Source organism: Pseudogemmobacter humi (assembly GCF_900609055.1).
GTDB lineage: Bacteria > Pseudomonadota > Alphaproteobacteria > Rhodobacterales > Rhodobacteraceae > Pseudogemmobacter > Pseudogemmobacter humi.
Genome location: NZ_UXAW01000031.1, coordinates 1 through 48901, shown reverse-complemented (window position 1 = coordinate 48901; position 48901 = coordinate 1). Strand labels below are relative to the sequence as shown.

The 48901-nt window shown below is 63.7% G+C and carries 48 protein-coding genes and 6 pseudogenes; 21 read left to right on the top strand and 33 right to left on the bottom strand.

Features of this window, described 5'->3' with window-relative positions; genetic code table 11:
- Positions 1–215 precede the first annotated feature (215 nt).
- The 5 genes from ssuD (XINFAN_RS01465) to XINFAN_RS01445 all read right to left on the bottom strand — a co-directional run bounded on the left by ssuD (XINFAN_RS01465) (position 216) and on the right by XINFAN_RS01445 (position 5416).
- On the bottom strand, positions 216–1379 hold the full coding sequence (gene ssuD / locus XINFAN_RS01465; protein ID WP_124084717.1) for an FMNH2-dependent alkanesulfonate monooxygenase: 1164 nt from the start codon (positions 1377–1379) through the stop codon (positions 216–218).
- A gap of 84 nt (positions 1380–1463) precedes the next feature.
- Positions 1464–2276, bottom strand: coding sequence for a MetQ/NlpA family ABC transporter substrate-binding protein (locus XINFAN_RS01460; protein ID WP_124084716.1), 813 nt, complete (start codon positions 2274–2276; stop codon positions 1464–1466).
- Positions 2277–2305: 29 nt separating this feature from the next.
- Positions 2306–2965 (bottom strand): methionine ABC transporter permease, encoded by a 660-nt coding sequence (locus XINFAN_RS01455; protein ID WP_124084715.1) that lies wholly within the window; start codon positions 2963–2965, stop codon positions 2306–2308.
- The gene (locus XINFAN_RS01450) at positions 2955–4016 is read right to left on the bottom strand and encodes a methionine ABC transporter ATP-binding protein (RefSeq protein ID WP_124084714.1); all 1062 of its coding nucleotides are present in this window, start codon (positions 4014–4016) and stop codon (positions 2955–2957) included. The genes XINFAN_RS01455 and XINFAN_RS01450 overlap by 11 nt, the downstream gene beginning before the upstream one ends.
- Positions 4013–5416, bottom strand: a complete 1404-nt coding sequence (locus XINFAN_RS01445) for an LLM class flavin-dependent oxidoreductase (protein ID WP_124084713.1) — start codon at positions 5414–5416, stop codon at positions 4013–4015. The genes XINFAN_RS01450 and XINFAN_RS01445 overlap by 4 nt, the downstream gene beginning before the upstream one ends.
- 482 nt (positions 5417–5898) lie before the next feature.
- Between XINFAN_RS01445 and ssuD (XINFAN_RS01440) the strand changes: the two genes are divergently transcribed.
- Together ssuD (XINFAN_RS01440) and XINFAN_RS01435 are read left to right on the top strand one after the other, a co-directional pair.
- The gene (gene ssuD, locus XINFAN_RS01440) at positions 5899–7080 is read left to right on the top strand and encodes an FMNH2-dependent alkanesulfonate monooxygenase (RefSeq protein WP_124084712.1); all 1182 of its coding nucleotides are present in this window, start codon (positions 5899–5901) and stop codon (positions 7078–7080) included.
- A 13-nt stretch (positions 7081–7093) separates the two neighbouring features.
- On the top strand, positions 7094–8515 hold the full coding sequence (locus XINFAN_RS01435) for an FAD/NAD(P)-binding protein (protein ID WP_124084711.1): 1422 nt from the start codon (positions 7094–7096) through the stop codon (positions 8513–8515).
- Positions 8516–8588: 73 nt separating this feature from the next.
- Here the strand turns inward: XINFAN_RS01435 and XINFAN_RS01430 are convergent, their stop codons facing one another.
- From XINFAN_RS01430 to XINFAN_RS01355, 16 genes and pseudogenes are all read right to left on the bottom strand, one after another.
- Positions 8589–9857, bottom strand: coding sequence for an SfnB family sulfur acquisition oxidoreductase (locus tag XINFAN_RS01430; protein ID WP_124084710.1), 1269 nt, complete (start codon positions 9855–9857; stop codon positions 8589–8591).
- Between the two features lie 226 nt (positions 9858–10083).
- Positions 10084–11133 carry an L-glyceraldehyde 3-phosphate reductase gene (mgrA, locus tag XINFAN_RS01425; protein WP_124084709.1) on the bottom strand — a complete coding sequence of 350 codons (1050 nt, stop codon included), beginning with the start codon at positions 11131–11133 and terminating at the stop codon, positions 10084–10086.
- Positions 11134–11257: 124 nt separating this feature from the next.
- Positions 11258–11476 carry a hypothetical protein gene (locus tag XINFAN_RS01420; RefSeq protein ID WP_124084708.1) on the bottom strand — a complete coding sequence of 73 codons (219 nt, stop codon included), beginning with the start codon at positions 11474–11476 and terminating at the stop codon, positions 11258–11260.
- Positions 11473–11787: a hypothetical protein gene (locus XINFAN_RS01415; protein ID WP_124084707.1), complete on the bottom strand. Its 315-nt coding sequence runs from the start codon at positions 11785–11787 to the stop codon at positions 11473–11475. Before XINFAN_RS01415 ends, XINFAN_RS01420 begins: the two co-directional genes overlap by 4 nt.
- The gene (locus XINFAN_RS01410; RefSeq protein WP_124084706.1) at positions 11780–12547 is read right to left on the bottom strand and encodes an ABC transporter ATP-binding protein; all 768 of its coding nucleotides are present in this window, start codon (positions 12545–12547) and stop codon (positions 11780–11782) included. Before XINFAN_RS01410 ends, XINFAN_RS01415 begins: the two co-directional genes overlap by 8 nt.
- Positions 12547–13530 carry an ABC transporter permease gene (locus XINFAN_RS01405; RefSeq protein WP_124084705.1) on the bottom strand — a complete coding sequence of 328 codons (984 nt, stop codon included), beginning with the start codon at positions 13528–13530 and terminating at the stop codon, positions 12547–12549. Before XINFAN_RS01405 ends, XINFAN_RS01410 begins: the two co-directional genes overlap by 1 nt.
- A 4-nt stretch (positions 13531–13534) precedes the next feature.
- Positions 13535–14557 carry an ABC transporter substrate-binding protein gene (locus tag XINFAN_RS01400; RefSeq protein ID WP_124084704.1) on the bottom strand — a complete coding sequence of 341 codons (1023 nt, stop codon included), beginning with the start codon at positions 14555–14557 and terminating at the stop codon, positions 13535–13537.
- Positions 14558–14700: 143 nt separating this feature from the next.
- Entirely contained in the window at positions 14701–15927 is a 1227-nt protein-coding gene (locus XINFAN_RS01395; RefSeq protein WP_124084703.1) for an acyl-CoA dehydrogenase family protein, read from the bottom strand.
- Positions 15928–15956: 29 nt separating this feature from the next.
- Positions 15957–16712: an ABC transporter ATP-binding protein gene (locus tag XINFAN_RS01390; protein WP_124084702.1), complete on the bottom strand. Its 756-nt coding sequence runs from the start codon at positions 16710–16712 to the stop codon at positions 15957–15959.
- A 55-nt stretch (positions 16713–16767) separates the two neighbouring features.
- Entirely contained in the window at positions 16768–18105 is a 1338-nt protein-coding gene (locus XINFAN_RS01385; RefSeq protein ID WP_124084701.1) for an ABC transporter substrate-binding protein, read from the bottom strand.
- Positions 18106–18142: 37 nt separating this feature from the next.
- The gene (locus XINFAN_RS01380; RefSeq protein ID WP_199286337.1) at positions 18143–19198 is read right to left on the bottom strand and encodes a branched-chain amino acid ABC transporter permease; all 1056 of its coding nucleotides are present in this window, start codon (positions 19196–19198) and stop codon (positions 18143–18145) included.
- A gap of 3 nt (positions 19199–19201) precedes the next feature.
- Positions 19202–20098 carry a branched-chain amino acid ABC transporter permease gene (locus XINFAN_RS01375; protein ID WP_124084700.1) on the bottom strand — a complete coding sequence of 299 codons (897 nt, stop codon included), beginning with the start codon at positions 20096–20098 and terminating at the stop codon, positions 19202–19204.
- A complete protein-coding gene (locus tag XINFAN_RS01370; RefSeq protein ID WP_233352087.1) occupies positions 20098–20898 on the bottom strand; it encodes an ABC transporter ATP-binding protein in 801 nt (266 codons plus the stop codon). Before XINFAN_RS01370 ends, XINFAN_RS01375 begins: the two co-directional genes overlap by 1 nt.
- A gap of 134 nt (positions 20899–21032) precedes the next feature.
- On the bottom strand, positions 21033–22133 hold the full coding sequence (gene sfnG, locus XINFAN_RS01365) for a dimethylsulfone monooxygenase SfnG (RefSeq protein WP_124084698.1): 1101 nt from the start codon (positions 22131–22133) through the stop codon (positions 21033–21035).
- A gap of 22 nt (positions 22134–22155) precedes the next feature.
- Positions 22156–22716, bottom strand: coding sequence for an NAD(P)H-dependent oxidoreductase (locus XINFAN_RS01360; protein WP_124084697.1), 561 nt, complete (start codon positions 22714–22716; stop codon positions 22156–22158).
- A gap of 508 nt (positions 22717–23224) precedes the next feature.
- Positions 23225–24628: pseudogene (locus tag XINFAN_RS01355) on the bottom strand (IS3 family transposase).
- Between the two features lie 233 nt (positions 24629–24861).
- Between XINFAN_RS01355 and XINFAN_RS22150 the strand changes: the two are divergent.
- Positions 24862–24963, top strand: a pseudogene (locus XINFAN_RS22150) (3-keto-5-aminohexanoate cleavage protein); the annotation flags it as partial.
- Between the two features lie 49 nt (positions 24964–25012).
- Positions 25013–25291 (top strand): hypothetical protein, encoded by a 279-nt coding sequence (locus XINFAN_RS21605; protein ID WP_160144513.1) that lies wholly within the window; start codon positions 25013–25015, stop codon positions 25289–25291.
- A 287-nt stretch (positions 25292–25578) separates the two neighbouring features.
- On the opposite strand, the gene XINFAN_RS01345 is transcribed toward XINFAN_RS21605, so the two are convergent.
- Complete coding sequence (locus XINFAN_RS01345) at positions 25579–26646, bottom strand: AI-2E family transporter (protein WP_160144512.1); 1068 nt, start codon at positions 26644–26646, stop codon at positions 25579–25581.
- A 256-nt stretch (positions 26647–26902) separates the two neighbouring features.
- The gene (locus XINFAN_RS01340; protein ID WP_124084695.1) at positions 26903–27361 is read right to left on the bottom strand and encodes a universal stress protein; all 459 of its coding nucleotides are present in this window, start codon (positions 27359–27361) and stop codon (positions 26903–26905) included.
- Between the two features lie 98 nt (positions 27362–27459).
- Here XINFAN_RS01340 and XINFAN_RS01335 point away from each other — a divergent pair, with 98 nt between their 5' ends.
- From XINFAN_RS01335 to XINFAN_RS01325, 3 genes are read left to right on the top strand one after another with little or no spacing between them, the layout of a single operon-like run.
- The gene (locus tag XINFAN_RS01335) at positions 27460–27915 is read left to right on the top strand and encodes a MarR family winged helix-turn-helix transcriptional regulator (protein WP_124084694.1); all 456 of its coding nucleotides are present in this window, start codon (positions 27460–27462) and stop codon (positions 27913–27915) included.
- Positions 27908–29065, top strand: a complete 1158-nt coding sequence (locus XINFAN_RS01330) for an HlyD family secretion protein (protein ID WP_124084693.1) — start codon at positions 27908–27910, stop codon at positions 29063–29065. Before XINFAN_RS01335 ends, XINFAN_RS01330 begins: the two co-directional genes overlap by 8 nt.
- Positions 29052–30608, top strand: a complete 1557-nt coding sequence (locus XINFAN_RS01325; RefSeq protein WP_124084692.1) for a DHA2 family efflux MFS transporter permease subunit — start codon at positions 29052–29054, stop codon at positions 30606–30608. The genes XINFAN_RS01330 and XINFAN_RS01325 overlap by 14 nt, the downstream gene beginning before the upstream one ends.
- Positions 30609–30766: 158 nt before the next feature.
- Here the strand turns inward: XINFAN_RS01325 and XINFAN_RS01320 are convergent, their stop codons facing one another.
- From XINFAN_RS01320 to XINFAN_RS01300, 5 genes are all read right to left on the bottom strand, one after another.
- On the bottom strand, positions 30767–31015 hold the full coding sequence (locus XINFAN_RS01320) for a cytochrome c (protein ID WP_124084691.1): 249 nt from the start codon (positions 31013–31015) through the stop codon (positions 30767–30769).
- 233 nt (positions 31016–31248) lie between these two features.
- Entirely contained in the window at positions 31249–32259 is a 1011-nt protein-coding gene (locus tag XINFAN_RS01315; protein ID WP_124084690.1) for an XdhC family protein, read from the bottom strand.
- 56 nt (positions 32260–32315) lie between these two features.
- Positions 32316–33656, bottom strand: a complete 1341-nt coding sequence (locus XINFAN_RS01310; RefSeq protein WP_124084689.1) for a c-type cytochrome — start codon at positions 33654–33656, stop codon at positions 32316–32318.
- Positions 33657–33680: 24 nt separating this feature from the next.
- Positions 33681–35945, bottom strand: coding sequence for a xanthine dehydrogenase family protein molybdopterin-binding subunit (locus tag XINFAN_RS01305; RefSeq protein WP_160144511.1), 2265 nt, complete (start codon positions 35943–35945; stop codon positions 33681–33683).
- A gap of 14 nt (positions 35946–35959) precedes the next feature.
- The gene (locus XINFAN_RS01300; RefSeq protein ID WP_124084687.1) at positions 35960–36418 is read right to left on the bottom strand and encodes a (2Fe-2S)-binding protein; all 459 of its coding nucleotides are present in this window, start codon (positions 36416–36418) and stop codon (positions 35960–35962) included.
- Positions 36419–36499: 81 nt separating this feature from the next.
- Here XINFAN_RS01300 and XINFAN_RS01295 point away from each other — a divergent pair, with 81 nt between their 5' ends.
- The 10 genes and pseudogenes from XINFAN_RS01295 to XINFAN_RS01250 all read left to right on the top strand — a co-directional run bounded on the left by XINFAN_RS01295 (position 36500) and on the right by XINFAN_RS01250 (position 42084).
- Entirely contained in the window at positions 36500–36949 is a 450-nt protein-coding gene (locus XINFAN_RS01295) for a c-type cytochrome (RefSeq protein WP_124084686.1), read from the top strand.
- Positions 36946–38202, top strand: coding sequence for an NAD(P)/FAD-dependent oxidoreductase (locus XINFAN_RS01290; protein WP_124084685.1), 1257 nt, complete (start codon positions 36946–36948; stop codon positions 38200–38202). Before XINFAN_RS01295 ends, XINFAN_RS01290 begins: the two co-directional genes overlap by 4 nt.
- On the top strand, positions 38166–38558 hold the full coding sequence (soxX, locus tag XINFAN_RS01285; protein WP_124084684.1) for a sulfur oxidation c-type cytochrome SoxX: 393 nt from the start codon (positions 38166–38168) through the stop codon (positions 38556–38558). The genes XINFAN_RS01290 and soxX overlap by 37 nt, the downstream gene beginning before the upstream one ends.
- 8 nt (positions 38559–38566) lie before the next feature.
- On the top strand, positions 38567–39016 hold the full coding sequence (locus XINFAN_RS01280) for a thiosulfate oxidation carrier protein SoxY (protein WP_160144509.1): 450 nt from the start codon (positions 38567–38569) through the stop codon (positions 39014–39016).
- A 3-nt stretch (positions 39017–39019) separates the two neighbouring features.
- The gene (soxZ, locus tag XINFAN_RS01275) at positions 39020–39340 is read left to right on the top strand and encodes a thiosulfate oxidation carrier complex protein SoxZ (RefSeq protein WP_124084682.1); all 321 of its coding nucleotides are present in this window, start codon (positions 39020–39022) and stop codon (positions 39338–39340) included.
- Positions 39337–40080, top strand: a complete 744-nt coding sequence (gene soxA, locus XINFAN_RS01270; RefSeq protein ID WP_199286335.1) for a sulfur oxidation c-type cytochrome SoxA — start codon at positions 39337–39339, stop codon at positions 40078–40080. Before soxZ ends, soxA begins: the two co-directional genes overlap by 4 nt.
- A gap of 99 nt (positions 40081–40179) precedes the next feature.
- Positions 40180–40728 (top strand): TetR/AcrR family transcriptional regulator, encoded by a 549-nt coding sequence (locus XINFAN_RS01265; RefSeq protein ID WP_160144508.1) that lies wholly within the window; start codon positions 40180–40182, stop codon positions 40726–40728.
- A gap of 176 nt (positions 40729–40904) precedes the next feature.
- Positions 40905–41389, top strand: a pseudogene (locus XINFAN_RS01260) (IS21 family transposase); the annotation flags it as partial.
- A gap of 82 nt (positions 41390–41471) precedes the next feature.
- Positions 41472–41699 carry an AbrB/MazE/SpoVT family DNA-binding domain-containing protein gene (locus XINFAN_RS01255; RefSeq protein WP_124084680.1) on the top strand — a complete coding sequence of 76 codons (228 nt, stop codon included), beginning with the start codon at positions 41472–41474 and terminating at the stop codon, positions 41697–41699.
- On the top strand, positions 41689–42084 hold the full coding sequence (locus XINFAN_RS01250) for a PIN domain-containing protein (protein ID WP_124084679.1): 396 nt from the start codon (positions 41689–41691) through the stop codon (positions 42082–42084). Before XINFAN_RS01255 ends, XINFAN_RS01250 begins: the two co-directional genes overlap by 11 nt.
- Before the next feature lie 44 nt (positions 42085–42128).
- Here the strand turns inward: XINFAN_RS01250 and XINFAN_RS01245 are convergent, their stop codons facing one another.
- The 3 genes and pseudogenes from XINFAN_RS01245 to XINFAN_RS01235 form a co-directional block, all read right to left on the bottom strand.
- On the bottom strand, positions 42129–42458 hold the full coding sequence (locus XINFAN_RS01245; protein ID WP_124084678.1) for a site-specific integrase: 330 nt from the start codon (positions 42456–42458) through the stop codon (positions 42129–42131).
- A 118-nt stretch (positions 42459–42576) separates the two neighbouring features.
- Positions 42577–42884, bottom strand: a pseudogene (locus tag XINFAN_RS01240) (transposase); the annotation flags it as partial.
- A 394-nt stretch (positions 42885–43278) separates the two neighbouring features.
- On the bottom strand, positions 43279–44064 hold the full coding sequence (locus XINFAN_RS01235) for a helix-turn-helix transcriptional regulator (protein WP_124084677.1): 786 nt from the start codon (positions 44062–44064) through the stop codon (positions 43279–43281).
- Positions 44065–44220: 156 nt separating this feature from the next.
- Here XINFAN_RS01235 and XINFAN_RS01230 point away from each other — a divergent pair, with 156 nt between their 5' ends.
- From XINFAN_RS01230 to eutH, 3 genes are all read left to right on the top strand, one after another.
- Positions 44221–44988 (top strand): SDR family NAD(P)-dependent oxidoreductase, encoded by a 768-nt coding sequence (locus XINFAN_RS01230; RefSeq protein WP_124084676.1) that lies wholly within the window; start codon positions 44221–44223, stop codon positions 44986–44988.
- Between the two features lie 28 nt (positions 44989–45016).
- Entirely contained in the window at positions 45017–46288 is a 1272-nt protein-coding gene (locus tag XINFAN_RS01225; protein WP_124084675.1) for a D-arabinono-1,4-lactone oxidase, read from the top strand.
- Between the two features lie 65 nt (positions 46289–46353).
- Positions 46354–47547 (top strand): ethanolamine utilization protein EutH, encoded by a 1194-nt coding sequence (eutH, locus tag XINFAN_RS01220; protein ID WP_124084674.1) that lies wholly within the window; start codon positions 46354–46356, stop codon positions 47545–47547.
- Positions 47548–47657: 110 nt separating this feature from the next.
- On the opposite strand, the pseudogene XINFAN_RS01215 reads toward eutH, so the two are convergent.
- Together XINFAN_RS01215 and XINFAN_RS01210 are read right to left on the bottom strand one after the other, a co-directional pair.
- Positions 47658–48131, bottom strand: a pseudogene (locus XINFAN_RS01215) (IS5 family transposase); the annotation flags it as partial.
- Between the two features lie 110 nt (positions 48132–48241).
- A complete protein-coding gene (locus XINFAN_RS01210) occupies positions 48242–48769 on the bottom strand; it encodes an ATP-binding protein (RefSeq protein WP_233352088.1) in 528 nt (175 codons plus the stop codon).
- A gap of 39 nt (positions 48770–48808) precedes the next feature.
- On the opposite strand from XINFAN_RS01210, the pseudogene XINFAN_RS01205 reads away from it, so the two are divergent.
- Positions 48809–48901 (top strand): annotated as a pseudogene (locus XINFAN_RS01205) (IS5/IS1182 family transposase); the annotation flags it as partial.

Here is a 48901-nt window from a genome sequence, read left to right as displayed (position 1 = left end):
GCGGATGCCCACCATGTCCAGCCCCAGAAAGACCGTGGCCGTGATGACGTAAAGCAAAGCGGTTTGCAGCATGGAGTGCCTTTCAGTCCCGGGTCAGCCGCGAAGACAAAGAAACTCACAGCGCAGGCCGGGAACTCCCGCGACACAGCCGGCGGAAGCCCGGTAGCAAAATTCGCGACACAACCGATTTATCGGACAATGTGCAGAAAGGTCATTCACGTTCCGGTTTTCATATTGCCACCATGGCCGCCGCCGCCAAACACCTGTGCTGCCCCGAACGAGGGGCGCAGCGGAGGGACTGCGGGTTTCAGTCCGATCTCGGGGAAGAGAAGCTCGGCCACGGTATAGGCCTCTTCGAGATGCGGGTAGCCGGAGGCGATCACGGTATCGATGCCGATCTCCTGGTATTCGCGCAGCCTTGCGGCGACTGTCGCCGGAGAGCCGACCAGCGCCGTGCCCGCGCCCGAGCGGACAAGGCCAACCCCCGCCCAGAGGTTCGGTGAGACCTCCAGTCGGTCGCGGCGACCCTCATGAAGGCGGCGCATCCGTTCCTGGCCAACCGAATCCGACTGGTTCTTCTGCACCTCTTGTGCCTGCGAGATGGTCTCATCCGAGAGATGCGAGATCAGGCGGTCGGCGGCGGCCCAGGCTTCCTCATCCGTCTCACGCAGGATGAAATGCAGGCGGATACCGAAGGAAACCTCGCGGCCTTTCGCGCGCGCGGCCCTGCGCACGGCTTCGATCTTTTCGGCGACCAGGGCGGGCGGCTCACCCCAGGTCAGGTATTTCTCGACATAATCGCCGGCGAAATCATGCGCGGCATCGGACGAGCTCCCGAAATACAAGGGCGGGCGCGGCTTCTGAAAGGGTGGCAGGCCCAGCTTCGCGTGATGGGCCCTGATATGAGTTCCGTCGAGATGCGCCTCGCCGGTTTCCAGCAGGCTGTTGAACACGTCGAAAAATTCGCGCGCATGGGTGTAGCGTTCGTCATGCGGCAGGAAGATGCCGTCCCCCGCCAGCTCCTGCGCATTACCGCCGACCACGATATTCAGGAGAAGCCGCCCGCGTGACAGCCGGTCCAGCGTCGAGGCCAGCCGGGCATAATAGGCGGGCGAGGCAGTGCCGGGACGCACCGCCACCAGAAATTTCAGCCGCTCGGTATGGGCGGCAAGATCGGCGGCGAGGATGAAACTTTCCTCGCAGGCGACGGAGGTCGGGATCAGCACGCCGGAATAGCCCAGCCGATCCGCCGCGCGGGCGATCTGGCGGAAGTAATCCGGGTCACCGGGGCGGGCGCGCAGATCGCTGCCGAGATAGGCACCATCCCCCGATGAGGGGATGAACCAGAGGAAATCCAGCGGTTTGTCGGAAGCGGGCATGGCGTGGTCCGGGCTGAGGGATGTTCGGGACAGAAAAATCCCCCGCCGCAGTGTCGCGGCAGGAGATCGCGGTGAGGCCGCGGCTCAGAAAGCGGGGAAGATCTGGCCCTTGTAGCGGTCCAGAATGAACTGGCGGGTTTCTTCCGAATTCAGCGCCCTTGCGAGGATTTTGATGCGCGGGTCCTCGGTATCGCCCGGGCGGGTGACCAGATATTCGCTCCAGACGTTGTGGCCGTCCTGGCCATTGTCGATGAACAGCGCCTTGTTGATGTCGAGGCCGGCCTCGAAGACGTAATTGCCGTTCAGCGCCCCCAGATCGACCTCGTTCAGCGCGCGCGGCAGGAGCGCAGATTCCAGCTCGACGATGTCGAGGTTTTTCGGGTTCGCGGTGATGTCCTTGATGCCTGGCAGCGGATCATCGGGCGAGGTCAGGGTTTTGAACGCCCCGAGCTCGATCAGGCCCAGCTGTTGCAGGAGCAAAAGCCCGCGCCCGCCATTCACGGGGTCATTGGGGATCGCGACTTTTGCACCATCCTTCAGCTCGTCAAGCGAGGCGATTTTGGTCGAATAGGCGACATAGGGCTCGATATGGACCGGCACGATGACGGTCAGATTGTCGCCCCGCTCGCGGTTCCATTCATTCAGGAAGGGGCGATACTGGTAGTAATTGCCGTCAAGCTCGCCCGAGACCAGCTGCGCATTGGGCTGGATGTAATCGGTGAAGACGCGGATATCGAGGTCGATACCCTCTTTCGCGACAAGGGGTTTCACGAATTCGAGAATCTCGGCATGCGGGATCGCGGTCGCGCCGATCACCAGCTTTTCCTGGGCCTGTGCGACAGTGCCGAGGCCAAGGGCAGCGGCCGCCGCCAGCGCGAGGGATTTCAGTTTCGACATGGGTCAGTCCTTTGACGTGAAAAGGGGGTTCAGCGGCGCGAGAAATGGGAAACCAGGCTGTTCCCCGAGGCCTGGATCAGTTGCACCAGCAAGATGAGGACCACGACACAGACCAGCATGATCTCGGTCTGGAAGCGGTGATAGCCGTAGCGGATCGCCAGATCGCCGAGACCCCCGCCGCCGATCGCACCCGACATCGCGGTGTAATCGACCAGCACGATCGCGGTGACGGTGACCGCAGCGATCAGCCCGGGCAGGGCCTCGGGCAGCACGGCGCGGAAGATGGTCTGGACCGGAGAGGCCCCCATGGCGAGGCTTGCCTCGATCACGCCGCGATCCACCTCGCGCAAGGCTGTCTCCACGAGGCGCGCGAAGAAGGGCGAGGTGCCGACCACCAGCGGGAAGATCACGCCGCGGATCCCCAGCGAGGTGCCGGTGATCAGCACCGTGACCGGCATCAGCACGATCAGAAGGATGATGAAGGGGACCGAGCGGATGATATTCAGCACGAAGGACAATACGCCATAGCCCAGCGGCCGCGCGAAGGGCTGGCCCTTGCCGGTGACAAACAGCAAAATGCCCAGAGGCAGCCCGATCAGCACCGTCAGCACCAGCGAGACGCTGACCATGGAGAGGGTCTGGCTCAGCGCGGTGCCGATATCGGGCCAGTTGATACGGTCAAACCACATGGAGATGCCTTTCCGGGCGGGTCGCAATCCCGGTCGGCAAGCTGGCCGCGGCGGCCCCCCCGATGACCTCGACGGCGACGCCCGCCGCTTGCAGGGCGGCCACCGCGCCGAGGCCATTGCCGCCGGTGAGCGAGATCGAAAACTGCGCATAAGGATTGCGGCGGATATGGCCGACGCGGCCGCCAAGGATCGCGAAATCGACGCCGTAATCGCGGGCGATACCGCCCAGAACCGGCTTATGCGCACCCTCGCCGGTGAAGGTCAGACGCAAATGCTGGCCGATGATGCCCCCCGTCTCCAGAGGCCCATCGCCCTCGGCCTCGCGCACCAGGGCGCGGGTGACGGGATGCGAGGGATGCAGAAAGACGGCCGCGACCGGTCCTTCCTCGACCACGCGGCCCTTCTCCAGCACCGCAACCCGGTCGCAGGCGCGGCGGATCACGTCCATCTCATGGGTGATCATCACGATGGTGACGCCAAGCTCCAGGTTGATCTCCTGCAAGAGGTCGAGCACCTGGCCGGTCGTCTGCGGATCCAGCGCGCTTGTCGCCTCATCGCAGAGCAGGACTTTCGGGTCATTGGCCAGCGCCCGGGCGATGCCGACCCGCTGCTTCTGCCCGCCCGAGAGCTGGCGCGGATATTTCTGCGCGTGATCGGCCAGACCCACGCGGGCCAGCAATGCCGTTACCTTTGCCGCGATCTCTGCCCTGGTCAGCCGACCTGCCAGCTCCAGCGGCCAGGCGACGTTGCCGGCCACCGTGCGCCCGCTCAACAGGTTGAAATGCTGGAACACCATGCCGATAGAGCGGCGCAACTCGTGCAATTCCGCACCTTTCGCATCGGTGATGCGCTGATCGTCGATGAAAACCTCGCCCGATGTGGGCCGCTCCAGCAGGTTGATCAGCCGAACCAGCGTCGATTTGCCCGCGCCGGAGGCACCGATGATGCCGAAAATCTCGCCCTTGCCGACCGAGAGGTCGATCCCGTGCAATACCGGCGGCGCGCCCCGCTTTGGCGCGAAGCTCTTGGTGATGGCCTGCAGACGGATCATTCTGCGGCGCTTCTGGCGGCCAGTTCGGCGCGTTTCCAGGCCTCGATATCGCGATACTGCCCGGCCGGGTGGTTTTGCGGCAGCCAGGGACCGGCGCCGAACAACTTCTCGCGCAGCGTGCCGGGGGTATATCCGGTCGGATAAGCGCCGCGCTTTTGCAGCTCCGGCACGATCAGGTTGACCACATCCTCAAAGCTGCCGGGCGTGATCGCATAGGCGATGTTGAACCCGTCGACATCGGTTTCCGCGACCCAGTCCTGCAACGTATCCGCTATCTGTTCGGGCGATCCGGTGAAGACCGGGCCAAGCCCGCCGATGCCGCCGAACTGCGCCAGCTCATCCACCGTCCAGACCTTGTCCTTGCCGGCGAGGTTCTCCAGCATCGAATGGATCGCGTTGGTTTCGACCTTTTTGATCACGTCACCCGGCTGATACTGGCCGAAATCCAGCCCGCTCCAGCCCGACATGAAGACGAGCGAGCCTTCATAGGACGAATAGCCGCTGTAATCCTTCAGTTTCGCCTCGGCCTTCTCTTCGGTCTCATCGGTGATGATGGTGATCAGCGTGTAGATATAGAGCTTTTTTGGGTCGCGCCCCTCCGCCGCCGCCCGGGCGCGGATGTCAATCACATAGGATTTCAGCAGCGCTTTCGTCGGGGCGGCCACGAAGACGCATTCGGCATGGCGCGCCGCGAAGGCCTTACCGGCGCCCGAGGCCCCGGCCTGGTAGATCAGCGGCGTGCGCTGCGGCGAGGGTTCGGTCAGCCCATAGCCCGGCACCTCGAAGAATTTGCCCTTATGGCCGATCTCATGCACCTTTGCCGGATCGGCGAAGACGCGGCCTTCGGTGTCGCGGACAACCGCGCCCTCCTCCCAGCTGCCTTCCAGCAGCTTGTAGAGGACTTCGAGATATTCCTCGGCGATCTCATAGCGGTTGTCATGACGCTGAAGCCCGCCCTGGCCGATGTTCTTCGCGCCGCTCTCAAGGTAGGAGGTCACGATATTCCAGCCGACGCGCCCCTTCGTATGGTGGTCGGCGGTGGCGATGCGGCGGGCGAAAGTATAGGGATGCTCGAAGCTGGTGGAGGCGGTGATACCGATCCCCAGATGCTCGGTCGCCAGCGCGATGGGCGCGGCGAGTTGCAACGGATCATTGACCGGGATCTGCGCGCCATTGCGGATAGCGCCCTCGTTATTCCCGTTGAAGACATCGTAATAGCCGATCACATCAGCGATGAAGATGCCATCGAAAATGCCGCGCTCCAGGGTGCGGGCCAGATCCTGCCAGTAATCCAGATCCTTGTATTTCACCGATCTGTCGGCCGGATGCGCCCAGAGGCCCGGCGACTGGTGCCCCACGCAATTCATGTCGAAGGCGTTGAAGCGGATCTGACGGGTCATGACGCTCTCACTCTTGTCGGATGGCCGGATCGGGGGGGTGCCCGAAAACACGATACGTTGTGCCGTGATTACCCCCGCAAACCCGTCAGTGGCGATTCCAAAGCCCGGGCGGCAAAGAGAAGGATGCTGCTGTCAGGCAGGCCATTGCAGAGCTGATTTTCCGATCAGGGTTCAGCCCTGCAACCTATCATACTGAAAAACAAATAATTTCATGTCCGCCTTGTCCTGCGGCAGCGGGGGGCCGCAGGCAAATTCGGCCACCGGGCGCAATCCGGCCAAGGCCGCGGGAATCGCCGTGCCGGATAGCGTAAGAGATAAATTTTCTCTGCCTGCCCGCACGAAGATGCGGCGTCTTGCAGAGAGGCAAGGGCCTTTGGAATGGCCGCAGACCCGGCAGGGATCCTATAAATCGCCACCAGAGGACTGGCCGCTTGCGGCCTGAAATCCTTGATCCACCCCGACACTGACCCAGGAAACCGCAGATGAGCCATCCGAGTTTTGAAACCGCCACCAGCGGGGCAGCTTCGGCAGGCAGCGCCGCGCCGGAGATCTTCTGGTTCCTGCCGACCTCGGGCGATACGCGCTATCTCGGCACCTCGGATTTCAGCCGTGCGCCCGACAATGCCTATATCCGCCAGATCGCGGTGACGGCGGACCGGCTGGGCTATGACGGGCTGCTGATCCCTACCGGGGCGAGCTGCCAGGACCCCTGGGTGACGGCGGCAAGCCTGATCGCCGAGACCCGGCGGATCAAACTTCTGGTGGCTTTGCGCACCTCGATCATGGGGCCGACCGCATCCGCGCGCCAGGCGGCGACGCTGGATCAGGCGCTTGGCGGCAGGCTTTTGCTGAACGTCGTTCCCGGTGGCGACGCGACCGAACTGGCCGCCGATGGGGTCTTTCTGAAACATGATGAACGCTATGAGGCGGCGGATGAGTTCCTGACGGTCTGGCGCCGCATCCTCGCCACCGATGCCGCCGTGACGTTCAAAGGCAAGCATCTCAGCGTCGAGAATGCCCGCAACTTCCATCCGCCGGTGCAACGCCCCTATCCGCCCTTGTATTTCGGAGGCTCTTCGCCCGCCGCGCATGAGCTGGCCGGGAAGCATATCGATGCCTATCTGACCTGGGGCGAGCCGCCCGGGGCGGTGGCGGAGAAGATCGCCGATGTGCGGGCGCGGGCTGCGAAACATGGCCGCTCGGTCCGGTTCGGAGTGCGGCTGCATGTGATCGCGAGGGAGACCGAGGCGGAGGCCTGGGCCGATGCCGACCGGCTGATCTCGCATCTCTCGGATGAGGATATCGCGGCGTCGCAGGCCAATATGACGAAAATGGACAGCCATGGTCAGGCGCGGATGCAGGCGCTGCATGGCGGGCGGCGCGACAGGCTGGTGGTCGGGCCGAACCTCTGGGCCGGGGTCGGTCTGGTCAGGGGCGGCGCGGGCACGGCGCTGGTCGGCAATCCGCAGCAGATCGTTGACCGGCTGCGCGAGTATCAGGCGCTTGGCGTCGATACTTTCGTGCTCTCGGGCTATCCGCATCTGGAGGAGGCGATCCGTTTCGCCGAGCTGGTCTTCCCGCTTCTGGGCAAGACCGCGGTGACCGAGCGCAGTGCCCAGACCGGCGGAGCCTTCGACATCCGCGCCAGCGCCTCGGCCAGCTGAGGGGACGCAGAGCATGACCGAACATCGTCCCGTCATTGCCTCAGGTTCGCATGAAAACCGCCATGTCGTGATCGTCGGAGGCGGCCTTTCGGGGGCGGCGGTGGCCTGGCATCTGGCGAAAAACACCGGCGAGAGCGGCCCGCGCATCACCCTGATCGAGCCGAGGGCCGAGCCGGGGCGCGGTCTCGCCTATTCCACGCCGGACCCGGATCACCGGCTGAACGTCCCGCATGTGAGGATGACGCTCGATATCTCCGAGCCAGATCACTATGCGCGCTGGCTGGCCTCTGGCGCGGCGCCGCAGTTCCCGGATGACGCGGTGACGGAAACCGGCGCGATCTTCACGCCGCGCGCGGTGTTCGGCGCCTATGTCTTCGCGCATCTGCAACCGTATCTCGCGACCGGCCGCATCACCCATCTGCAAAGCCGCGCGCGCTCTGCCAGCCGCGAAGGCGGTGTCTGGCGGATCCGGCTGGAAGATGGTCGCCCGCTCACCGCGAGCGATCTGGTGCTGGCCGCGAGCCATCCCGCGCCCGGGCTGCCGCAAGAGCTTGCGGCGCTTGCCGGTGATGCGGGGTTGATTGCCGACGCCTATGCGCCCGGCGCGCTGGACGGGGTCGGGGCGGCGGAAGAGGTGGTAATCCTCGGCTCCGGCCTGACCGGCGCGGATATCGTGGCCAGCCTTGTGCGGCGCGGGCATCAGGGGCGGGTGCGGCTTTTGTCGCGCTCGGGGCGGCGGTCGCAGCCGCATGGGCCGGAGCAGGCGGAAGCCAGCGCCGATTTCACGATTGACCCGGCGGTGACGGCCGCTGGTCTGTTGCGCCGTATCCGGGCCGAGCTGGCGATTGCGGCGGCTGACGGGCTGACCTGGCACCCGGTCTTCGACCGTCTGCGCAGCCAGGGTCCGCTGATCTGGGCCGCCTTGCCGCTGAATGAGCGTCGCCGGCTCGTGCGGCATCTGCGCGGGCTCTGGGACATCCACCGTTTCCGCATCGCGCCCCAGACCCATGCGAGCCTGCTTGCCGCCGAAGCCTCGGGCCAGGTGGAGGCCATTGCGGGCCGCATCATCCGCGCCGCGCGCGCAGGTGACCGGCTGCGCTTCACGCTTCGGCTGCGCCGGGGCGGCGAGGCGGATTTCGCAGCAGATCGGGTGATCCTTGCGACCGGCCCGGCCCATGGGGCGGTCACGAAATCGAACCCCTTCTATGCCGATCTGGCGCGTCAGGGGCTGATCAAAGCCGATGCGTTGTCGCTCGGCATAGCGGCGACCGCAGAGGGCCAGGCGATTGACGCCTCAGACAAAGTGCAGCCGGATCTCTATATCGCAGGCCCATTGGCACGGGCGGCGGTGGGCGAACTGATGGGCGTGCCGGAAGTCACCGCCTGGGCCGAAAAGATCGCAGCACTGCTGGCGAAGGCTCCGGCCCGGGTCTGACATCAGCCCCCGGCAACAGAAAACGCCCCGGATACCTCCGGGGCGTTTTGCTTTGTGTGGAAGCCGTGCGCGATCAGCTCCACGGATGGCGCGGCGGATGGATGCCGTTCAGATAGTAGTTGCCGACATGGTAGAACTTCCAGCGCACCGGATCATGCAACGTATGGGTGCGGGCATTGCGCCAGTGCCGGTCCAGCGCATGCTGCGCGAGCGTCGAGCGGGTGCCGCCCAGTTCAAAGAGCTTGTTCGTCGCGTCAATCGCAACCTGGGTGGAGAGCACCTTGGCCTCGGCGGTTTTCAGCGTCGCATCCGATACATTGGCAAGCGTCGGCTCGGCCAGGCCCCTGTCGATGGCGCGGCCCGCGATATCCAGCAGCGCCTCGGCAGCATGGAGGCGGATCTTCAGATCGCCGATCGCCGCGATGGTATAGGGGTCTTCACCGGCGGTTTCCTTGCCGCTGTCGATCCAGGGCCGGCTTTGGGTGGTCACAAAGCGGATCGTTTCGTCAATCGCGTTGCGGGCAATCCCGGCATCGATCGCGGCCTGGATGATCTGCGAGATCGGCCCCTGCACGGTCGGCACCTGCGACACATCCTGAAGTTTCACCGCGCGAGCTTTGGGAACGCGGACATTCTCCAGCCGGACCGAACCCGATGCCGTGGTGCGCTGGCCAAAGCTCGACCAGTTATTGGTGATGGTGATGCCGGGTGTCTCGCGGTCGGCGAAGACCAGATAGACGCCATCATCGCCGACCGAGACAATCGGCACGATATGCGACAGCAGCGCGCCGGTGGTGTAGAATTTTTCGCCGTTCGCCACCGCCTCATCGCCCTCGAAGGTGACGCGGGTCTTGAAATCGACGACATTCTTGCCGCCGAATTCCGAGAAAGCATTGCCGAAACGCAGACCCTGCAATGCCCAGCCGAAAACTTCCCGCTTTTCGGCGTCGGTGGCGTCGATGTCGATCAGCCCGAGAATGGCCAGGTGGTTCTGCGCGATCTGTGTCACCGCCGGGTCTCCCGAGGCAACGATGTCGATCACCTTCGCCAGCGTGGCGTAAGAGAGGCCCGGCCCGCCATATTCCTTCGGCACGATGATCGACCAGATCCCGCTTTGCGAATAGAGATCCAGTTCGCGCAAAGGCAGCAGCCCCTCGCGGTCGCGCAGGGCGGCGTCTTTTGCCAGCTCTGCCGCCAGTTCGGTCGCGACGCGGATCGCATCGGCATCGTCTTTCAGAAGATACGGCGGCTGAGCGGGACGCGGGCGCGGCGGGACGGGATCGTCGGAGTTGACCCTTGGATGAATGGTATAGTCGATTTGGGTCTCAGGCAGGGATCCCATGGGCTTTCCTTTCGCAGCCGACCGCAGCCGGGGAAGGAACCCCCGGATCAAGTCACTGAATCAAAATGGTTGTTACTGATTTCAGACCTGGAAAAAGTCGCAGGAATCAGGCATTTCAACAAGCCGGGTGCGTTCTTTTCCGGCGGGCGCTGCGGCAGGTTTCTTCTCTGATCAGACCTCGCACGGTGGAGTTTTTCCCCAACGTGCAAGGGGTGTGATTTCACCCTCAGACCGCCTGATCATGCGAGGGCTTGTCCCAGAGATTCACGCCGCCTTCGAGCGCATAACGGTCGATCCCGGCCAGTTCTTCGGGGCTGAAGGACAGGTTCTCCAGCGTGGCGACATTCTCTTTCACCTGGGCTGCGGAAGAGGCCCCGATCAGGGTCGAGGTCACACGCGGATCGCGCAGAACCCAGGCCAGCGCCAGCTGAGCAAGGCTCTGGCCGCGCCGCTTCGCGATCTCGTTGAGGGCGCGGGCGCGCGCCAGGTTCTCCTCGCTCAGATGATCGGGCCGCAACGAGCCGCCGCCCGCGCGGTTGATGCGGGCATCCCCGGGAATGCCGTTCAGATATTTGCCGGTCAGCAAGCCCTGGGCCAGCGCGGTGAAGGCGATGATGCCGCTGCCGGTTTCCTCGGCGGCGTCCAGAAGATCCTTCTCAATCCAGCGGTTGAAGAGATTGTAGGACGGCTGGTTGATCAGCAGCGGCACCTGGCGCGCGCGCAGAAGCGCGGTGATCTCGCGGGTTTTTGCGCCGGAATAGGAGGAGACGCCGACATAAAGCGCCTTGCCCTGTTTCACCGCCGTTGCCAGCGCATCCGCCGTTTCCTCAAGTGGGGTCTTTGCGTCGAAGCGATGCGAATAGAAGATATCGACATAGTCGAGCCCCAGCCGCTTCAGGCTCTGATCAAGGCTTGCCAGCATATATTTGCGCGAGCCGCCGCCCTGGCCGTAAGGCCCTGGCCACATATCCCAGCCCGCCTTGGTTGCGATGATCAGCTCATCGCGATGGGCGGCCAGATCCTCGCGCAGGATACGGCCGAAATTCACCTCGGCCGAGCCGTAGGGCGGACCATAGTTATTCGCGAGATCGAAATGGGTGATGCCATTGTCAAAGGCCGTGAAGATGATCTCGCGCTGCGTCTCCAGCGGGGTTGTGTCGCCGAAATTATGCCAGAGCCCCAGCGAAAGCGCCGGCAGCTGCAAGCCGCTGCGCCCGGTATAGCGGTATTTCGCGCGGTTGTTGTCATAGCGGTCGGGTGCGGGAAAATATGTCATGTCGTCCTTTGGCGCGAAGGGGATCAGCCGGTATATTCCACGATCCCGATCCCGGCAGAATAATCGGAAAGGTCTCGTTGACGAGGTCAAAGGCATTCAGCGCCAGCAACAATTCGTCATGGGTTTACAGATGCAGGTTCCCTGTATTGGCTGGCGCCGGGAAAAACCGCGCTTCACCGGGTTTTTTCGGGTCGCACAGATCGAAGACCGAAAAGCCGCCCGAGAAAGGATGCCCCGGATAGCCATAGCCGCGATGGTCCATGATCTGCATTCCGTCGCCGCGCCCGCCGGCCTCGGAATGACCGATATGACGCATGTTCAGCACATGATCCCGCTGCCTCATTCAGAGCGGCCCCGTCCTCGCACCAGGGCGGCAAGGAGAATACCGGCGACCAGCAGCACGGCACCCGCCTGAAAGAGTTCGGGGCGATAATTCTTTGGAATCAGCCAGTAATCCAGCGTGCAGAGCGAGAGCATCAACTGGCAGGTATAGCCCGAACTTCCCCAAAGGCAGGGTCCGGCCTGGAGGTAGCTGCCATAGCCCTCGGCGACGATATTTCCAAAGATCACATACCACCAGGCCAGGGCGAGCACGACCAGCCCGGCGCCTGCCACAAGGATCAGTCCGGGGCGAATTTCCCTGCCCTCAGACATCTTCAAGCACCCCAAGCGCCGCGAGAAGATGCGAGCGCAGCGCGATCAGCTGCGGATCATCGCGGCGGCGCGGATGCGGGCGGGCAACCTGCACCTCCTCAATGATCCGGGCCGGGCGCGGTGAGAAAAGGATCACGCGATCCGCGAGCAACAGCGCCTCTTCGACATCATGCGTCACCAGAAGGGCGGTGAAACCGCGATCCTGCCAGAGGCGGATCAGGTCTTTTTGCAGGTTCAGCCGGGTCAGACTGTCAAGTTTGCCGAGCGGCTCATCCAGCAGCAGCAGACGCGGATCATTGACCAGCGCCCGCGCAATCGCCGCCCGCTGCGCCATGCCTCCCGAAAGCTGATGCGGGAAGGCCTCGCCAAAATTCTCCAGCCCGACAAGGCGCAGCGCCTCATCAACGCGGGGCGCCTTGCCGGGCAGTTCGCCGCGCGCTTCGGGGCCGGCCTCGACATTGCCGCGCACGGTACGCCAGGGGAAAAGCGTCGCCTCCTGGAAGACGAGGATGCGGTCAGGACCGGGGCCGGTGATCGGCTGGCCGCTGGCTTCCGTTCGGCCGCGCAACGGCAGTTCCAGCCCGGCGGCAAGGCGCAGCAGTGTGGACTTGCCGCAGCCCGAAGGGCCAAGCAGCGCCACAAACTCACCCGGCGCGATGGTCAGGCTGACATCATCAAGGACCGGAAGCACCTCGCCCCGGATATCATAGCCATGTGAGACATGGTCAAAGCTCAGCCCAAGCGGCGTGACAGCGGGCATCAGAGGATCCCTTTCTGCCAGCCCAGAAGCCGGTCCCGGATGCTGAACAGCAGCTTCACCAGCCCCGCGCAAAGCAGCGCCATGATCAGCAGCCCGGCATAGACATTGGCATAGGCCGAATATGCGGTGTTGAACTGCAAATACCAGCCCAGCCCGAATTTCGCGCCCAGCATCTCGGCCACGACCAGTACGGCGAAGCTGTAGTAAAGCCCCATGAAGAGGCCGACAAAGACATTCGGAAGCGCAGCGGGAATGGCGATTTTTGTGACCTGCCAGCGGTTCGCTGCTCCCAGCGTCCGCGCCACGTCATAGAAAGAGCGGTTCACCTGCGCGATGCCCGAGGCGGTCAGGATCGCGACCGGAATGCCCGAGGCCAGCGCGACGAGAAAGACCGAGGCCTGGAAGGTCGAGGGGAAGATGAAGAACGCGCAGGGAATCCAGGCGCTTGCGGGAACAGGCCCGATCAGTTTCAGAAGCGGCATTCCCCAATAGGCAAAACGCTTCGACCAGCCAAGCCCGACGCCCGCCAGAAACCCGGCCGAAATCCCGATGAAGAACCCAAGCCCCCAGAGCCTGCCGGTATAGGCGATGCAGATCAGCAGCCGGTCCCAGTTCGACAGATAGACATGCAACAGGCCCTGCGGCGGCGAGAAGAAGGGTTTCGGCAACCAGCCGAGCTTGGCGGTCGTCACCTCCCAGACCAGCAGCCACAGGCCCAGAACGATGAACCAGGGGCCGTAATGGCTCAATGTCGCATGGCGCTGCCGGGGCAGCACTGCCAACACGAGGAAGAACAGCGCGATGATCCCGGTCAGGATGGCGAAAGTCCCGGTCGCGCCCCATTGGATCACATCCGGCAGGAACCAGGTAACCGCCGAGGTCGCCCCCCAGGCAAATGCCGCGAAAAGCCCGTCGCGCCACAGGTGGAATTGGCTTTCGGCAAAGGCATAATGCCCCCGCCCGGTTTCAAGCGTGTCACTCATCTGATCAGGCGAAGATGTCGATGGTGATGCGGCTTGCGATCTCTTCCGGGTCGGTCGAGGCATCGGCGACGCCGGTCAGCTTCAGATCCTCATAGCCGCGCTTCACCTCGTCGCGCAATTTGTCCCCGAACCAGTGTTCGTGATAGGTAAACGATCCCAGAACCTCGGTCAGGGTCTCAACCGACATGCCCGGGCGGAGCGTGTCGAAATACCATTGCGCCACCTCATCGGGATGCGCGGCAGTATATTGATGGACCTCCAGATTGGCGGCGGCGACCCGTTTCAAAGCGTCCTGATTGGCCGCGTAATAGTCGCCATTCACGCCAAGGACACAGCAGACGCGGTCCTGGAAACTATCGGTCTGGGTATCGGCCACACGGTGGAACTTATGCTCCTTTTCCCAGCCATATGCCCAGGGATCCATATGCGCCAGCGCATCCGCCTCGCCGCGCAGCACAGCCTGGGCCACCAGATCGAAGGGGAAGACCTTCCATGTCACATCGCGTTCCGGATCCAGCCCGGCTTTCTTCAGCGAGACCGAGAAGGCAACGCGCGAGGGAGACATCACATCAAAGGTGCCGATGGTTTTGCTCTTCAGATCGGTCAGCGTCCTGATGCCGCTGTCCTGGGGCGTCAGGATGCTCTGGCAGCCGCCATGCGAGCCGGCAAAGAGCTTTACGTCAAAGCCCTGCTCGATCGGTTTCAGCCAGTCGTAAAGCAGACCGGGGCCCGCCTCGGCCTTGCGCGTCGCCAGGGCCTGGATCAGCGTCTGGCCACTGGCGCCCTGGTAGAACAGCTCGACATCAAGACCGTGCTTCTGGAAAATACCCTTTTCCAGCGCGAAGCCGATCGGCGCGTGGCAGGCGGCGACCTCGGTCCATTCCAGTTTGATCTTCGTCAGATTGCCCGCCATCGCATGGCGCACGCTCTGGCCGGTGGCGATACCGATGGCACCAAGCCCCGCCGCCGCCGCGCCGGTTTTCAGAAGGCTGCGGCGCGAGAGGCCGTCACGGAGAAATGCAGACATGGGGAGACTTTCGCGACGAGGTTGATTTTCCGGCAGGACAGACCAGGGCGCAGGAACAGGATCCGAACATCCGCCCCTGTGCGGAAGCGGCATTCCAACTCTGCGGGGCGGGAAGTCTTCTCCTGCCCCGCAGCATATCGGTCTCAGCTTTCAACCGCGCCGATCTGCCAGACATAGACCGGCTCGGTGCTATTGACCGCGTGATCGCCGAGGATGCGCTCTTTGTAGATCAGCGGATTGTGGTTTGCCGCCGTGCGGGCATTGCGCCAGTAACGGTCCAGCGCAAGCGCGCTGTCGGTGGCAGACGCACTCAGCGCGCCGAAAAGGTCCGATGTGGCGCGGAGCGCAAGCTCTGCCGCCGCGACCTGCGCCTCGGCCGAGGCGAGTTCCGCTGCGATATTCGCGGCGTCATCGGCGGCTTTGTCATCCCCTTGCGAGGTTTCATAAGCGCGGTCGGCGGCGCGGGCGGCCTCAATTGTGGCGGCGCGGGCAGCGAAGGCGAAGGCGCGGGCGCGGCCGACCACCTGGAGCACCTGCGGATCCTTGCGCACCACCGTGCCAGAGCCATGCGAGAAGCCGCGTTTGCGCTGTGCGACCTTCTCCGCCACGTCCTGGACCGCGGCCAGCGCGGCCCCCGAGAGAACCGCATCCAGCACCAGCTGATAAAAGGCTGTCTGATAACGGAAGCGGGTCTCGAAGGGCACGAGGCCCTCCGGCTCCAGCCGCGCGCCCTCGAAGGTGGTGGTGCCGGTGCCGGTCAGTTTCTGGCCGAAACCGGCCCAGTCATCGACGCGGGCGATGCCGGGCTGTTCGGCCTTCAGGATCGCCACAACCGAGGCGCCATTGTCCGAGCGGACCGCGTAAGTGTCGATCCAGTCGGCGAAAATCGTGCCGGTAGAGTAGTATTTCTCGCCGTCGACGCGGTAGGCATCGCCTTCCGGCGTGACCCTGGTCACGGTGTCACCCAGTTTCACCTTGCCGACTTCCGACCAGGCATTGCCCGCGATCTCGCCCTGGCCGAAGCGTTTCAGCCAGACCTCACCCACCGCGCGGGGCGCGACCAGCCGATCCTCGACCAGCGCGAAATGGCCGCGCAGCGCCTGGACGATATTGGTATCGGCAGCGGCAAGGTCGATCAGCAGATCGAAGAACTGCTCAAGGCTTGCGCCCGAGCCGCCATATTCCACCGGCACGCGCAAAGCGGTGAAACCGGATTCCTTCAGCCACCTGATCTCTTCATAGGGCAGAATCCGTTCGCGCTCACGCCTGGTCGCGCCCTCGCGGATGCGCTCGAAAAGCGGGGCGAAGCGGGCTTTCAGCGCCCCCTGATCGGCGGGCGATGCGGTGATGCTGCGGTCTTGTCTGGTCATTGTCCTGGCTCCGTTTTCATGTGTTTCGCTCAGGCCGGGGCGCTTGCCCCGCCAAGATAGGCCTCGCGGATGTCGTCGCGCTGCGCGAGATCGGCGGCGAGGCCCGTGATCGTCGAACGGCCATTCCCGATCACCACGGCATGGGCGGCGTGTTTCAGCGCCACCGCCGAATTCTGTTCGGCGACGAGAATGGTCAGCCCGGTTTCGCGATTGAGCCGCGAGAGGGTCTCGAAAATCTCGGCCACCACCAGCGGCGCGAGGCCCATGGAAGGCTCGTCCAGCAAGAAGACCTGCGGGCGGGCCATCAGCCCGCGCCCGATGGCGGCCATCTGCTGCTCGCCGCCCGAGGTGAGACCGGCGCGGGACTGGCGGCGCTCTTTCAGGCGGGGGAAGAAGCTGTAGACCTCTTCCAGCCCGCGCCGGATGTCGGCGCTGCGCAGGCCGGCCCCGATTGCGCCGGAGACCAGGTTTTCCTCGATGGTCAGCGACCTGAACAGCCGCCGCCCCTCCAGCACCGGCACGAGGCCCTTACGGATATGGGCGTCGGGGCTGGTTCTGGTGACATCTTCGCCGCGGAAGGTGATGCGCCCGCCGGTGATGCGGCCGCGCTCGGCCGGAAGCAGGTTCGAGGCCGCCTTCAGCAGCGTGGTTTTTCCCGCGCCATTCCCGCCCAGAAGGGCTGCGATCTCGCCCTGACGGACCGTCAGGCTGACCCCGCTCAGCGCGGTGATCGAGCCGGAATAGCGCACCGACACATCGTCGAATTGCAGGATCGTATCAGACATGGCGGGCCTTTCGGGAAATGCGGCCCCGGGAAAGCCCCCGGAGCCGCAGGCGGGGTCAGTTCGGGCCGATGACGGTATCGACATCAGCCGCGGTGCGGATCGCGATGCCCTTTTCCCTGGCATAAGCCTCGGAGGAGGCCTCGATGATCGGGCGCAGCAGAGCCCAGTCCGGCGCAATCCAGTCGGAGACCACGTTCCACTTCTTGCCGTCCCATTGCTGGAAGGTGACGTAGCCCTCGCCCTCATGGTTGTCCCAGGTGACATTGATCGAGTGGAAGAGCCCCTCGGCGCCCAGCTCCTTCACCCGCTCGGGGCTGAGTTGCAGATGTTCAAAGCCCCAGCGGACCTCGTCGCCGGTCAGCGTCCGGTTGCCGAATTTGGCCTGGGCGATGCGGATCGCTTCGACATTCAGGATGCCGTTGACGATGCCGAGATTGTGGTAGACCGAACCGATGCGGTTCTTGTCGGCGAGGTTGCCTTTGCCCTGGTCATAGACGCCGGAGATGATCTCTTTCAGCACCGGATATTCCTGGCCCGAGGCCTGGGTGGTGATCGCGGTATAGCCGATGGCCGCATCTCCCGCCGGCAGCGCGTCTTCTTCCGAGTTCGACCAGACATTGCCGATGATCCTGTCAACCGGGAAGCCGTTGCGCTGTGCGGTGGTCAGCGCCACCGGGTTCATCACGCCCCAGCCGCGCAGCACGACGTAATCGGGCCGTTCGCGGCGGATTTGCAGCCATTGCGCCTGCTGCTCCGATCCCGGATGCGGCACCTCGATCTGGACCAGCTCGAAGCCGAATTTTTCGGCCAGCAGCTCATAAATCGGGATGGTTTCCTTGCCATAGGGCGAGCCGTGATAGAGAACCACGATCTTCTTGCCCTTCAACCCCTCTGCCCCGCCCTCTTTCGAGGCGATGTAGTTCACGATGCCCGAGCTTTCCGAATAAGGGTTCAGGAGCAGCGGGAAGACGTAAGGAAAGACCCGGCCATCGGTGGTGTCGGTGCGGCCATGGTTGACGGTCAGCAGCGGCACGCGATCCTCGGTCACGCCGTCGATCATGGCATAGGCGATGCCGACCGAAAGCGGGTTCCAGGCCGCGATGCCGGGGGTGGATTTCAGGCGCTGATAGACCTCGACCCCCTTTTCGACCTCATATTCGGTTTCGCCCTCGGCCCAGGTGAGTTTCACCCCGTTCACCCCGCCATCGCGGTCATTGATCAGGGTCAGATAGTCGATGAAACCGCCGAAGAAGCCGGTGCCGCCAGCGGCATAGGGGCCGACACGGTAGCTTTGCAGCGGGAAGAACTGCTCGTCGGCGCGGGCGGTCGAGAAGCTGCCGGTGAGGATGGTGGCCGCGAGAAGCGCGGGCGCGAGGCGACGGAAGAAGGACATGGGTGCTCCGGTTTTTGAGAGGGGGAAAGGCGGCGGCTCAGGCGCGCCCTCTGGTGATTTTGGCAAACAGGGATCTGGTGCGGGCGGTGATCCGGTCGAGGATCGCCGAAAGGCCGTTCGGCTCCAGGATCAGGAAGATGATGATGGTGGCGCCAAGGATGATGCGCTGCGTCAGCTGCACGGTCCCGGCGTCCAGCCCGCCATCAAGGATCCAGGCCGAACCGCGCGACAAAAGCAGCGGGAAGACGACGATCAGCCCCGCGCCAAGAAAGGCACCGCGCACGGTGGCAAGGCCGCCGATGATCGCGATGAAAAGGATCTGGAACGAGCGGTCGAGGTTGAAGCCCTCGGGTTCGATGGTCCTGAGATAGGTGAAGGACCACAAAACGCCCGCGATCCCGATGATTGCCGATGACAGGGCGAAGGCGGTCAGCTTGGTGCGCAAGACCGGAACGCCGATGACCCTGGCGGCGGTTTCATTGTCACGCACCGCGATCAGGTTGATCCGCGCCGGGCCGTTGACGAAACGGTGCACGAGGAAGGTGATCACCACCACCACGCTGAGCGCCAGCAGATAGCGGCTTTCGCGGGTGTCAAAGGTGATTCCGGCGAAACCAAGCACCGGGGCCGAGATCACGCCAGACGGGCTGTAATTCGAGAACCAGCCGAATTTGTTGAACAGCCACTGGATGAAGAACTGCGCCGCCAGCGTCGAGACGGCGAGGTAAAAGCCCTTCAGCCGCAGGCTCGGCAGGCCGAAGATCACGCCGACCGCCGCCGCCGTCAGCGCGGCGAACAGGAAGGTCAGCGGCAGCGGCAGATCGAGGCGCAGCTGGAAGTTATAGGCGGCATAGGCGCCCACCGCCATGAAGGCCGCCGAACCCAGAGAAACCTGACCGGCATAGCCCGTCAGCAGGTTCAGCCCCAGACCCGCCAGCGAAAACGCAAGGAACGGAAGCAGGATCGCTTCGATCGTCCAGGCCGAGGCGTAAGCCGGGACCAGCAGGCAGGCTATGGCAAGGATCACCAGCACAGCCGCCCCTTGTGCGGCCATGAAAGGACGTGCCGCCGGTGTCTCAAGAGCTGCGGACATGGGTCAGAACCTCTCCGTGATCTTGTGGCCGAAGAGGCCCTGGGGGCGGATCAGCAGCACGGCAAGCGCCACGACATAGGCGAACCAGCCCTCGATCCCGCCCCCGACGAAGGGTCCGATATAGACCTCGGCGAGTTTCTCGGAGGCACCGATCAGGAGGCCGGCAACGATGGCCCCGGCAATCGAGTCGAACCCGCCCAGAACCAGCACCGGCAGCGCCTTCAGCACCACGAGCGAGAGGGAAAACTGCACGCCGAGACGCGCCCCCCAGAGGAGCCCCGCGACAAGCGCAACCACTCCGGCGGCGGTCCAGACGGCGGCCTGGATACGGTTCAGGCGCAGCCCGATGGCGATGGCGGCGAAAGTGTCATCCGCCACCGCGCGGAACGAAAGGCCGGTGCGGGTGAAGCGGAAGAAGCTGGTCAGAACGATCACCAGCGCCAGTGCGATGGCGGCGGCCACCAGGTCGAAATTCGATATATAGATGCCGCCGATCTCGAATGGTGCGTTCGAGATGCCCAGATCCAGCGCATGGACCTGGGTGCCCCAGATCAGTTGCGCGCCGCCCTCGATCACCCAGGCGAGGCCGAGCGTCGCCATGAACAGCGTCATGGGTGAACGGTTGGCCAGCGGCCGCAGAACGGTGCGCTCGATGGCGAGGCCGAGAAGCCCCATGATCACCAGGGTGACGACCAGCGCGAGGGCGAAGGGAACCTCCCGCTCGACCAGGCTCACGAAAGTCAGCGCGGCGAAGAGGACCATCGCCCCTTGTGCGAAGTTCAGCACGCCCGAGGTCTTGTAGATCAGCACGAAACCGATGGCGACGAGGGCATACATGACGCCTGACAGCAGACCGCCCACCGCGACCTCGACCGCGAAGAGGAATTCAAACCAGTCCATCAGGCGGCCTCCGCCCCCGATGTAGCGCCAGCAGCGTCCTGGCCGAGATAGGCGCGGATCACTTCCGGGTCACGGCGGACCTCGTCGGGGCTGCCATCGGCGATCACCTCGCCATGGTCGAGCACCACGATACGGTCGGAAAGCCCCATGACCACGCCGATGTCATGCTCGATCAGGATGACGGACAGGCCGAGCCGGTCACGCACCGCGCGGATATGGGCCGCCATGGCGGTCTTTTCGGCACCCGTCAGCCCGGCCATCGGCTCATCCAGCAGCAAAAGGCGCGGCCCGGCAATCAGCGCGCGGGCCAGTTCGACCTGCTTTTGCAGCCCGTAAGGCAGGGTGGACACAAGACGCGGCAGATGCTCCGAAAGACCGAGGAAACCGGCGATCTCGCGTATTCTGGCCTCCGTCTCGCGGGTCTCGGCCCTGGCTTTGGGCAGCGACAGCAGTTGCGCAAACAGCCCGCGCTTGCGGCGGAACACCAGCCCCGAAGCGATGTTCTGCGCCACTGTCAGGCCGGGAAACAGCGCGAGGTTCTGGAAGGTCCGCGCCACGCCGAGGCCCGGCAGGCGGGCGGGCGGCACATGGGCAAAGCTCTCGCCGCCATGCGTGATCACGCCACGATCCGCCCGGTAGAGCCCGCTGATCACATTAACCAGCGAGGATTTCCCCGCCCCGTTCGGGCCGATCACCGCACGGATTTCGCCCTCGCGGATGTCGAAGGACACGTCTTTCAGCGCCCGGATACCGCCAAAGGCGAGGGAAATCCCCTCCAGCCGAAGGCGCGTTCCCTGCACGGGTTGCACCTGAGACCGTGTGGCGGCGGATACCGTTTGCGGCGCAACAGCACGCCGCTCCGGCAAAAGCGCCGGTTCCGTCAGGGCCAAGCCTGTCATAGCTGTCTCCGCGAGGGAAAAAAGGGGAGGCTGCCTTACCCGGCGACCACCGTTTCACGCGCCCGCGCGCCCTCGATCTCGCGCACGAGGGGCAGGACGTGTTTGCCGAAATATTCGACCTCTTCCTGGAAGTGCAGGAAGCCGAGCAGCACCAGATCCGCGCCCGCCTCTTTCAGCGTGACGATGCGCTCTGCCACCTGACGCGGCGTGCCGATCAGGTTCGGGCGGAAGCCGTCATTATACTGCACCAGATCCTCAAAGGTGGATTTCGCCCAGTTGCCCTCGCCCTCGGGGCTGGCTTTGCCGGCGTTTTTCACCTGACCTGCGAAACCTTCAACCGCCTCGGGATTGGCCTTGTCGATGATCTCCTGAAGGACGGCTTTCGCCTCTTCCTCGGTCTCGCGCACGATGGCGAAGGCGTTGATGCCGATCTTCACCTTGTGATTGTTCGCCGCGGCTTTGGTCTGGATATCCTCGACCTGCGCGCGCAGACCGTCCGGCGTGTTGCCGTTGGTGAAATACCAGTCCGAGACCCGCGCCGCCATGTCACGCGCCGCCCGCGACGAGCCGCCCTGGAAGATCTCGGGCTGCGGGTTCACCGGCTTCGGCTTCAGGCTGTATTCGTTGAAACGGTAGAAATCGCCGCGGAAGGTGAAGCTTTCCTCGCTCCAGATGCCACGCAGCGCCCGGATGAACTCTTCCGAGCGGCGATAGCGTTCGTCATGATCCAGCCAGTGCTCGCCGATTGCCGCGAACTCGCCCCGGAACCAGCCGGAGACCACATTGACCGCGATCCGGCCATTCGAGAGATGGTTGATCGTCGCGATCTGCTTGGCCGCCAGCGCCGGGTTCCATGGCCCGGGCAAGAGGGCCGCGATCACCTTCAGCTTCTCGGTATGGGCCAGCAGGTCCTGGCTGAACGAGACCGATTCATGCTGGTTGTCGGCGCCGTAACCGGCTGTGAAACGGATCTGGCTCAGCGCATAGTCAAAGCCCGCCTTCTCGGCGATCTGCGCCAGTTTGCGGTTGTATTCCGGCGTCCAGCTGGTGCGTTGCCCGATATTGGAGATCACCAGGCCGCCGGAAACATTGGGCACCCAGTAGGCGAATTTCAAAGCGTCATCTCTGGTCGACATGGTGATGATCCCTGTGAATGGGTTACTCGGCTGCCGCACGGACACGGGCAGAGCCGGGGAAGATGGTGGCAAATTCTTCAACCGCGCGGGCCAGACGTGTCAGGGCGGGTTCCGAGGTCAGGCGGCCCTCGGTGAAGTCTCGGTCCGAAACATGGACGGCGGTCGAAAGGACGCGCGCCTCGAAGAAGGCAAAAAGCGGACGCAGCTGGTGTTCGACCGCAAGGGCATGTTTCTCGCCACCGCCGGTCGCGGCGATCAGCACCGGCTTGCGGATCAGCGCGGCGGGGTCGATCAGGTCGATCAGATGTTTGAAGAGGCCGGGATACGACCCCTTATAGACCGGCGTCGCAACCACCAGCGCATCGGCCGAGAGCAATCTCTCAAGCGCCTGCTGCCCGCCGGGGCTGAGATCGGTGACACGGCGCGCCCGGCCAAGCTCCTCGCCGAAATCGGCGACCTCGAAGAGGCTGGTGCGGGCGTTCAGATGGGCGGCTGACAGGTCCAGCGCGGTCCCGACAAGGGCCCGCGTTTTCGAGGGCGAGGTGATGTTGCCGGAGAGGCCGACGATATGAAGCTGCGACATTTGGAATCCTGAATCCCGACTTGATGTGTCGAGATAAATCCGCGGCCTCTTTCGCCGCCATTCCAAAAAACTTCATCACAGCAACAGGATTTTCCCCCGTCGCCCGAAACCCCCGGGAGGGCGGTTGAACGGCCGGGTATGAAACGGCAGGATTTTTCCATGGCCGCCGGATTGGAGGCAGATCCTTTTTTGCTTCGGCCCCTCGCAGGAGAAGAATGTGTCTCCGCCGCCCGAAGGGACAATTTTTCATCTTTTCACGCCTCTCGTGCCGTTGCAGGTGCAGAAAAATGAACCGCGCTACAGCCTGCCCCAGTTTCGGCATGCTGAAATCGCCGGATTTCGCAGAACCGGCCTCGCGCATGAGGTTGCGCGACTCACTTTGTGGTCTGGGTTCGATCAACTGGCGGCCTTGGGTAGAAGTGGCTGCGGAAATCTGAACAGCCTTGGTAAGTGGATTTTCCGAGGAACGGCGGGGCCATGATCTGCTGCCGGTTTTGTGGACAGCAGGTTAAGCTGGCACAGCACGGAGCTCGAACTCCATTGGGCTGAGGTATCCCGGTTTCGAATGCCTCCTGCGCGGGTTGTCGAAGCGCTCGATGTGGTCGAAGACATCGGCACGTGCTTCATTGCGAGTGCGATAAACCTTAATGGCTGTCCGTTCGGTCTTCAGCGTTGAGAAGAAGCTCTCCATCGCGGACCTCGCCATGGTCACTCGGACCAGTGGCGTTCCCATGGCCCGATCCCAGACGTTACCCGCGCGGCTCATCGGGCAGGTGATGCCATTGTCGGCCAGAAGCCTTTGAAACTGCTCGCTTGTATATTGCGATCCCTGGTCCGGGTGATGCAAGAGAGCGTCGGCCTTCCCGCGCCGCCACTGAGCGGGGCAGCGCCATCGGTTCGAGCGCCGCCAGACCGCCATCATCAGCGCGTCCATCACCGGTGAGGCATCCCGATCAGCCTTCATGGACCAGCCCACATCGAGCCATGGAGCCGCCACTGGTTCGAGGCCCATAACGAGGGCCGGGAAAAGAGGTCCGGCACGACTGCGACGTAAAGCCAGCCCTCCGCGGTCCAGATGCAGGTGAACCGAAGGTCCGCGCAGCGAAATCGGCCAGCCACTTCTGGTTCGGCCTGTCGGCCTGGAAGGTCCGCTCGAGCCTCGCCGGATCTCCTGATCCGGTGGCGGTCACCGGCTCGATCTCAGCGATCACCGACCGTTCCCCATCATCCCCCGGCTTTCCCCGACGCCTGGGGCGTGCCCGCAAGGCCCCGGTCCGCATCAGCCGTTCGATCCGGTGAACTCCGCACGGCCAGTCCTTCCGCCAGGACATCGCGCCAGACGCGGCGGGCGCCACAGGTCCGGTTGCTGATCCTGAAGCCCGTCCCGATCGCTGCGACGCGCTTCGCATCATGGACCTCGCGGGTGCCGGGTGGGCGGCTGAGCCAGGCATGAAAGCCGGACCGCGAAACCTCAGGAACTTCACAGAGCCAGCTGACCGGCCAGATGTGGCGCTGTTTGGCAATGAAGGCGAACCTCATGTTCTTTCGGCAGATCGCTCGAACCAATGGCGCAATCAGCCTCAAACGCGCGCGAAAAAAGCTGCGGCTTTCTTCGAGGCATGTCACGCTCCGCCCGGAGCCAGGCGACCTCTTTCTTCAGAGCCGAAATCTCGGACAGACCGGCCCGCATCTGCCCGTTCCCGGGGAAAGCTGTGGCCAGGGTTGTGGTCCGTTCCCGCATCCAGCGGCGCAGCACGCTCGCCGCAACGGCAAGGTCACGGGCCGCCTGCGCTATCGCTACGCCCCCATTCGTCGGGGAATTGATCCCCCGGATCAATTCCTGATCCTCCTCATACGTCACCAGCCTCACCGCATCGATCTTGAACTCGCGGCTGAACTTCCGTCTCGTCATATCCACTCTCCGGTTCCCTGGGCACGATCTCATCTTCGTGTCCACAAAACCGGCAGCAGATCACCAGGACCGTTCCTGAGAAAGTGCGTGCAGTAGGGTACAGGTCGCAACTGCTCTGAAAGAACTGGCGCAGGCTCATTCTGATCTTCCGCGTCCCGATGGAGCAGGGAACGCCATTCGAGATCTTCATAAAGCCAGAATTTCCATTGCGAGCACAGGGAGCTGAGAACAGTATGCCGTTAGACATGAGACGAGACGTTTTCATTACCTGCGCGGTTACGGGCTCTGGAAACACCCAGGACAAATCCATCCACGTCCCGCGCAGCAGGGATCAATATTACGGTCGATCGCGCGCCGAACGACGGGTATTGGAGCAACGTCTGGATGAAGACCCCGTTCTTCACCAGCTACTGGGGCGGTCGCTCAACGGAGGACGCGATCCTCACGATGGCCTGGTCGAAGGCGTCCGACGGTAACGAGTCCGGCATGAGCGTCCCGCAGGTCGAAGACCTGATCGTCGCGGCGCGGGCTGAAGGAGACGAAGGCGTTCAAGGGGCTGGCGGGATGGGGGAGCGTGGCTGCAGGGGCGTCTCGGTCAGAGCCGTGTTCATTGAATGGTGGGACTATGCGGGGAACTATGGGTTTGAGCAGGTGGATTACTGACGCATTTTCCGCCATCGCGACACTTGTCTCATGATTGCACCGGACCGTCGACGAATCCGAAATCATACACCGCATCTTCGCTGACTATCTCGACGGCAAGTCACTCTGCATGATCGCCATATGACCGCCATGGCACTGAACCGAGAAGGCCTGACAGGGCTGAAGAGCAGAGAACGAGGCCACGATAATTCACGGCAATCCGAAGTGCGGCACAGGCGAAGGGACCACCTCACCGGATGCTCAGCCACTGACCTTCGCCCGTTCGTTCCCATCGGGCCACACGGGCGTCATTCGGGCAATTCGCCCGATTTCGACAGCAACACCGCCACCGGCCGCAACGGCGGCACATGGGTGCAGACGATGAGCACCATCACCATCATCGGTACCGCCAGAAACATGCCGACGATGCCCCAGATCGCACCCCAGAAGGTCAGCGAGATCACGATGGCCAGCGAGGACATCTGCAATCCATTCCCCGTCACCATCGGGTCAAGGATATTGCCCAGCACGAACTGGACCGTGCCGATGGTACCCAGCACCGCGAGCCCCATCGCAAGACTATCGTATTGCACCAGCGCCACCAGAACCGGCAGCGCCGTGGCGAGGATCGAGCCGATATTGGGGATGAAGTTCAGCAGGAAGGTCAAAAGCGCGATCGACGCGGCGAAATTCAGCCCGAAGGCCAGCGCCAGCAGCCAGACCACCAGCGCTGTCACCCCCGAGATCAGCGTCTTGAGCACAAGAAAACGGTGGATGTTGTGCCGCATCGAACCAGCGATGGCCATGATCCTGGCACGGCGTCCGGGCTCGGGGAACAGCAGGGCAATCTTGCCCTCGATCCAGGGACGCTCAGCCAGGAAGAACCCGGCATAAAGCAGTATCAGCACAATGGTCACCAGCAGGCTGCCCGCCGACCCCGCCGCCAGCCGCACATAGTCGTTCAGGTTGATGTCGCGGAAGGCTTCGATCAGCGCCGAGGCAAGATCGTCGCTGAGCAGGCCAAACAGCCGCGCGATCACCGTCTGGCTTTGCTCGATGAAAACCGGCAGTGAGGCCAGCGCGATATTGATCTGCAGTGAAAGCACGGCGAACAGCGCGGCCAGCCCCAGCCCCAGCAACAGGAGCGCCAATAGGCTCGTCAGCCAGTTCGGCACCGCGCGGCCACCGATATTCAGTCGGCGCAGCCGGTCAATCGCCGCGCTTGCGAGGCTGAACAACAAAAGCGCGATGACCAGCGGCACCAGGAACACCCGACCGACGATCAGCAGCACCAGCACCAGCGCCGCGACGATGATCCCGAGCGCCCAGGGCACGATGCCCCATCTCTCGCGCTGTTCTCCAGTCGGTCTCGTCATCGCTCTCCGCCTGTGCCCTGCCCGTGTCGCCGCAAGTCTTGCGCCAGACCGGCCGGAAATCAACGCTGCTCCCGGCCATGAACTGATGTGGCGGGTGCACGGTCCGGCAGCGTCTCTTAACGTCGCGGGGCGTGGTGACAGCATCAGGCCGATGCCAGGCCGCGGGCGGATTCCTGCCTTCGACCGGGGACTCTCCTGAAAACAAAACAAGTTTGAATGATGATATCCCCAGGGCAGCGCATCCACCCGCCGCCCCTCAGCCTTTCGGAAAAAGCTGTGAATCGTCGATAGTCTTCTGCGCCAGCAGCAGGCTGCAGCCCAGCTTGTCGCCCAGTTCCGCGGCAACCGAGCGGCTGAGCCAGCGCGTCCAGAAGCCGTGACGGTGATGCCCGACGACAACAAGTTCCGCGCCGGTCTCGGCGGCAACGCGGGCGATGCCTGCGACCGGGTCGCCGAATTCCAGCCGGACTTCGGGTGAAAGCCCCATGGCCGTCAGCCGCTGTCGCCCTTCTTCGAGGATCGTCTCGAAGTCGTTCTGCTGGTGGCTCAGCGCACCGACATCCGCGCCCTGGGCCAGTGCATTCCCCGAGACGGTCTCGACCACCGCAAGCAGCGTTACTCCGGCGCCTGTGAGTTGGGCAAGCCGGGCCCCCTCGCGCAGCGCCAGCCGGCCTTCGCGCGAGCCGTCATAACAGAGCAGGATCCTCGCATACATTCGGTGGCTCCCAAGGTTCGGATTGGCCCTTGCCAGATGATTGACTCCATATTAATTAGCAAGACAATTATTTGCAATGCAATCGTAAGCGAGGAGCGATGAACGGCACCCCGGACCTGCCCGAGACATTCTCTCGTGCCCTGGCGACGGTTTCGCGTCAGTGGAGGCGCAGGCTCGACATGCAGTTTCGTGACCTCGGGCTGTCGCAGGCGCGGTGGGGCGTGATTCTCGAACTCTCGCGGCACGAGGAAGTGACGCAGATCGAACTCGCCCGCGCGCTGGGGATCGAGGGGGCGACGCTGGTGCGCCTGCTGGACGGGCTGGAGAGGGCGGGTCTGGTCGAACGCCAGCCTTCCGCCGAGGACCGGCGGGCCAAAAAGCTGCGCCTGACCGCGGCCGCACTGCCCTTGCTGGAGCAGATGAAGGCCATCGCGGCCGCCAGCCGGGAGGATCTTCTTTCGGAGATTTCGCCGGACGATCTGCGCACTGCAACCCGCGTGCTCGGCCAGATCGCAACCCGGCTGGAGAATATGGGCAATGGCGAGAATGGATAAGATCAAGGCAGACATGCCGACGGCGGGCGAAAACCCTGACGGGGCCACGCCGGATACCCCGCCGCGGCGGGGCCGGGTGAAATGGACGCGAGTGCTGGTGCTTGCCGCGGTCCTGGCTGGTGTCACCTGGCTGGCCACCCCATGGCTGGTCGCGCGCCTCACCCAGGTCCACATCAACGATGCCCGGATTGCCGCCAGCGTCGTCACCGTGTCGAGCGAGGTCGCAGGGCGCATCACGTCGCTTCCGATCGTCGTCGGCGATGCCGTCGCTGCGGGCGACATGCTTGCCGCCATCGACAGCGAGTCTTCGCACCCACAACTCGAAGCCGTCCTCGCCAAGCTGGCGGCCACCGATGCCCAGCTTGCAGAGATCGAAAGACGAAAGGAGATGCTGCAGCAGCAGGTCACCGCGCGAAGGGAGGCGGCCCTGGCCGGGATAGCCGCCGCCGAGGCGAACCATGAAGCCGCGCTTGCCGTGCTGAAGAATGCGCAGAGTCACTACACCCGTGTGGCGAAGCTTGCCGAGCAAAGTGTTCTGTCGCAGCAGTCTCTCGACGAGGCCCGGGCCGCCCTGGACGCCGCCACACAACAGGAACGGGCCGCTTTCGCCGCATCCGAAAGCGCGCGGGCCAATCTGGCCATCGTCGAGGCCGACGCCACGCAGATGGCCGTCCTGGACTCTCAGGCCGAGTCGATCCGGGCGGGGCGGACGGGAATCGAGGCCGAACGCAGCCTGAAGGAGATCGACCTGGCGCTTCGCATGATCGCCGCAGCCTTTGACGGCATCATCGACGCGACCTTCGTCGATACCGGCGAATATGTCACCCCCGGCACACGGCTGGTGATGTATCACGCACCGGATGATGTCTGGATTGACGCCAACGTGAAGGAGACCGATTACGGTCGGATCCACGTGGGTGCGAAGGCGAGCATCACCGTCGATGCCTTCCCGGGCCGGACATTCGGCGGCGAGGTGATCGGCATGGGCGGGGCGGCGACCAGCCAGCTTGCGCTCCTGCCCAGTCCGAACCCCTCGGGCAACTTCACCAAGGTCACTCAGCGCCTGCCGATCCGGGTGTCGATCGACGCCAGCGGCATCGAACTGCGGCCCGGCATGATGGTCGAGGTCTATGTCGATGTCGCAGATTGACCGTTATTTCCAGCGCCATGGCCCGGCCTACAAATGGTATGCGACCGGCACAATCATGGTCGCGACGATCTCTGTGGTCCTGTCCACCACCATCGTGAACGTTGCCATTCCGGCGGTCATGGGGGCGTTCGGGATCAGCGCTGTTCAGGCGCAGTGGATCTCGACCGGCTTCCTTGCGGCCATGACGGCCACGATGCTTCTGGCCGACTGGGCCGAACGCGCCTTCGGGACGCGGCTGACCATGAATGCCGCCATGGGCGTCTTCCTGGCGGGCTCCGTCATCGGCGGAATGGCACCGAACGAAACCGTCCTGACGCTGGCGCGCGTCGTGCAGGGTGCGGCGGCGGGCATCGTGCAGCCGCTTGCGATGATCATGCTGTTCAAGGTCTTCCCCCCCGACAAGCGCGGCGCGGCGATGGGGATTTACGGCGTGGGGGTCGTGCTGGCCCCGGCCCTGGGGCCGTGGATCGGCGGCGTGCTGATGGACGCCTTCGACTGGCGCTTCGTCTTCTACCTGGGCCTGCCCTTCGCCGGCCTTGCCATCGTGCTGTCGAACATCTTCCTGCCCGGCCGCGAGCAGGACGGACCGATCCCGCCCTTCGATTTCATCGGCGTGGCGATCCTGTCAGTCTTCCTTGCCGTCCTGCTCAGCACGCTGTCGAACGCGCAGAGGCTGGGCTGGGATTCCAACATGATCCTCCTGGGCTTTGTCACCTCCGCTGCCGCGGCGGTCGCCTTCATCGGCTGGGAGATGCACAGCGACAGGCCGATGCTCGACATGCGGCTCTTTGCGAATTTCGCCTTCTCCTCGGCTTCGGTGGTGTCGTTCATCATGGGAGCAGGTTTGTTCGGCTCCACCTATCTGCTGCCGGTCTTCGTCCAGCAGATCCAGGGCATGACTCCCACCCAGGCGGGCCTGATGCTGATGCCTTCGGGCTTCGTGATGCTGCTGGTCTTTCCCATCGCCGGGCGGCTGTCCGACAGGGTCCCCGCCGCAATCCTGATCGGCATCGGCATGACCATCTTCGCCTGGTCCTCGTGGCTGACGGCGGCGGCCAATATCGACACCACCTTCTGGACGATCGCCTGGTGGACCGTGATCTCGCGCATTGGCCTGGGCCTCGTGTTCCCGGCGATCTCCGCGGGATCGCTCCAGGTGCTGCCTCGACATCTGCTCGGCCAGGGCTCGGGAGCATCGAACTTCATCCGCCAGCTCGGAGGGGCCTTCGGGGTGAACCTGCTGACCGTGTTCATCGAGCGCCGCACCGTGATGCACGCCGACGCCTTCGCTGCAACGCAGACCAGCGACAACGCCGCGACAATGGAACTCTTGCGCGAGGTTTCCGGCCTGCTGCACACCTCCGGACTGCCCGACACGCAACTCATGCCCGCTGCCGCCTCGTTCCTCGGGCAGGCCGTGGTGATCCAGTCCTCGAACGCGGCGTTTCAGGACGGTTTCATGGTGGTCTTCGGGATATTCCTTCTTGCGCTGGTGCCCACCTGGTTCATGTGGCGTGCCAGATCGCCGGCACCCGGAGGTTGAAAAGGGCTTCGCCGGAATATGTCATTCAGTGGTTCCACGCAGGAAACGAGTTCCATCTGATTACGAAATCCATCCGGGCCATCGCAATGCCAGAGCCGAAACGGCAGCCGCGCCTCATGCTCTCGATCATCGGATCTGTATGGAATCCAGATAAGCGATCAGAGCCAATACTTCGTCCTGCCCGAGTACAATTCCGGCATTTCATGAGCAACCTTGATCCCCTCGGCCAGCGCCTCTTCCAGGCTTTCAATCGGGTAGAGCCTGCCAGGAAACCGGAACGGAATTGCCTGCGGACTGAGGCTACAGTCTTCGGCTGTAATCCCATGACAACGGACGCAGTTCTCCTGCACCAGGGCGGCGCCCTTATCTTTCAGGTCTGCACCGGCCGGGGTCGCGAGAACAATCATCAGGACGATGAGTATCGGTTCATGCTCACATCTCCCTGGCTCCCGAGACAAGCGCTAAGGACCTGGGAGCCGCGGGGCCGTCACCGCAACTGAACGGGTTCAGCCGCTGACTTACCGCCCCGGGTTTCAACCGGGCATGATCCGAATGGTCTTTACAGGAACTCCTGCATGAGGGCCTCAGGATCGAGTCCGATATCGACGGCCTTGTCAGACATCTGGCGGGATGTTGATCCTCAACTGCTTTGCCATACGGTCATTTCCGCAGCATCTGTGAACCCGGTCAAGGGTGCCGTGTTTGCGAGATCCGAGCCAAGGGCGATGATCTCTGCAAGAACAGAGACCGCGAGCGTCCGTGGGTCCCGGGAAGATGGCAGCAGGCCGATCGGTCCCCGCAGCCGCGATAGTCCGGCCTCGGCCACCCCGGCGTCACGCAATCGCCTCAGCCGGGCCGCCTGCGTGGCGCCGCTGCCCTGGGCACCGATGTAGAAGGCGGGCGATCCAAGGACGCGGCGCAGGATTTCAGGTTCGTAGTCATGGTCGTGGTAGAAGAGGACGACTGCGGTCGCCTCGTCAATGTCGATCCCGTCCATTCCCGACAGGTGGGTCATCAGCTGGCATCGGCACCCCTGCCGCCGCGCGGGCGACAACAGGGCTGCCTCGTGCGACACAAGCAGATGATCGTGACCAAGGCCAGCAACAAGCCGGGCAAAAATCAGTGCCTCGGGACCAGCGCCGAAAACCACGAAGCGCAGCGGGCGCGGGAACCCCAGGATGAACCTGTCGGACAGGGGCTGCGTCGGGCGGAACGGGACGATCCGCATCCCATCCTGCGGCCCGATTTCCAACGCGACGGGCTGGCGGGCGGCACGGGCGCCGGCAAGCTCGTCAAGTGGCGCAGAAGCGGAAAGCGAAAGCAGCAGGACCTCGATCGCGCCGCCACATGGCAAGCGCAGGTCGAAGAAAGGCGAACCCTCGCCGTAGCGCAGGCGGAGTGAACCGCCGTCGCGACGCAGTTGGCCGGCGCGCAGGATCAGGTCAGCCTCAACACAGCCCGACGTAATTGACCCGGCATGGCTGCCCCAGGGGGCAATGGCCATGGTGGCGCCGATGTTGCGATATGCGGGGCCATGGGTCGCGGTCAGCACCGCCATCACGGTGCCTTCCCCCCAAACCCTCGCAGCCTCCCATGGGTCTTCCAGCGCGGCATGGATGCCGGCAGCTGGCAGGTCGGATGTGTATTTCATCGGCGATCCTTCCTTGCGGATGGGACGGCGGCCCCCCCGCAGGGGCCGCTGCCGTATCAGCGCATCTGCAGCAGTATGACCGCATCGCTGAATGGATCCGTGTGAGCCCGCAGTCTTGCCACCTCTTCGGATGTGACCGGGCCGCCGGTATTCCCCCAGGACTGGCGTACGAAAGTGGCGACGGCTGCGATGTCGCGATCGCTCAGGGTCACCCGATAAGGCGGCATGCGGTAGCTGTCGGGGACACCGCCGGCGACCACCCTGCCCGCGCCGTTCAGCGTGATGTTGACAACCGAATCCGCGGGCCCGGCCAGTACCGATGAAGCTCCTGCCAGGGGTGGCACGAATTCACCGCGCCCCTTGCCGTCGCGCCCGTGGCAATGGCTGCACTTCTGCAGATAGACTTGCGCACCGCGACTGTCGGCCGAAATGCCGCCTGCCAGCGCGGCGGTGGTGCTGCCGTCATACTGCCACTCGGGTTCCGGCGCGCGCGGCAGGGATTTCAGGTAGTGCGCAATGGCTTCCAGATCCTCGTTGGTCATGAAGGCGGTCGAGTTGTTGAACGCCTCCATCATCGAGCCGAAGACCACCGCATGCCGGTTGCGTCCGCGCTTGAGGAAGGACACCAGTTCCTCCTCTGTCCAGCGACCCACGCCGTTGCCCGAAGCGCCGCGCAGCGATGGCGCATACCAGCCGTCCAGCAAGGCACCGGCCAGAAACTCCGGGGCGGTTTCGTCATAGCCCTTTTCGGCCATGATGGCGTTGCGCGGCGTATGGCAGGCGCCGCAATGCCCGCCCGCCTGCACCAGATAGGCGCCGCGGTTCCACATCCCGTCCTGCGCGGGGTCGGGCTGGTAGGTGCCGGTCGGCGCGAGGGCGAGGTTCCAGAACTCCAGCGGCCAGCGGATCGACAGAGGCCAGGGAATGTCGTTTTGGGGATTGGGCTGCGCCACGGGCTTCACGTGGTTCATGAAGTAGTCGTAAAGCGCGGCCACATCCTCATCCGTCAGCTTCGCGTAGGATGTGTAGGGCATCGCCGGATAGAGCCGCCGCCCGTCGGGCGCGACGCCGCGGCGCACCGCACGGTCGAAATCGGCAAGGGTGTAGGTGCCGATCCCATAGTCGGGGTCGGGCGTGATGTTGGTGGCATGGATCGTTCCCAGCGGCGTGCCCATCGGCAGGCCGCCGGCAAAGGGCGGGCCGTGCTCGGTCGAATGGCAGGCCACGCAGTCCGAGACCCTCGCGGCATATTCGCCGGTTTCGACCGGCAGGGCGGGTCCTGCCTCCAGGCCATCGAAGGGGCTGCCCGGAAGGCGGGTGCCATACCAGATGGCAAGACCCGCCAGAATGGCAGCCGCCAAAAGCAGCCGTCCGAGAAATCTTCCCAGCTTTTTCATGATCCGGTCCTCCTGGCGGGCGTCCTAGACGCCGCCTCCCTGTCCCAGGTCATGCTCGCGGAACGGCTGGGTCCGCATCTGCTTGCCGGTGATGTGGAAAACCGCATTCGCCAGCGCCGGTCCCACCGGCCCCACCGGCGGCTCGCCGATCTCGTCATAACGGTCGTGGTCGGTCAGCGCCTCGAAATGGATATGGATCTCGGGCGTGTCCGCCATGCGGATCACCGGGTATTCGTCGTAATTGCCTTCGACGATGCGGCCGTTCTCGATGTTCAGTTTCTCGTTCAGAGCGAGGTTCAAGCCGAAGATCGTTCCGCCTTCCAACTGCACGCGCACCGCATCGCGGTTCATCACCCGCCCGGTGTCGAAGGCCACGTCGATCCGATGGACCCTGATCTCACCATGGGACGTGACCTCGGCATGGACGACTGCGCCCAGCGTGGTCCCGTGATGCGCCCGCCCGCCCATACCCCAGTTGCCGATCGAGACGCCGCGCGCGTGGCCGGCAGGAAGAGGTTGACCCCAGCCGGACTTTTCCTTCAGAACCCGGAGAATGTTGACCCAGCCCTTGTCCTCCCACCTGTCGTAAAGACGGATGCGATAGTCCAGCGGGTCTTCCTGCGCCGCGCGCGCCATCTCGTCCACGATGCTCTCATAGAAGAACACGGTGGAGTTGTAGCCTGGCCCCCTGAGCGGCCCGACCTTCAGATGAATGTCTGAAACGACCTGGCTTTCCACCTGGACATTGGGCACGATCAGCGGCAGCACGGTATCGGCGATCCCCATGGTGAAATAGCCCGGCCCCCCCGAAATGCGGGTGCGCATCGCGACCGGCAGACCATCATCGCCCAGCTTCGCCTTGATCGAGGCCCCCATGATCGAGCGGTAGCGGCCCTGCCGCACGGATTCCTCCCGGCTCCAGATCACATGGACGGGGACCCCCTTGTAGCCCTTGGCCACCCCCACCGCCATGCGGCTGTCGTCGCCGAAGACCCGGCGCCCGAAGCCGCCGCCGACATAGGTCTGGTGGACCTTGACCTGTTCGGGGGCAAGGCCGGTTTCCTGCACGGTCAGGGCAAAGACCTGCTGGGTATGCTGCGAGGGCGTCCAGACCTCGGCGGCACTGTCGCTGACCATGACGGTGCAGTTCAGCGGCTCCATCTGCACCTGGTCGCAATAAGGCGTCATGTATTCCGCCTCAAGGATGGTGCCGCCCATGGCGAACTCTGCCTCGACGTCGCCCACGGAAAGCTCCACCGTTCCACCGGGTTGCCGGGTGGCGGCCATGACCGCCTCCTCGATCATTCCGGTCGTCTTCCATTTGGCACCGGGACCATCGTCCCAGACCACAGGCAGCGCATCCAGCGCCGTGCGCGCCTGCCAGTAATGATCGGCGATCACCGCGATGGCCGAGCCGTTCATCGCCGCCCCCATCGGGAACGGAGACTTGATCCGGTCCGGTTCACCGGGATCGGTGGGCCTGACCTCGACCACGGCACGCACGCCGGGCATGTTTCGGATCGCCTCGAAATCATAGCTGACCAGCGTGCCGCCCATCACCGGAGACTGGCGCAGCGCGGCATAGACCATGCCCGGCAGACGGACATCAATGCCATAGACGGCCTTGCCGGTGACGATCTCGGGGATCTGGATCTTGGCCGGATCGACCTTGTTCAGAAAGGTCCATTGCTCTCTCGTCTTCGGGGCGGGTTCCGCCTCCGGCACCACCTGCGAAGCGGCCTGGACGAATTCGCCAAACGGGGCAGAGCGCCCCGAGGCGGCATGGCTCAACAATCCCTCGGCGACGGCGACCTCGCCCGCATCGACCCCCCAGGCGGCTGCGGCGGCGGCTTTCAGCCGCTCACGCGCACCGGCGGCCGCGGTCATGAAGGCGGTGCGGCGGGGTTCCGAAGTCGAACGGCCCGAAAAATAGGCCAGCGCACCGCCCACTGCGGAATAAGCGCTGCCCATCGCATGATCGCGCTCCGGAGCCGCGTATTCGGCGCGGATATCCTCCCAGCGGCATTCGAGCTCTTCGCGAACATAGGCGCAGGACTGGGTGATAACACCGTTTCCTATGTCGGGATGGGTGACATAGACCGTCACCTTGCCGGCGGTGTCGATCTTGATCCAGGGGGTGAATGCAGTCCCGTCCGAGGGCGTTTCCCAAGGCTCGGCGCCAGCCGTGGCCGCCATCAGCGGACGGCTGATCCCCATCACCAGCGCCCCTCCGGCGCCGACGACGGCAGTGATGAAACCACGGCGGGAGAGCTTGATCCGTTCGGTCATGTCTGCTTCCCCCCTCAGGCCTTCATCAGTTCGGCGGCGCGATGAATCGCAGCGCGGACGCGCGGATAGGTGCCGCATCGACAGATGTTGTCGACATAGAGATCGATGTCCGCATCGGTCGGCTCGGGGATATCCTTCAGCAGCGAGGCGACCGCCATGACCATCCCCGACTGGCAGTAGCCGCATTGCGGCACGTTCATCTCGGTCCAGACCTTCTGCAGGACATGCCCACCCTGCGGGTCCAGCCCCTCGATCGTGGTGATCTCGCTGCCGACCGCAGCCTCGACGGGGAACTGGCAGGAGCGGGTGGCGACGCCGTCGACATGGACGGTGCAGGCGCCGCACTGCGCGATGCCGCAGCCGAACTTCGTGCCGGTCAGGCCCAGATGGTCGCGCAAGGCCCAGAGAAGCGGGGTTTCCGGCGCGGCATCCACCTCCATCTCGTTGCCGTTGATGTTCAGGGTGAACGACATGGCTCTCCTCCTCGGGTAGCGTGGGTTCCATGACGACGTGGCCGTCGCCGGGGGCCTGCAAGGTCGCGCTGCGCCTTGCCGATGATGTTGACAGCGACAGATCAGGCTGACAAGACTAAACGGACAATGTGCCCCATTTTTCCGGACAGAGAGGCCCGGTTATTCGCGGGTGCAGCAAGCTCTGCCGTCCCCGAGGAGGCCGGTTCATTGATAAAGCCAGGAAAACCCAGCATTTTCATTGTCATGCTGCTGTCATTGCCATGCGGCATGGTGCTTGCGGGGCCGGTGCAGCCTCCCCTGCCGGATGGCAAGGCATTGGCCGAGGCCTGCTTCTCATGCCATGGTGAGGGTGGCCGGGGCGGCGGACGGATACCGGCACTGGCGGGGCAGGACATGACCGGGTTGCAGCAGAAGATGCTTGCGCTGCGATCTCCCTCCCCCGGTTCGACCATCATGCCAAGGCTGATGCGCGGCTACGACACGGATGAGATCGCCGCCCTGGCGGACTACTTTGCGGGGGTGTCACCATGAATACCGGCCGCCGCGCGTTTCTGGCAACCCTTGCGGGCGGACTTGCCGCCCCCGCGCTGCTGCGTGCGGGAACGGCGGCGCATGTGATCGTGCTGGGTGCGGGCTTTGGCGGTGCCACGGTGGCCCGCCTGCTGGCCGGCGTCCCCGAGCTGCGCGTCACGCTGATCGAGCGTGATGCGACGATCCACACCTGCCCCTTCTCGAACGGCGTGTTGGGCGGGCTGTGGCCGATGGAGCGCATCGCCTTCGACCTCGTGGCGCTCGGTCGGGCCGGAGTCCGGCTGATCCGGGCGGAAGCAACCGGAATCGATCCCGAAACCCGGAGTATCTCGCTTGCCGACGGGACCCGGTTGACCGGCGATGTCATGGTGCTGGCGCCGGGCATCTCGTTCGACTGGGCTGCCATCGAGGGGCTTTCCCCGGCCACCGCCGAACAAGTCCCCCACGCCTGGAAGGCGGGCCGCCAGACGGAAATCCTGCGCGAGCAGCTGGTGGCGATGGAGGACGGCGGGCTGGTCGTCGTCGGCATCCCCGCGCCGCCCTTCCGCTGTCCGCCCGGCCCCTATGAACGCATCAGCCTGATCGCGCACTACCTCAAGACGAACAAACCGGCCTCGAAGATCCTCGTCCTCGACGCGCAGGACGCGTTCTCGAAACAGCCGCTCTTCGAGGAAGCCTGGGCCAGCCTTTATCCCGGCATGATCGAGCGCGTTCCGGGCAGCGCCTCGGGCGCGGTCATGGCCGTGGATGCGGGAACGATGCGGATCTCCACCGGCTTCGACGATGTGACGGCGGCGGTGGCCAACATCATCCCGCCGCAGCGCGCGGCCCGCATCCTGACCGATGCCGGGCTGGACGATGGCCTCGGCTGGTGCCCGGTCGAGCCAGTGGGTTTCGAAAGCCGGGTGGCACCCGGCATCCATATCCTCGGCGATGCAGCCTTGCAGGGCGACATGCCCAAATCGGCCTTTTCGGCCAATGGACAGGCCCGCGCCTGCGCTCGCGCGATCCTTGCACGGCTTGCGGGCCATGAGCCGCAGGGCGCCAAGCTGTTGAACGTCTGCTACAGCCTGACGGCACCGGACTACGGCTTTTCCATCGCGGATGTTTACGAACCGGGGCCGGAAAAGGTCTCACTGGTGCTTTCCGAAGGTCGAACGACAGCGCTTGGTGCAAGCGCGGAAACCCATGCCGCCGAAGCGGAGTATGCCCGATCATGGTTCGATACCATCACCTCACAGCTATATGGTTGATCTGCGCGGGGCCTGCGCTTTCTCCTGCACTCGCACAGCAATCATCGGGGGCCGAACTGATACGGGATTCCGCCAAGGGCAATTGCTCGATCTGCCATGTGATCCCGGGTATCGGCCTGCCCGAAGAAGCGCAGGGCGATATCGGCCCGTCGCTGGCCGGAGTCGGCGGGCGGCTGACAGAGGCCGAATTACGTGCAAGGATCATTGATGCCCGGAAGTTCAATCCGCAGACGGTGATGCCCCCCTACGGTACAAACGAGGGAATGACCGATGTGAATCCGCGCTATCGCGGCAAGCCGATCCTGACGGAAGGCGAGATACACGCTATTGCCGGCTGGCTGGCAATGCAGAAATGAGACGGCAAATGACGATCCCCCGCCGACATGTGCTTCTGGGGCTGGCTACGACATTGGTCCCGCTTCCTGTGCTGGCCACGCCCCCGGAAGTGCGTGATCGTATCGCGACTCTGTTCGGCCCGGGCCCGCTGCTCCAGGGGCCGATCACGCTGGACCTGCCAGCGCTGGCCGAAACCGGAAATTCGGTGCCCCTGACCGTTCTGGTCGAAAGCCCGATGACCGGAGAGGACCGCATCACGCGGCTGGCACTCTTCGCCGAGGAAAACCCCCGCCCCGTGGTCTGCGAGGTCGCCTTCGGCCCGCGCGCCTGCGCGGCAAGCCTGACCACGAACATCAGGCTTGCCGCCACCCAGTCCATCGTCTGCGTCGCGCAGCATCTGGACGGCCGCCTGTTGACCGCCAGGCGGGAGGTCCGGGTCGTCGTCGGCGCCTGCACCACCCTTCCGGGAAGGTATTGAGCCATGTTCAACACCCGTATCCGCGTGCCCCCGACGGCGAAGCCAGGCGAGATCGTCGAGATCCGCACCATGATAATGCACCCGATGGACAACGGTTTCAGCTATACCACCCAGGGCACGCTGATCCCCCAGAACATCATCACCGAGTTCTCCTGCCACTACCTCGGCGAAGAGGTGATCCTCGTCCGGCTGGAGCCGGGTATCTCGGCCAATCCCTATTTCACCTTCCCCCTTCGGGCCGAGGCGACCGGCACGGTGCGGTTCCGCTGGATGGACCAGCACGGCGACATCACCACTGCCGAGGAGGAGATGGTGGTGGAATGATCCGGCTTCTTGCGGCGCTGCTTCTGTGTGTCGTCCCGATGCTGGCGCGGGCCGACCCGGTATCGGGATATGACTTCCTGTTGCCCGAGACCCGTGCCCTGCAGGATGACGATTTCGCCAATCCCGGCATGCTTTGGGTCGAACTCGGCCAGAGGCTCTGGGATGCACCCGCCGACAAGGGAAGTTGCCGGTCCTGCCACGGCGCGCCGGAAAACCTGCGGGGCGTGGGTGCCGTTTATCCTCTTTGGGACCCGGAACTGGAGCGGGTGATTTCGCTGGAGCAGCGTATCAACCAATGCCGGGAGCGCCAGAACGAGGCTGCCCTGCCCTATTCCTCGCGTGAATTGCTGGGGTTGTCGGCGCTGGTCATGCATCAGTCCAGGGGCATCCCGCAATCAGTTCGCACCGATGGTCCGGCTGCCGAGGCCATTGAGCGGGGCAGGCTCTACTTCGATACGCGCCGGGGCCAACTGAACCTGTCCTGCAGCAATTGCCACGATGATCTGACGGGCCATCGGCTGCGGGGCGAAGTGATCAGCCAGGGACAGGTCAACGGTTTTCCGATCTACCGACAACTCTGGCAGGACATGGGCTCGGTCGGCAGGATGATCGCCTGGTGCAACGATGCAGTACGGGCCGAGCCGCTGGCCGAGGGATCGCAAATGGCCGTTGAGCTTGAGATGTATCTGCGGGCGCGCGGCAACGGCCTGCCAATCGAATCTCCGGCCGTCCGTCGTTAAGTCAGCCTCATCGATATGTTGTAACAGAAATAGCGCTTTGCATCGCCAACCACTGCGGGCTATGCTAAGTTGACCTGCAACCAGCACCGGAACCCCACCTTGCGCGCCGACGCCCTACGAAACCGCAACGCAGTTCTTGATGCTGCCGCCCGGATTTATTCCGAGCGCGGCTTCGATGTGGCGATGGCCGACATCGCGGCCGAGGCGGGAGTTGGCCGCACCACGCTTTTGCGCAACTTCCCCAGCCGGATGGAACTGGCCTCGGCGCTGTTCGAGCGTGCGATGGAACAGATCCGAAGCCTTGCGACTGCCCAGAAGGGCGAACCCGGCGATCTGGAGGAATTGCTTGACCTGAAGCTGTCGTTCTACATTGAGAACGGCGGTCTGGCAGAGGCGGTGCAGAAGGAAAGCGGTGAAAGCGATGGCTTTCGGGCCGACCGCTGCGAGGTTGCCCGGATCCTGCTTGCCGCGGCCCGCCCTTCGATAGAAACGGGCCTGCTGCGCAAGGATCTGACACTCGAGGTTTTCCTGATCCTGCAACAGGCCATCGCAGGCGCCATGCGCACCGGGGGCGATCGCTCCGAACGGAGCGAAAGGGCCAGGATCGTCCGAAGCCTGCTTCTGGACGGGCTGCGCCGCCGGGCCTGACGCATTGCTGACGGCAGGCTTGCCAAAGCGTCTGGATGCCGGCAGGGCCGCCTTGCGCGCGATTGCGCCGGAGATTCCTGCAGGGCGGGACGATCACTGCGGCACCAGGGGCAGCTATCGGGATGTTGATTTTCGCTGAGAGTTGGCCCGGGATTTCCCCCGGAAAGTAACCCGTTGAGCGTGGCTTCACCGGCGGCCACACGATCATCAGGACTACATCCGGGCGCGGGAACGGCGTGGGCAGGAAGTGTTCGTGCCGCTGTCGCTTCCTCCGGGGCCCGCGCAGGCCGACTTCGGCGAAGCGCTGGTGGGGATTGGCGGTGTCGAGCAGAAGGCCTCCTTCTTCGTGCTGGACCTGCCGCACAGCGACGCCTGCCATGTGCGGGCCTGCCCTGCGGCGGTGGCCAAGGCCTGGGTGGACGGCCACATCCATGCCTTTGCCTTCTTCCGGGCGTTCCCTCAGTCGATCGTCTATGACAATGACCGGTGCTTGGTGGCGCAGATCCTGCCGGATGGCACCCGCAAGCGGGCGGAGTTGTTCAGCGGCTTCCTGTCGCATTCCCTGGTCCGGGATCGCTACGGCCGCCAGGGCATGGGCAACGACAAAGGGAATGTCGAAGGTCTGGGAGGCTATTGTCGTCGCAACTTCATGGTGCTGATCGGGCGTTGCAATAGGAGTCCTGCATCTGCCCTGAGTATTGATATACATTCAGTATTGTATATCCAAACGTCGAAGGTGAGAGATGCAGATTGCGAGATGGGGCAACTCCCTTGCCGTCCGTCTGCCCATGGAACTCATCCGTGAGCCAGGCCTGAAGGAAGGAGATCAGATTGATCTCGTGAAAGGCGACGGGGCGTTCATCGTTCGGCGCCAGCTGCGTGCACATGAGGTGCTGGAAAGTCTGCGCAGCTTGCGGGGCAGGCTGCCAGCTGACAGGCGATTGAGCCGTGACGACGTGCATGAGCGTTGAATTCGCCGATACAAATGTTGTTCTCTACCTTCTGGACGACAGCCCAAAGGCGGACCCCGCCGAGGCGATTCTTGCGCAACGGCCCCACATCAGTGTGCAAGTGCTGAATGAGGCGCTGGTAAACTGCCACCGCAAGGCCGGTCTCAGCCGGGAAGAGGCGGATGCCTTCCTGACAGGCGTCCGGGCCCTGTGTTCGGTGGAGGATCTCACCCCACAGACGCATGAGGTGGGGCGAGCCCTGGCCGAGCTGTACGGATTCTCGATCTATAATTCGATGATCGTTTCCGCCGCACTGATCGCGGGTTGCACGACTCTTTGGACAGAGGACATGCAGGATGGCCTTCAGGTTGAAGGGCAGGTCCGGATCGTGAATCCATTCGCTTGAATGCCCCAGGGGGTTAACTTGCGGCTTCGGTTCCTCCGGGACCTCTATCGCTTCTCGAACAGACCTGTCGCGGCGTTTTCGGCGATCTCGACATCGGCATAGTATTTCTGCGCCTGCTGTGCAGAGCGGTGCAGTGAGAGCTTCATCGCGGCCAGCAGCGGGGTTCTGTCCTGCGCGGCCTGGGGCAAGAACCCGGAGCGCAGCCCCTGCGGCGAGGCGAAGTCTTCTGGCAGGCCCGCGTCGCGCAACAACCTCCGCAGGATTTCAGCGACACCGGCGGCCGAGAGCCGGTTCCTGCCGAGGGTATCGTGTCGGGTGATGCGCCGGAACAGAGGGCCGGAGCTCAGTCCTGCGGCGTCGATCCAGGCGACCACGGCATGGGCCGGGGTTTAGCAGGGTGCTGATTTAGTCCCGGTCCGAGAACATTGTTCCATACTCTCTCAGGAGTTGAGTTTGCGCATCTGCTTTGGCTGCCGCTTCGCCATTTTTTGTTCATGCGGCGAGCAGCTTTGGCAGTCTGGCGAGATTTCCTGCGGCCAGTGTCATAATGAAGCGCGCCCGTGCGCGCTCGATGCCGCGGAAGGCGGTTCGGGCGGCCTCTCCGTTGGTTTTGGCCCAGCCGAACGCTTCTTCGATCCGTTTGCGGTGCCTGAGGGACAGGGCGTAGCCCTTGTGCCGGATGTGCGCCCGTCGATTGCTGAGCAACGCGACTTCTGTGCGACATATGGAGTGACGCAGGCCTGGCGCAGGTCGGTCACGAACTCTGCTGCATCATAGCCCTTGTCTGCACCAGGTGTCAGACTCCAGCCGGAAGCCTTCGGATTGCAACTGTGCGACCGCTTGGCGAACCCCGGATTGCAGCCGGTGGCATGACTTCCATCTCGCGGATCGCGACCGCCAGGCCCGGATGACGTCCGCAGAGCGGCCAGAGCGCATCGGAGAGCTTTTCCAACATGGCACGCCAGTCGCCCTCATCAGGCGCTTGCAATGCGTACCCCGGCAAAGGAATTCAGATTAGCGGCTTAACCTGAGCAGGTTCCGCCGGGTCATTATAAATCGGATACAACGTCCCGATTGCCCTGCATTATCCCCGCGACCCAGCCAGCCCGTCGCCATAACCAGGCCGGAAAACTCCGGTATCCGGCGCGCCAGAGTTGGGAGGCAGAGCACTTTTCGCAAGCAATTGTTTAGCCACTAAATTCTCTGGATGAACAGCTGGAACAGCTCGGACTGGCTGGAGATGTTCAGTCTGCGATAGATATTGTGGCGGTGCAGCTTTGCCGTTCCTTCGGTGATCCCCATCTGCGTCGCGATCGACAGGTTGCTGTGGCCGCGCAGGACAAGGCGGGTGACAGCCAGCTGGGTCGGTGTCAGCCGGTCACCAAAGGCCCTCTCGAAGGCGCGTTCATTATCGACGGTCGCGGGGGGCGACACGTCTTGTCCGCCATTCTGGCAGGGCAGACGGCGCAGGCAGGCCGCGACGATTGCGCCAAGGCCCGCAAGCGCCTGGAACTCTTCGGCGCTGAACGCCAGGCCGTTCCGGTGCCGCATCAGCGAGTAAACCGCACCTTCGCCACGGGCCAGCGGCACCACAAAGCCGATCTCTTCGACCAGGGTGCCCGCTTCACGGGAAATGCAGGGATGCACCTCGTGTGATGACGCAAAGTCCGAGGCAAAGAACCCATCCGGTGCAATGTCACGCATCCGCCACAGGCCCTCGGCAACGCCGGTGGTGCAGGCGACATAGAACGGATCCAGCAGGAAGCCGCCCTTCAGGTAACGGCTGAGCGCGGTGCGACTGACGGAGGCGCTGTAGCCGTCATGGATCAGCCGCGCGGTGCCCCCGGGGCCATAGGCAAACGCGCAGCTCATATCGAAGGGGGCCGTCAGCCGGGTCAATGCGTCCAGCGCGGGGCCGGGACCGGCTTCGCCCTGTGCCGCGATCAGACTGGCAACGGCCTGTGCTTCATCAGGGCTCATACCTCGCACGCTCCGCCTATAACTTTCGCCATATGGTCTGATGACAGTTTTGCGTCCTAACCTCGGTTTCAACAAGAGCCTCGCCCGATGAGGCCACGGGCTGACACCCGATAAATGCCAACAGCATTCGCGGATATCCCGCGGGAAGGAGGAAGCGTGACCAGACGTCTGGAGGGGCGGACCGCCCTGATCACCGGCGGCGCCGGAGGCTGCGGCCTGGCCGCCTCGGAACTGTTTGCCCGCGAGGGCGCAAAGGTCGGCATCGTCGATCTGCCACGCAGCGAGGGCGCGGCCCTGGCCGAACGGCTGCGCGCCGAGGGGCACGACGCGATCTTTGCCCCCGCCGATGTATCGGACGCGGCGCAGGTGAAAGACGCCGTCGCCGCCGTCGAGACCGCCTTTGGCCCGATCACCGTGCTGATGAACCATGCGGGCATCCTGGCGGCGCTCCCCTTCCTTGAAACCTCGGAAGAGGAATGGGACCGCATCATGGCGGTGAACGTGAAAAGCATGTTCCTGGTCACCAAAGCGGTGCTGCCGGGCATGATCGCCGCCGGGGGCGGTTCCATCGTCTCGACCTCGTCGATCTCGGGCGTGGTCGGCACGCCGATGGAGGTGCTTTACTGCACCAGCAAAGGTGCCTGCCATATGTTCGCCCGCGCCATTGCGGTCGAATTCCGCGACAGGGGCATCCGGTCGAACGCGATCTGCCCGGGCTTCATCGCCACCGCCCATGGGTTGCGGGAAATCGACCTTCTGCAAAAGCACGGCGTCGATGTGACCGAGGCCGCGATTGCCGCAGCCCAGGGGCGGCTGTGTCGCCCCGAAGAGGTCGCCACAGCCGCGCTGTTCCTTGCGTCAGACGAGGCCAGCTTCGTCAACGGCACGCATCTCTTCGCCGACAACGCCTACACGGCGATCTGAACCATAAGAAACAACAGGGAAATCCGCCATGACCACATCTTCCCACAATATGCATGTGAACGATTTCGGTATCGAACACGCCCATTGGCGCAATTGGGTGGGCAACCAGTCCTGCATCCGCGCCGCACGGGGCGCACCGCAAAGCGAGGATGAGCTTTGCGCCATGATCGCCAAAGCCACCGGCGAGGGGATGAATGTCCGCGTCGCCGGCTCGGGGCATAGTTTCACGCCGGTTGCGCTGACCAACGGGCTGCATCTGACGCTGTCGCAGATGAAGGGTGTCAGACATATCGACCGCGAAAAGCGGCGGGTGACGGCGGCGGCGGGCACCACCATCAATGAGCTGGTGAAGGTGCTGAAGGCCGAGGGACTTTCGATGCTGAACCAGGGCGATATCGACAGCCAGGCGATTGCCGGGGCCTTTACCACCGGCACCCATGGCACCGGGGCGAAACTGCCGGTGCTGGCCGATTGTATCGTGGGGATGCGCCTGGTGCAGCCGGATGGCTCGGTCATCACCGTGGATGAAACCACGCCGGATCTTCTGCTGGCGGGCCGGGTGTCGCTGGGAACTCTGGGCGCGATTTCCGAAATGACGCTGCAACTGACCGACAGTTACCGCCTGAAGGAACGCATCTGGCGCGAGGATTTCGAGTCCGCGATGGAGATGCATGACGAACTGGCCGAAAAGCACCGCCATTTCAGCTTCTTCTGGTGCCCGTATGAGGAAAGCCGCCACCTCTATTGCCTGCCCGACACCTCGGCCACCTCAAAGACCGGACGCACCGCCGATGTCTGCGAGATGAAGGTGATGGACATCACCACGGATGAACCGTTCGAGGGCGAATTCGACAAGGTCGCCTACAGCTCGGACGTCTATCCCATCGAATATGTCGCCAACTTCCATGAGCTGGAATATGCGGTGCCGCGCCAGCACGGCAAGGATGCCATCCGCGCGGTGCGCAAGATCATGCTGGAGGATTTTCCGGACGCGAAATTCCCCATCGAATACCGTTTCACCGCCGGGGACGAGGCCTGGATGAGCCCGTTCCACAAACAGGAAAGCGTGACCGTCTCGGTCTCGGGTCAGCCGGGGGTGGATTACTGGGATTATCTGCGCGCGGTGGACAGGATCCTGCGCGGTTACGGTGCGCGCCCGCATTGGGGCAAGATGCACTTCCTGACCGGCGAAGATGTCAGCGCGATCTATCCCCGCGCCCATGATTTCCGCGCCCTGCGCCGGAAGCTCGACCCGCAGGGCTTCTATCTGAACGATCACCTGAGCCAGCTTTTCCGCTGATCTTACCCGCCGGCAAAGGGGCGAAAGATCCCGGCCGGCCCATCCTCCAGACAGGGAGTAATGCCATGGCCAATATCGGCCAATATGTCATCTATATCATCATGATCTGTGCGGTGATCGGCGCGATTGCCGCGATCATCGACAGCGAAAGCCCGCTGGGCAAGGAATTCACCGCCGGTCTGCATTCCATCGGCCATATCTTCATCCCGGTTGCCGGGATCATGGCCGCGATTCCCTATCTGTCGGCGATGATCAGTGCCACGCTGGGGCCGGTCTTTTCTGCGGTGGGCGCGGACCCCGCCATGGCCGCGACATCGCTGATTGCGGTGGATATGGGCGGCTATCAACTGGCCGCCGCACTGGCGCAATCGCCCGAGGGCTGGATCATCGCGTCGCTGACCGGCTTCATGGCCGGGGCCACGATCATCTTTTCGATCCCGGTCGGTCTGGCGATGCTGGACAAAAAAGACCATCACTACATGGCCCTTGGCGTCATGTGCGGGGTGCTCAGCATCCCGATCGGGGTGCTGGTCTCTTCCCTGATCCTGATGGGCATGGAAGCGGGTATCCGGCCCGACGTGAACACCGCGGGTGATGCGACCCAGGCGCTTGCCCTGACCGTGTCGCAGATCATGCTGAACCTCGCCCCGCTGGCTGTGTTCTGCGTCGTGCTGGCAGTCTGTCTGTGGTTCCTTCCCGATCTGATGATCCGGCTGTTCCTGACCTTCGGACGCCTGATGTATGCCGCGATCACACTGGTGCTGGTCTTTTCCATCGTTGAGTATTTCACCGGCTTCTTCGCCTGGGCGTTCGGCAGCTGGGGCTTTGCACCCATCATCGCCGATGCCGAGGATCAGTTCCGCGCGCTTGAGATCGCGGGCTATATCGGCATCATGCTGAGCGGCGCCTTTCCGATGGTATGGCTGATGAACCGTTTCCTTCAAAAACCCATGGCGGCGGTCGGCTCATGGCTTGGCCTGTCACCGGCGGGGACCACGGGCCTTCTGGCGGCCTCGGCCAATATCCTCGCGATGTTCCGGCTGATTGCGGACATGCCCCCGCGCGACAAGGTGCTGGTTATCGCCTTTGCCGTCTGCGGTGCCTTCATGTTCGGCGACCATCTGGCATTTTCGGCCAATTTCCAGCCGACCATCATCCTGCCCCTGCTTTTGGGTAAGCTGATCGGTGGAGTTGCCGGCTTTTCGTTTGCAGCCATGCTGGCCGGGGCGAAGTTACAGCCACAGACGGCGCTTCGCTGAAGCCGATCTCCGCAGGCAGAACGTTGTTTTCTGGTTTTGCCTGCGGGGTATTTCTCTCCGTTTCATACGCAATCCAGGAAGAACTCTCTAGGTTCCAGACTCATTGATTTTCACAGCCAGAAGAGGACTGTCGCAGCGAGCATGATCGCGGAGAAGAAGGTTTCCGGGCACTGGTCGTATTGCGTGGCGATGCGCCACCAGTCCTTCAGACGTCCGAACATGATATCTCCGTTTGTAGCGCCGCTTGTCATATTTAACGGCCTTCTTGCGGGACTTCCGGCCGGGAATGCAGGCCTTTATCCCCTCATCTTTCAACGTTTCTCTGAACCAGTCGGCATCATAGCCTCTATCGGCCAGCAGCCATCCCGCCTTTGGCAGGCTACCCAGCAGCGCCGCTGCGCCGGTGTAGTCGCTGATCTGCCCGGCGGACATGAAGAACCTGATCGGTCGCCCCTTCGCATCGGCAACGGCGTGCAGCTTGGTGTTCATGCCACCTTTGGTTCGCCCTATCTGATGCCCGCGCCCCCCTTTTTGGCCCGCAGGCTTGACGCCGTGCGGTGCGCCTTGAGGTAGGTCGCGTCAATCTGCCGCTTGATACCCGTGATAGCACCTACGACCGCAGCGTTCGGGGTCACGCAAAACTCAGTAGACAAATGATCGCCATCAATTGCGCGACCAAACGCTCGTAGAGTTTTCAGTCCTCCCAAACATCGTTCATAGTGATCGCGCTCCATGCCATCGTTCGGTGCGGATCATGCCATACTATGTAGGATAAGGGAGGACGAGATGGGAACCCGCCGCTCTCCGCGCGAAGCCCGGGGAGCCAGCGTTGCCTGCTGTTCAAGGCATTGATGACGGCAGCCTTCTCGATCTCCGAGCCTCGGCCACCGAGCTCCTGCCCCTCATCGAGATGGATCAGCCAGCATTTCCGCAGATGGAGATGGAAACTGACCAGGTCCCACATGCGTGATGCCGTGGTGTCGCGCAGGATCTGGAAATCCAGAGCATGCAGTATTGCCCTGGCCAGATCCTTCTGGGTTGCGGGTGTCGGCACCCGGATCGAGATCCAGCGGAGTTCGCCAGCCCCGGCATCAGCAGCGTCAAGGCGGCGCAGTATCCGCTGGATCGCGGTGGTCTTGCCGCTGCCGGATTCACCGATGACCGCGATCCCGCGCCCTTCCGACGTCAGGCCGAGTTCAAGTTCGGCCTGACGCTTGTCCATCAGCTTGCGGAAAAGCCGCTGCACCGTGTCGTAGCCCAGATGGAGCGCCTCAAGCCTTTCCTTCCGAAGAGCCATGGCAAGCCCCGCGTCGATGATCGTCGCGTCCTGAGTGGCATAATATTCATCAATCGC

What these genes read in the sequence shown, in the direction of transcription:
- ssuD (WP_124084717.1), bottom strand. Translation starts at nt 1,379, where the DNA reads ATGCCCGCTTCCGACAAACCGCTGGATTTCCTCTGGTTCATCCCCTCA.
- XINFAN_RS01460 (WP_124084716.1), bottom strand. Translation starts at nt 2,276, where the DNA reads ATGTCGAAACTGAAATCCCTCGCGCTGGCGGCGGCCGCTGCCCTTGGC.
- XINFAN_RS01455 (WP_124084715.1), bottom strand. Translation starts at nt 2,965, where the DNA reads ATGTGGTTTGACCGTATCAACTGGCCCGATATCGGCACCGCGCTGAGC.
- XINFAN_RS01450 (WP_124084714.1), bottom strand. Translation starts at nt 4,016, where the DNA reads ATGATCCGTCTGCAGGCCATCACCAAGAGCTTCGCGCCAAAGCGGGGC.
- XINFAN_RS01445 (WP_124084713.1), bottom strand. Translation starts at nt 5,416, where the DNA reads ATGACCCGTCAGATCCGCTTCAACGCCTTCGACATGAATTGCGTGGGG.
- ssuD (WP_124084712.1), top strand. Translation starts at nt 5,899, where the DNA reads ATGAGCCATCCGAGTTTTGAAACCGCCACCAGCGGGGCAGCTTCGGCA.
- XINFAN_RS01435 (WP_124084711.1), top strand. Translation starts at nt 7,094, where the DNA reads ATGACCGAACATCGTCCCGTCATTGCCTCAGGTTCGCATGAAAACCGC.
- XINFAN_RS01430 (WP_124084710.1), bottom strand. Translation starts at nt 9,857, where the DNA reads ATGGGATCCCTGCCTGAGACCCAAATCGACTATACCATTCATCCAAGG.
- mgrA (WP_124084709.1), bottom strand. Translation starts at nt 11,133, where the DNA reads ATGACATATTTTCCCGCACCCGACCGCTATGACAACAACCGCGCGAAA.
- XINFAN_RS01420 (WP_124084708.1), bottom strand. Translation starts at nt 11,476, where the DNA reads ATGAGGCAGCGGGATCATGTGCTGAACATGCGTCATATCGGTCATTCC.
- XINFAN_RS01415 (WP_124084707.1), bottom strand. Translation starts at nt 11,787, where the DNA reads ATGTCTGAGGGCAGGGAAATTCGCCCCGGACTGATCCTTGTGGCAGGC.
- XINFAN_RS01410 (WP_124084706.1), bottom strand. Translation starts at nt 12,547, where the DNA reads ATGCCCGCTGTCACGCCGCTTGGGCTGAGCTTTGACCATGTCTCACAT.
- XINFAN_RS01405 (WP_124084705.1), bottom strand. Translation starts at nt 13,530, where the DNA reads ATGAGTGACACGCTTGAAACCGGGCGGGGGCATTATGCCTTTGCCGAA.
- XINFAN_RS01400 (WP_124084704.1), bottom strand. Translation starts at nt 14,557, where the DNA reads ATGTCTGCATTTCTCCGTGACGGCCTCTCGCGCCGCAGCCTTCTGAAA.
- XINFAN_RS01395 (WP_124084703.1), bottom strand. Translation starts at nt 15,927, where the DNA reads ATGACCAGACAAGACCGCAGCATCACCGCATCGCCCGCCGATCAGGGG.
- XINFAN_RS01390 (WP_124084702.1), bottom strand. Translation starts at nt 16,712, where the DNA reads ATGTCTGATACGATCCTGCAATTCGACGATGTGTCGGTGCGCTATTCC.
- XINFAN_RS01385 (WP_124084701.1), bottom strand. Translation starts at nt 18,105, where the DNA reads ATGTCCTTCTTCCGTCGCCTCGCGCCCGCGCTTCTCGCGGCCACCATC.
- XINFAN_RS01380 (WP_199286337.1), bottom strand. Translation starts at nt 19,198, where the DNA reads ATGTCCGCAGCTCTTGAGACACCGGCGGCACGTCCTTTCATGGCCGCA.
- XINFAN_RS01375 (WP_124084700.1), bottom strand. Translation starts at nt 20,098, where the DNA reads ATGGACTGGTTTGAATTCCTCTTCGCGGTCGAGGTCGCGGTGGGCGGT.
- sfnG (WP_124084698.1), bottom strand. Translation starts at nt 22,133, where the DNA reads ATGTCGACCAGAGATGACGCTTTGAAATTCGCCTACTGGGTGCCCAAT.
- XINFAN_RS01360 (WP_124084697.1), bottom strand. Translation starts at nt 22,716, where the DNA reads ATGTCGCAGCTTCATATCGTCGGCCTCTCCGGCAACATCACCTCGCCC.
- XINFAN_RS21605 (WP_160144513.1), top strand. Translation starts at nt 25,013, where the DNA reads ATGAAGACCCCGTTCTTCACCAGCTACTGGGGCGGTCGCTCAACGGAG.
- XINFAN_RS01345 (WP_160144512.1), bottom strand. Translation starts at nt 26,646, where the DNA reads ATGACGAGACCGACTGGAGAACAGCGCGAGAGATGGGGCATCGTGCCC.
- XINFAN_RS01340 (WP_124084695.1), bottom strand. Translation starts at nt 27,361, where the DNA reads ATGTATGCGAGGATCCTGCTCTGTTATGACGGCTCGCGCGAAGGCCGG.
- XINFAN_RS01335 (WP_124084694.1), top strand. Translation starts at nt 27,460, where the DNA reads ATGAACGGCACCCCGGACCTGCCCGAGACATTCTCTCGTGCCCTGGCG.
- XINFAN_RS01330 (WP_124084693.1), top strand. Translation starts at nt 27,908, where the DNA reads ATGGATAAGATCAAGGCAGACATGCCGACGGCGGGCGAAAACCCTGAC.
- XINFAN_RS01325 (WP_124084692.1), top strand. Translation starts at nt 29,052, where the DNA reads ATGTCGCAGATTGACCGTTATTTCCAGCGCCATGGCCCGGCCTACAAA.
- XINFAN_RS01320 (WP_124084691.1), bottom strand. Translation starts at nt 31,015, where the DNA reads ATGATTGTTCTCGCGACCCCGGCCGGTGCAGACCTGAAAGATAAGGGC.
- XINFAN_RS01315 (WP_124084690.1), bottom strand. Translation starts at nt 32,259, where the DNA reads ATGAAATACACATCCGACCTGCCAGCTGCCGGCATCCATGCCGCGCTG.
- XINFAN_RS01310 (WP_124084689.1), bottom strand. Translation starts at nt 33,656, where the DNA reads ATGAAAAAGCTGGGAAGATTTCTCGGACGGCTGCTTTTGGCGGCTGCC.
- XINFAN_RS01305 (WP_160144511.1), bottom strand. Translation starts at nt 35,945, where the DNA reads ATGACCGAACGGATCAAGCTCTCCCGCCGTGGTTTCATCACTGCCGTC.
- XINFAN_RS01300 (WP_124084687.1), bottom strand. Translation starts at nt 36,418, where the DNA reads ATGTCGTTCACCCTGAACATCAACGGCAACGAGATGGAGGTGGATGCC.
- XINFAN_RS01295 (WP_124084686.1), top strand. Translation starts at nt 36,500, where the DNA reads ATGATGTTGACAGCGACAGATCAGGCTGACAAGACTAAACGGACAATG.
- XINFAN_RS01290 (WP_124084685.1), top strand. Translation starts at nt 36,946, where the DNA reads ATGAATACCGGCCGCCGCGCGTTTCTGGCAACCCTTGCGGGCGGACTT.
- soxX (WP_124084684.1), top strand. Translation starts at nt 38,166, where the DNA reads ATGGTTCGATACCATCACCTCACAGCTATATGGTTGATCTGCGCGGGG.
- XINFAN_RS01280 (WP_160144509.1), top strand. Translation starts at nt 38,567, where the DNA reads ATGACGATCCCCCGCCGACATGTGCTTCTGGGGCTGGCTACGACATTG.
- soxZ (WP_124084682.1), top strand. Translation starts at nt 39,020, where the DNA reads ATGTTCAACACCCGTATCCGCGTGCCCCCGACGGCGAAGCCAGGCGAG.
- soxA (WP_199286335.1), top strand. Translation starts at nt 39,337, where the DNA reads ATGATCCGGCTTCTTGCGGCGCTGCTTCTGTGTGTCGTCCCGATGCTG.
- XINFAN_RS01255 (WP_124084680.1), top strand. Translation starts at nt 41,472, where the DNA reads ATGCAGATTGCGAGATGGGGCAACTCCCTTGCCGTCCGTCTGCCCATG.
- XINFAN_RS01250 (WP_124084679.1), top strand. Translation starts at nt 41,689, where the DNA reads ATGAGCGTTGAATTCGCCGATACAAATGTTGTTCTCTACCTTCTGGAC.
- XINFAN_RS01235 (WP_124084677.1), bottom strand. Translation starts at nt 44,064, where the DNA reads ATGAGCCCTGATGAAGCACAGGCCGTTGCCAGTCTGATCGCGGCACAG.
- XINFAN_RS01225 (WP_124084675.1), top strand. Translation starts at nt 45,017, where the DNA reads ATGACCACATCTTCCCACAATATGCATGTGAACGATTTCGGTATCGAA.
- eutH (WP_124084674.1), top strand. Translation starts at nt 46,354, where the DNA reads ATGGCCAATATCGGCCAATATGTCATCTATATCATCATGATCTGTGCG.
- XINFAN_RS01210 (WP_233352088.1), bottom strand. Translation starts at nt 48,769, where the DNA reads ATGGACAAGCGTCAGGCCGAACTTGAACTCGGCCTGACGTCGGAAGGG.